Here is a 56,523-nt window from a genome sequence, read left to right on the forward strand (position 1 = left end):
AATCCGGTGTCCCAGTCCTCGTCGTTCATCTCCGAACCGTCGGGCCGGAACCAGGAGATGTCCGGCACCCCGGAGGATCCGCGTTGCCGAACCGGGCGGCCGGTGAAGAACCGGCGGCGCCGGAAGATCGGGTGCTCGGCGCGCAGGGCGGCGAGCTTGGCCGTGAACGCCAACAGTTTCTCGTCGGCATCGGCCCAGTTCACCCAGGTGATCTCGTTGTCCTGGCAGTAGCCGTTGTTGTTGCCGCCCTGGGTGCGTCCCAGTTCGTCGCCGTGACAGATCATCGGCACACCCTGAGACAGCAGCAGCGTGGTGAGGAAGTTGCGTTCCTGCTGGGCGCGCAGAGCCAGGATCTCCGGATCGTCGGTGGGTCCTTCGACACCGCAGTTCCACGAGCGGTTGTGGCTCTCGCCGTCGTTGTTGCCCTCGCCGTTGGCGTCATTGTGTTTGTCGTTGTAGGACACCAGGTCTCGCAGCGTGAACCCGTCATGCGCGATGACGAAGTTGATGGAGGCGACCGGACGCCGCGCGGTGTGCTCATAGAGATCCGCCGAACCGGTCAACCGGGAGGCGAACTCGCCCAGGCTGGCCGCCTCGCCGCGCCAGAAGTCGCGCACGGTGTCGCGGTACTTGCCGTTCCACTCCGTCCACTGCGGCGGGAAGTTGCCGACCTGATAACCACCCGGGCCGACGTCCCACGGCTCGGCGATCAGCTTGACCTGGCTGACCGTCGGATCCTGTTGCACCAGTTCGAAGAACGTCGACAGCTTGTCCACGTCGTAGAACTCGCGGGCCAGCGTGGAAGCCAGGTCGAAACGGAACCCGTCGATATGCATCTCGGTCACCCAGTAGCGCAGCGAATCCATGATCAGCTGCAGCGAATGCGGGTGGCCCACGTTGAGGCTGTTGCCGGTGCCGGTGTAGTCCATGTAGTACCGCTTGTCATCGTCGACAAGGCGGTAGTAGGCGGCATTGTCGATGCCACGCATGGACACCGTCGGGCCCAGGTGGTTGCCCTCGGCGGTGTGGTTGTAGACCACGTCCAGGATGACCTCGATGCCCGCCTCGTGCAGGGTGCGGACCATTGCCTTGAACTCCTGGACCTGCCCACCGGGTGTGGAACTGCTGGAGTACTTCGGGTCCGGGGCGAAGAAACCGATGGTGTTGTAACCCCAGTAGTTCGACAGCCCCTTGTCGATCAGCGTCGAATCGTTGGCGAAATGGTGCACCGGCATCAACTCGATCGCGGTCACACCGAGTGACTTCAGGTGGTCGATGATCGCGGGATGCCCGATCGCGGCGTAGGTGCCACGGATGGCCTCGGGGATGTCGGGGTGGGTCTCGGTGAGCCCCTTGACGTGGGCCTCGTAGATGAAGCTGTCGGCGTATTCGCGTTGCGGTGGGCGGTCCACACCCCAGTCGAAGTACGGGTTGATCACCACCGACTTGGGCATTCCGGCCGCCGAGTCGTCGTCATTGCGGCTGTCGGGGTAGCCGAAGTCGTAGCCGAACAGCGACTGGTCCCACTGGAACACCCCGTCGATGGCCTTGGCATACGGGTCGATCAGCAGCTTGTTCGGGTTACACCGGTGCCCGGCGGCCGGGTCGTACGGCCCGTGCACGCGGTAGCCGTAGCGCTGTCCGGGTTCGACGGCCGGCAGGAAACCGTGCCAGATGAAACCGTCGACCTCGGGTAGCCGGAACCGCGTCTCGGTGCCGTCCGCATCGAACAGGCACAGTTCGACCTTCTCGGCGACCTCGCTGAACAGCGCGAAGTTGGTGCCGGACCCGTCATAGGTCGCACCCAGCGGATACGCCTTACCGGGCCACACCTCTTGAGCGGGGGCGGGGGAGGGCGGACTGGGGGTTTCCGGCATGGGGTTCCTTCACTAGACCGAGCGGACACAGCGGGTACCCGCTGAGCGCCATCCCTACGCTGCGAGTTCCATCACGTCCCTGGGCTATGGCAGGTCACCCTGAGCGAGAGCAGAATCGCCGGTATGGACGGTGTACTCATCTTCGACGGAAAGTGTGGAATGTGCACCCGGGTGCGCAACCGACTGCTGCGGATGGACCGAACCGGCAGGTTGCGAACCGAACCCATGCAGGCACCCGGTGTCATCGAACGCGTCGGCGTGGACGCCGAGCGGCTCAAGGAATCGGTGTGGTGGCTCGACTCGACGGGAGCGGTGTACGGCGGTGCGAAGGCGATGAATGCCGCGGTAGCGACGGCGCTGGGCACCCGACTGCCGCTCGTCGTGTACACCGTGCCCGGCATCGGAAGGTCGCAAGAGCGGGTCTACCGGTGGGTCGCCGAACACCGTTACCGCTTCAAGGGCGTCACCCCGTTGTGTGAGGCACACCCGAAACAATGCGCGGCGTGATCTCGGCGTGAGTATCCGGCTGGGTGCGGTGGCGATCGACTGCCCCGACCCGCGCGCCCTGGGCGATTTTTATCGCGCTGCGCTCGGATATGAGGAGGTGCGGTCGACGCCCGACCTGGTGGTGCTCGCCGGACCGGCGATGTTGCTGACCTCCGAACGTATCCCCGCCCACCGCCCACCGACGTGGCCGGCGGGCACCGTCCCCAAACAACTGCATCTCGACCTGTCGGTCGACGACCTCGACATCGAACAGCGGCGGCTGGTGGACCTCGGCGCCACCGTGGCCGACGTGCAGCCCGACCCGGCGAAGTGGCGTGTGCTGCTCGACCCGGTGGGCCATCCGTTCTGTCTCACCGCGATGTTCTGAGCGTGCGGTCCAGCCACTCCAGTGTCGGCGGACCCACTTGGGGCAGTGCGGATTCTGCGATGATCCAATGCGGCAGACCGGGATAGTCATGGCGCTCGGCGCCGTACCGGGCGGCGATCCGGCGTGACATCCACGGCGCCACATTACGATCCGCCCCGGCGGCCGCGACCAGCACCGGGCACGTCACCTCGCCTGCCCGGACCCGCATGATGGGCGATCCCAGTGACATGGTGCGAAACACCCGGCCCGAGTCGCGTACCAGCCGCGGGATCAGGGCCGCAGCCTCGTCCGGCGGCAGGGTGTTCAACGGCACCGCCCGCATGGTGGCCGCCGACGGCCGAAACGCCCTGCCTGCCATGATCGCGGGCAGCACCGGAAACAGGTGCGGCAGCGAGCGGACCTGGGGCCACAACACCCCGGGCGGTACCGATGCGAGCAGCACGAGTGCGACACAATCCCTTGCGGCGGCGACCTTCTGGGCGACGAAGCCGCCGAAACTGTGCCCGATCACGATGGCCGGTTCGCCGATCTCGTCGTAGGCGCGCAGCGCCACCGCGAGGCATTCCGCGACGCCGGTCCGTTCGAGCACCCGGTCGTCGGTGGGCTCGCGGCCCGGAAAGGTGGGCACATGGACCCGGTAACCGGCGTCTTCGAGGAAGCGAGTCCACGGTGCGATCAGGCTGGGACTCCCGAAAACCCCGTGTAGCAACAGAACTGGCGGCCTCACGTTCTCGTTCATGGCGCAATCATCTGCTGGAGTACGACGCACGGCAATTACCCGGGAGGTAAGTGATCGGGTGCAGGCGGCGGGTTGTCGCCGGTGTCTTGAGGCATGACCCGCGTGCCTGCTTCGGCGAAACTCGCGTACCCGGGGTTGGATTCGGCGCGGCAACCCCGGGTACGCGATTGTTCGCCGCCCTCCGAAACTGCCACGAAGTTCTTAAGTATTTCCCTTGCCGCGGTTGCAAACCCGGCGTAATATCGAACATATGTTCGAATTGCTGTTGCTCCCACTTCGGTGAGCACGCGCCGGCGACATGAGTCGTCGACAAGGTTCGACCCTACCCTTCGGGGCGGTTGGGCCGTGCTGGCTGGTGCGGGTCGTGATGGCCTGGTGGGGAAGGTGGGTCCCGCGATGGACGCCGCTTGTCTTGAGTCTCTTCTGAATACGTTGATCGATGATCTGACGCCATCGGCGGTGCCCGACGAGGACGTGGGGCGGACGCTATTTCACCTGCTGGACAGTCCACGGATCGTGGATGAGCCTGCGCTGTTGTCAGTGCTGGTGGCGGCGGTGACCGCGCGGAATCTGTTCGACTTCGTGATCGCGTCCGCGGTCGCCGCCGCCGAACGGCTCGGGGTGCCGGCGCGTAAGCACCTGAAATCCGGATCTGACCTGCTCACCTCGATCGGGATGTCCCCGGGTGCGGCGCAACGGGCTGTGCGGGTTGGCCGTGCGGCTCCGGATCTGGCGGCGTTGACCCGGGCACAACGCCTGGGCGGGGTCGGGATCGAGTTCGCCGACGCGGTCGGGCTCGGGGTCGCCCACGTGCACAGTCGGGTGCCGTTGTCCGAGGAGGATCGGGCTACGGTGGTGACCAAGTTGATGATCAAGACCACCCCGGCCGAGGTGGCCGAGAAGGCGCGGGCGATCGCCATTGACCGGGCCGCGAAACAGTCACCCGGTGATCGGGCAGTGCCGGTGGCCGAGGACGCCGACCTCAACGTCATGACCGTGGTGCGCACCGGTGAAGGTCGTACGGCCATCACCCTGGATCTGGATCAGCAGACCGCAGAAGAGTTCATGGCGGCCTCGGATCCACTGACCCGACCGGTCCTGCTGCCGGACGGTTCACCGGATCCGCGGTCGCCCGGGCGGCGCCGGGCGGATGCGCTCGGGCAGATCGTGCGCACCTATCTGTCGCATTCGGATCGGCCGATGTCCGGGGGCGTGCTGCCGCACGTCACCCTGATCCGGCCACCACAGACCGGCACCAACACCGACGAGCGCGTGGATCAGCTCGGGTTCACCGGCCCGGTCAGCACGGCTACCGCCGATCTGATCGCGTGCGACAGCACCCTGACCAGAGTCATCGTCGACCACACCGGCGTCCCACTGGATGTCGGCCGCAGCGAACGCCTGTTCCCGCCACATATCCGGAAAGCGTTGGGGATTAGGGATGGTGGGTGTGCGTTTCCGGGGTGTGGGCGGCCGGTGTCGTGGTGCGATGCCCACCACATCGTCCCATGGAGCGAAGGCGGGACCACCTGCCTGGACGGCGGGGTGCTGTTGTGCCGGATGCACCACACCCTGATCCACCACAGTGATTGGCAGGTCTACCTCGGCCGCGACCGCCACCCCTGGTTCATCCCACCACACGACCCGACAGGACCCCAACCCGACCATCTGCGGTCGCATGCCAGACGCACCTTGACCGACCTACCCACCGCTGCATAACTCAAAGCTCAACGGCACCTTGACAACTCCATAGTGAACTGCGGGACCGTAGTGTCCTGAGTCGCCGATCCGTCGCGAATTCCGTTGGTAGCCAGTATGACTGCCACCCGGGGGTCAACGACTCAGGGCGCTAGGAGAACGCCATCCACACACCGAGGGCGACCATCACCACGGCGATGATGCCGTCGAGCACCCGCCAGGTGGACGGGCTCGCGAACAGTCCGGCCAATCGGCGCGCGCCCAGGCCCAGACCGGTGAACCACAGCGCGCTGGCCGCGACCGCGCCGGCGCCGAACAACCAGCGCTGATCGCCGTGGTCGTTGGCCAGGGACCCGAGCAGCACCACGGTGTCCAGATAGACATGCGGGTTCAGCCAGGTCAGTGCGGCCGCCGTCAGGAGCACCTCGATCAGTCGGACCGGGGTTTCCTCGGCCGGGGTGAGTGTGCCCGGCCGCCACGCGCGCCGGGCCGCCAGTAGGCCGTAGCCGAGCAGGAAGGCCGCACCGCCGATCTTCACGACGGTCACCGCGGTGGGGTGCGCGGTGATCAACGCCCCGACACCGGCGATCCCCGCCGCGATGAGAATCAGGTCCGACACCGTGCACAGCGCGATCACCGGCACCACATGCTCACCGCGGATGCCCTGGCGCAGCACAAAGGCGTTCTGCGCGCCGATGGCGGCGATGAGCGCCATGGTGGTCAGGAATCCGATGAACAGCGGTGATGCCATGGGATTGACGGTAGGGTCCTGAGCAGATCAAGTACAGCTAAGTATTCTTATGATTGATTAGCTGTTCTAATGTGCAAAGGTGTGGCGGCAACCCCGAGGCGGGTGCCCGGTGCCCGTTGGGCAGAATCGGCTGTATGGCAGAACCGCTGATCATCGCCCTTCCCGACCGGACGCCGAAGCTGGCCGCCACATCCTGGGTGGCACCGAATGCCGCGGTGATCGGAAGTGTCCTCCTCGGGGCGAACGTCAGCGTCTGGTATTCGGCGACGCTGCGCGCGGAGTTCGAGCCGATCGAACTGGGCGCCGGCTCCAATGTGCAGGACAGCGTGACCATCCACACCGATCCCGGATTCCCGGTCAAGATCGGTGCGCGGGTCACCATCGGGCACAACGCGGTGCTGCACGGGTGCACGGTCGAGGACGACTGCCTGATCGGGATGGGCTCGGTGATCGGCAACGGCGCGGTCATCGGCGCGCAATCCCTCATCGCGCCGGGCGCGGTCGTGCCCCAGCGCATGGTCGTGCCGCCGCGGTCGATGGTCGCCGGGGTGCCTGCCAAGGTGCGCCGCGAGCTCACCGCCGAGGAGATCGAGTCCAACGGGGTGAACGCGCCGGCCTACGAATACCTGCTCGGTGTGCACCGGGACGCGCAGAAGCCCTGATCTTGTTCCCCGGTTCACGGGCGAACCACGATGTGGTCGGTACAGTTGACCCACGATCGAATCCGCGACAGGGGTAGAGGGACACGTGTCGGAGCCAACGTCATCCGAGTGGCGCCCGCTCCCACGCCTGCGCACACATGAGCAGGTGGTCGCCGAGATCGAGCACCGGCTCAACACCGGCAAGCTCAAGGCCGGTGACCGGCTACCGCCGGAACGGCAGTTCGCCGAGGCGCTCGGGGTCAGCCGGGGAGCGGTCCGGGAGGCGCTGCGCATCCTGGAGGCCATCGGCGTCGTCGAGGCCGGCACCGGATCCGGTCCGACCTCGGGATCGCGGATCGTCAAGGACAGCACCGCGGGTATGGGAATGGTCCTGCGCATCCACCTGCAACTGGCATCGTTCACCCAGGACGACATGATCGAGACCCGGCTGATGCTGGAACGGTTGACCTGTCACAAGGCCGCCGGAGTGGCCGGCGGCGAGCAGCTGGCCGAACTGCGCAGGCTTGTCGCGCAGATGCGTGGGCCGCACAGCGTCGCCGAGTACAACGACCTCGACACGGCCTTCCACGTCGGGATCGCGCAGTTGTCCGGTAACGGCCTCGCCGCGGCGATGATGGCCGCCATGCGCGAGGCCATGCGGCAGGCGATGGTGGCGGGTTTCGAGAACCTCGACGATCCGGTGGCCACCATGCGGGCGGTCACCGACGAACATCAGCTCATCCTCGATGCGATCGCCGGCGGTGACGGTGACGGTGCGGCCGAGCTCGTTACCAAGCACATCATGGGCTTCTACGACATCCTCGGGCTTGGTAAAGCCTGAATTAGCGTACTGCCGAACGACTTTCGTCGGGTCTGCCCGGGAAGGTCAGCGGGTAGGGCACAAAACGTCCCCGGGTGGCGTCCACCGCCAACTGCCGCCCGATCGGCGGGACCGCGCGCTGCGGGCAACGCTGGCGATCGCAGGTCCGACATCCCGGGCCGATGGGTACGACCTCCGGGTCCACCAGGTCCAGGCCCTTGCTGTAGATCAGTCGTCCGGCCTGGCGCAGTTCACATCCCAGCCCGACCACGTAGGTCTTGGCCGTCGTGCCATGGCCACCCCGACGCCGGATCACGGTACGGGCGACCCAGAGGTATCGCTGACCGTCCGGCATCTCGCAGACCTGCACGTCGACCGTGCCCGGCGAGGTGAAGGCGTCATAGACATTCCACAGCGGACAGGTGCCGCCGGTGTGTGAGAAGTGAAATCCGGTGGCCGACTGCCGTTTCGAGATGTTGCCCGCCTTGTCGACGCGGACCAGGATGAACGGCACACCGCGCAGACCCGGCCGCTGCAGCGTGCTGAGTCGGTGCGCGATGGTCTCGTACCCCACGTCGAAGTGTTCGGACAGCAGTTCCACGTCATACCGGAAACGTTCGGCCGCGTTGTAGAACGTGGTGTACGGCAGGATCAGCGCGCTGGCGAAATGGTGGGCCAGACCGAGCCGGGCCAGATCGCGCGTCGTGTCATCCGGCCAGGTCTCGGCATCGAGCACCTGATCCAGCGTGGCGGATGCGTCGAGCAATGCGATCTGGGTGGCCATCCGGAACGCCTGCTGTCCCTCGCGCAGATCGGCAGCCAGACTCAGCACCCCGCGCGACGGGTCGAACGCGTACAGGTCACCATCGCGCTCCTGACGACCCGTCACGACCCGGATACCGTGCCGTTGGTCCAGATGGGCCCGCAGGCTGCCGGTGAGCCCACCACCGAGCTTGCCGATCTCTGCCGCCAGGTCCTCGGCCTCCCGGTCGACCACGTCGACATAGTTCTGGTGGCGGTAGAAGAAATCCCGGACATGCTCGTGCGGCATCGACGACGGGCCCTCCGACCGCGTATCTGTCAACGCCTCGAGCTGCACCATCGCGTCGCGGTAACGCCGGTACAGCCCGATGACGGCATCGGCCACCTCCGGCATCGAGGTCGCCAACTGCTGCAGATCAGACGTCGGGTGTGGCACTCCCGGCGCAACTTCCGGAAGTGCCTCCCGCAGTTCGGCGAGCTGGCGGGCGGTATCGCGGGGCGCGAAGAACGCCGGATCGATACCGAACACCTCGGTCAACCGCACCAGCACGGTGACCGTCATCGGGCGCGCGTCGTGCTCGATCTGGTTCAGATAGCTCGACGAGATGGCCAGGATGCGGGCGAGCTCGACCTGGCTGAGGCCGCGCTCTTCCCGCAGTCTCCGAAGCCTGATCCCGGCGAACACCTTGTCCACCACGTCAGCGTAGCCCGGTTGCGAGGACGGTACTTCGCAGATTTCGCAGTTCCCGATTTCCCGTCGCTTCGCTCGCCCTGTGAGCTGCTCAGACGACCTCGACGATTGCCTTACCGCGGATCTCGTGGGCGTCGAGACGCTGCAATGCCGCCGGGATCTCGTCGAACGTGAACCGGTGCCCGATATGCGGTCGGACGGACCCGTCGGCGTACATCCGGTGCAGGGCGTCGGCGCCCCACGCCAGCAGGGCGGGGTCCTTGTCCAGGGTGGCGCCCCAGGCGACACCGACCGCCGACACGTTGCGCAGCAGCAGACGGTTGGTGCGCAGCGACGGGATGTCGCCGGCGGCGAAACCGATGATCAGGATCCGGCCCTCGGAGGCCAGCGCCCGTACACCCTCGTCGAACAGCCAGTCGCCCAGCGGATCGAGTATTGCATCGACGCCCTCGCCGTCGGTGAGCGCGCGGACCTGCGCGGCAAACCCCTTTTCCAGAATGATGACCTCGTCGGCGCCGGACTCCTTGGCCACCGTCGACTCGTGCTCGCCGGCCACACCGGCGATCACCCGTGCCCCGAGTCCCTTGGCCACTTGCACTGCGGCGCTGCCGATCCCGCCACCGGCGCCCATCACCAGGACGTTCTCGCCGGCCTGCACGTGACCGCGGCGTGCCAGCGCGAAATGCACAGTGTGGTGGTTTACCACCAGGCCCGCCGCGGTGTCGAAGCCCATGTCATCGGGGATCGCCACCAGTGAACGCAGCGGGATTGCGACACTCTCGGCGTATGCGCCGTCCCAGATGAACGCCATCACCCGGTCACCGGCCGACCAGTCGGATCCCTCCGGGGCCCAACGGATCACGCCCGCCACCTCGCAACCGGGGGTGAACGGGGTGTCGGGTTTGCGCTGGTACTGACCCTTGGTGAGCAGCAGGTCGGGAAAGTTGACACCGATGGCCTTGACGTCGACCACGGCCGTCTCGGCGTCACCGACGGGGTCGGGCACCTCGTCGAGGCACAATCCCGTGGGGCCGTCGTAGGAATGCAGCCGAAACGCTTTCACTCTGCACCCCGCAGCCGGATCAGGATGTCGGCGACGCAGGCCGGCTTCTCGCCACCCTCGATCTCCATGGTGACCCGCAGCGAGGCCTGCACCCCGCCGCCGACCGGTTCGGCGCCGAGCAGCACCAGGTGCCCGCGCAACCGCGCGCCGGATGGAACGAACGCGGGGAAGCGAACCTTGTTGGCGCCGTAGTTGATCGAGGCGACGGCGTCGTCGACGACGAACAACTCGTTGAGTACCGGGGCGATCAGCGACATCGTCAGGTAGCCGTGGGCGATCGTCGTGCCGAACGGGCCGTCGGCCGACCGGACCGGGTCGACGTGGATCCATTGCGGGTCCTCGGTGATCTCGGCGAACACGTCGATGCGCTTCTGGTCGATCTCCATCCAGTGGCTGCGCCCCAGGTCGAGATCGGACTGCTCGGTCAGATTCGCTATGGTCAGTCCGCTCACATCGACATCCCGCCGTCGACGGCGAGCACGGTACCGGTGATGAAGCCGGCTTCCTCGGAGGCGAGAAAGCCGATGGCCGGGCACATCTCGCTGGGCTGGGCGAAGCGGCCCATCGGGATGGCCGCCGCCATCTCGGCCTTCTTGTCGGCGGGGATGGACGCCACCATGCGGGTCTCGGCATTCGGTGCGATCGCGTTGACGGTGACGCCGAACCGGGCCAGTTCCTTGGCCGCGGTCTTGGTGAACCCGATGATGCCCGCCTTGGCCGTGCCGTAGTTGGATTGCCCGGGATTGCCGCGCAACCCGGTGTAGGAGGTGATGTTGATGATCCGGCCGAACGACCGTTCACGGAAATGTGGCACACACGCACGGGTGAAACGGAAGGTGCCGCCCGCGTGAACGTTCAGCACCTCCTCCCAGTCGTCGTCGGTCAGCTTCCAGACGACCCGGTCCCGTAACACCCCTGCGTTGTTGACGACGACGTCGACCTTGCCGGTGTCTTCGATGACGGAGGCCACCGCGGCGTCGACATCGGCGGTGCTGCCGACATCGGCGACCAGCGCCACGCCGCCGGCCCGCTTGGCGGCGTCCTTGAGTTCGTCGGCATCGGAATCAACCATGTAGGTCGCCGCGCCGGCATTGGCGAAGAACGAACCGAGCTCGAATCCGATACCGCGTGCCGCGCCCGTCACGATGACAGACCGCCCGGTGAAGTCATACTGCAGATTGCCCATGAAGCTACCTTTCGGGTGATGTGGGGAAGGTCAGGAGGAGGGTCGGCGCAGGATCAGCGACGCGTTCTGCCCGCCGAAGCCGAACGAATTGATCTGGATCACTTCGGCTTCCACCTGTGCGGGCTTCTCGGTGATGACCCGGAAGTCCGCCTCGGGATCGACGACATCGGTGCCGAAGGCGTTGGGCAGCATGCCCGACTCGAAGGTCTCCAGGGCGGCGATGGCGCTCATCGCACCGGAGGCGGCGCCGGTATGCCCGGTGTGTCCCTTGATGCCGGTGACCGGCAGATCGCGACCACCGTGCACGGCGTTGATGGCCCGGATCTCGGCGGTGTCACCCTTGGCCGTCCCGGTGGCGTGCGCGTAGATGGCGTCCACCTGCTGGGGTTCCAGGCCGGCGCTGGACAGTGCCTTGCGCATCACCAGTGCCTCCCAGGTGCCGTTCGGCTCCGGCGCCGACGGGTGGGGGCCGTCGGCCAGCGATGCGTAGCCGACGATCTCGGCGAGGATGCGGGCGCCGCGTTCGCGGGCGTGCTCCTCGCTCTCGATGACGAACATGGCGCTGCCATCGCCGATCACGATGCCGGTGCGGTCGCGGTCGAAGGGTGTGAGGGTGCGGTTGGGATCGGTGCTCGACGTGATCATCCCGTAGGCGGCCTGGGCGAAATACCAGGCCGGGGCGAAGTCACCGTCGCCGAGGGTGACGGCCTCGGTGCCGCCGGTCAGCACCACATCGGCCTCACCGGAGCGAATCAGCCGGGCGGCATTGCCGATTGCGTCATTGGAGGAGGCGCATGCGGTGGTCACCGTGAGCAACGGACCGTGCAGCGAGTACCGCATGCACAGCTGGGAGGCCGCCATATTGGGCAGGATGCGGATCATGGTCTTACGGCTCACACCCTTGGCGCCCTCGCGCTCGTAATCGCGCTGCGCCTCACTCAGCGCCCGGGTGCCGCCCATGCTGGTCCCGTGAACCACACCGGTACGGTCCGGGTCCAGATCGCCCAACCCGGCGTCCTTCTTGGCCTGTTCGGTCGCCGCCAGCGCCCACTGCGCAAACGGGTCGGTACCGTCGGCAACCGTCGCGCTCATCCATTCCGTCGGTTCGAAGTCCCGCACCGGCGCGAACCAGAAGCTCTCCGGCTCACCCGGCCATGAGACCCGACCCACCCCGGAGACGTTGTTACGCAGCGCATCCAGATACTCCGGGACGGAGTTGCCCATCGGGGCGATGATGCCGCGTCCGGTGATGACGACTTTATTCACGGCGGGATCCTTTGGTCGTTGTGATATGTGATGTCTTCACTGGGTCTGCTCCAAGCCGCGGCGGACGGCCCCGATCAGATACGGGCGCAGGCCGCCTGAGGTGACGATGTGATCGATCGACCCCACCCGCAGGGCGCGTTCGACGGTGTGGATCCCGTCGAACTCCCGGGCCACCGCCGTCTGCACCTCGTTCGTGAGTTTGCCTGTCAGCTGGTGGAGTTCGTGTTGCAGGACCGGCCGGTCGTCCGGGCCGGCCTCGGCGAGCCGCTTCTCCAGCAGGACGACGGCGGCATCCTGGCGTACCCGCGCGCGCACCTCGCGGGTGAACACCACCGCCGCGGCGGGTGCTCCGCCTATCACCGAGGCACGTGAGCCCTCGATCGCGGCGACCTCCATGTTCGGGTTCAGCGATTTGGAGAACACCACGTACGCACCGCCGTGATACCGCGAGATGACGGTGAAGACGATCGGTCCGCGGAAGTTGACGATGGCCCGACCGATCTCGGCGCCGTACTCCAGTTGCAGCTTGCGCATCGATTCCGGGGAGCCGTCGAAACCGGACAGGTTGGCCAGGATCACCAGGGGCCGTTGACCGCTCGCGCCGTTGATGATGCGGGCCAGCTTCTTCGACGACTGCGGGAACAAGGTGCCCGCGGTCCAGGAGTCCGGTCCGTCGGTGGGACGTGGCAACCGCCGCTGCAGGCTGCGTGACTCGATGCCGACCAGTGACACCGCGTGCCCGCCGAGCCGGGTGTCCCATGCGACGACGTTCTCGGCATCCTGCCACCCGGACCAGCGCTCCATCGGCGGCGCATCCTGATCGCGCACCGCCGTCATCACCGACCGGATATCGAAGGGACGCTTACGGTCCGGGTTGTGTACCGGGGAGAAGATATCTCCCACCTTGTCGAAGCCGGCCTCCAGATGCGGGGACAGGCTGATATCGCGGTCCTCCGGGTCGGTGGTGGCCCGGTGGGCACCGTGGCGCTGGGAGGACTCGTAATGCCGGAACAGCAGGGCGCATGCCGACTCGACATCGGGTACCCAGAACTGGGCCTGGCCGTTGGGGCCGGCGATGCGGCGGTATCCACCGATCCCGGCGTTGTCCTCGGCCGCGACTCCACCGGAGAACTCCAGCGCCTGCTTCCCGGTGAGCACCATCGCGCTGCGGCCCACCATGATCAGCACGCCGGAGGTATGCATCAACATGGTGGCCTCGGCGTCGAAATACGATTGTGCGCCGACGTTGACGCCGACCACCACGACGTTGATCTCGCCACCCGCCTGGGTGAATTCGATGATGCGACGCAGCACCGCCGCGGTCCAGTCCAGATTCTCGGTACCGCTGTCCATGGCGATCCGGGCGCCCGACGACACGGCGTACCACTCGACCGGGACGCCGAGATCGGCAGCCAGATCCATCGCCGCGATCATCCGGCGGCACTCCGGTTCGGCCAGCGAGGCCAGGTCGCGGCTCGGTTCGTTGAGGATCAGGATCCGCTTGCACGAGGCATCCGTGCCGTCCGGCCTGCTGTTGATGACACCGGTGACGACGCGGGCGGTGTTCTGACCGCGCGGGCGGTCGACCTGGGCGAAGTGCTCTGTGTCCGAGTCGAAGTCGTACTCGGTGAACTCACCGGTGGGCAACTCGGTATGGCTCGCGCCGGTACCGACGAGCAACTCGACGATCTCGTACGGGTACACCATGCCGCGTCGCTGCATGGCCACCACGCGGCGCCGGTACTCCGAAATCGGGCGGATCGTGCTCGGCGACGGTTTGGTACGTCCGATCATGACGCCGACCGTCGGGGGAGTGGTGATGTGGATGATCTCGTCGGTGCGTTCGCCGGTGCTGCCATCGACGGTGTGCATGCTGACGAGCACCTTCTCCAAGCCCAGCCCGCGGGTCAGCGGGAGTAGGTCGGCGATGACCGTCCGCAGTTCCGTGTCGGTCAACGGCCAGGCCGGCTCGGCGTAGATGACGATGCGGTTGCTCAGTGATGTGGACGGGTCGCGCAGCGCGGACCGGGCCTGGCGCAGTGCGATGGCGGCCTGCGAGAGTTGGCTTCGCAGATGGGCGTACCCGCCGTCGAGTTCGTGGACCTCCAGCATCGCGATCAGACGTTCGTCGCTGCGGTTGTCCCTGCCGACGGCCTTGAGCAGGTGGATGCCGTCGGGTGCGTCGAGCATGTCGACGTCGAAATCGGCGAGGCGCCAGAGTTCGAGCCGGTTCGCGGTGGCCGGATGTATCCCCTCGGGAGGCCCGGCGGCGGCGAACGACCCGGCAGATCCGACGAGCGTCCGGTGCCGCTGGGAGCGGTCGTCGAACCCGAGGCCGGGTTGCCACCAGGTCGCGGTCACCGTCACCGTGCGGGTGGTGGTGATCTCGGCCAGCGCGGCACCGATCTGGGTGTCCAAGGTCGCGGTGTCGGGGGCATCGGACAGGAAGATCTCGACGTCGGCCGCGGTGGTCGTCCCGGATGCCGTGACGGCATCGGCGGCGGCGACCAACAAATTCCGCAGCTGCCCGGAGCGACCCGACGCCGCCACCAGTGCCACCGACTCGTCGTCGGCGGTGGTGCGCACGACGGTGATACCGGGCGCCGATTCGTACGCGGTCATCGGACCGAGGACGCGGCGCCGGTGGGTGCGCCGGACCAGCGCTTCCAGCGCGAGGATGCCGCGGGTACCGCCGCTGCCGGCGACGTCGGTCAGGTGACGGTCGAGCGGTGTGGGGAGCGCGAGCAGGCCCGGCATCGATTGTGTTGTGGCGGTTCCCAACAGCTGTTCGGCGGTGTCGACATCGGCGATGTACAGCCCTTCCAGGGCCGGATATTCGACCAACCGGTGACGGACCGCACGCCCGAGGTCGGCGACGGCAGGATGAGTGGCCTCGGTGGAGGTGATCAGCGCGTCGAGCACATCGAGCAGTTCGGGCTCCGGAAGGTCCACGGAGCCGGCGGTCAGCCAACTCTGCAGCAGGGCGGCAGCGAGCTGGGCCACCCGGTCGAGGCGGGTCTCGGCGCGCCAGATGTCGTACAGCGCCTCGGTGAGTTGCGGGCCCTGGCTGATCTCGTCAATACCGTAGTGCCGCAGCATCGTGGACAGCCGTGTCACGAACTCGGCGGGCGCGACATCGTGGATGCGGTCCGGTGACCGCAGCGCGAACAGCAGCATGTCCGGCCGGCTCGTCGGTTGCGGTGCGGCCGGCGCCCCGATGAGGAACAAGGCCATCCGGTCGGCGACCGCGCGCAGGATGGCCAGACCGTCGGCGAACGCGATCTGCGTGGTGTCGGCGGTGGTGTCGCCGAGGTCCTGACCGAGAACGAGTCGCATGGCGAGCCGGCCGTGCTCGGTCGAAGTCTCGCCGTCGGGGCGCGACGACAGCGCCGTGAACGAGAGCTGACCGCCGTCGGTGGCCTGCTCCTCGGCCTGATTCTCGTTGCCGGCCTCGACCCGCAGCACCGGGTCGCCGGAGCCGACCATCGTGCCGGTGTCGGCGATGATCTCGGTGACCCGTCCGGGGAACGGCGCCACGACCGATGTCTCCATCTTCATGGCCTCGGAGATGAACAGCACGTCGCCGGGTTGCACGTCCTGGCCGACCTCGACGGCGACCTTCGCGATGACGGACTGCGATTCGGCCCGGATGAGACCGCCATAGCCCCGCACGATGCGGTAGACACTGTGCCCGAGCTCCACGGTGATCAGTGGGCCGTTCGCGACAACTGTTGCCGGCCAATCGTGTTGGTTCACCACCAAGCGACGCTCGAACCCGCCGGTCACCTCGAACCGGGCGTCGACGACACCCTCTCCGTCGAGGATGACGGAAATCTGATCGGCACCGTGCTGCAGCACTCGAAGCGAGCGCCGCACACCCTCGTACTCCAGATCGATCGCGGCGGTCACATCATCGACATCGTCGAGACGGCCGTGGATTGCCTTGCCCACGAACTGATCCAGCGCATCGGCGTGGTCGATGCGGTGTGCTTCGGCGGCGGCGATGATCATCGCCGCCGGCGCATCCGGGGAATCCAGCAGTGCCCCGGACTCCAGGGCACGGTCCAGCCAGGTTGTGTCGACGTGGCCGGCGCGGATCTCGGTGTTGTCGAGCAGTGCCATCAAGAAGCGTCGGTTGGTGGTGCCACCCTCGATCACCGCGGCCGATCGGGTCAGGGAGCGGCGCAGCCGGGCCAACGCCTCCGGCCGGTCGCGGCCCCAGGCGATGACCTTGGCAATCATCGAGTCGAACTCGGCGGCGATGATGTCCCCGACCACCACACCGGCATCGGTGCGGATCGACGGGCCCTGTGGTATCCGGAGTTCGACGACACGACCCGGTGCGGGAGCGAACCCGCGCTTGGGATCCTCGGCGTTCAACCGGATTTCGACGGCATGGCCGCGGGGCGCGGGCGGCTCGCAGTGCAGTGGGATGCCCTGGGCGATATCGAGTTGCAGCTTCACCAGATCCACTCCGGTGACGGCCTCGGTGACGGTGTGCTCGACCTGCAGACGGGTGTTGACCTCCAGGAAGTAGAACTCGCCGGTGTCGGGGCGGAACAGGAATTCCACTGTGCCCACGTTTGTGTAGTCGACGGCATGGCACAGTCGGCGGGCGGCCTCGAGGATCCGGGCCCGCAGATCGTCGTCGACGTCGACGGGGGAGGACTCCTCCAGCACCTTCTGCCGGCGGCGTTGCACGCTGCAGTCGCGCAGGCCCAGTGTCCAGACATTGCCGACGTGGTCGGCGGCGACCTGCACCTCGAGGTGGCGGCCGCCGAGGACCTGCGCCTCGACGAACAGGGTCGGGTCGCCGAAGGCCGACTCTGCCTCGGCGCGCGCGCTGTGAAACGCACTCTCCATGAGGGATTCGTCGGTCACCACCCGGATTCCGCGGCCACCGCCGCCCGCGGCGGCCTTGATGACCACCGGAAAGCCGATGCGCCGTGCGTGATCACGCGCATCCTCGACGGTGTCGACGGGACCGTGGCTCCACGGCACGACCGGGACGTCGACGGATTCGGCGACCGTCTTGGCCGCGATCTTGCTGCCGAGCAGGTCCATCGCCGCGGCGCTGGGGCCGATGAACCGGACACCGATCCGCTCGCACATGCGCACGAAGTCCGGGTTCTCGGCGACGAAACCCCAACCGGGCCAAACTGCGTCGGCGCCGCAGGCAACCAGTGCCGCCTCCAGTGCGGCGATGTCGAGGTAGGTGTGCCGGCGGGTGCCGGTGACGGGATCGGTCGACATGGTCGGCCCGAGACTCACGGCGTGGTCGGCCTCCCGCACGAACCACGACGCGGCATCGGCATCGGTGTAGATGGCCACCGTCTCCAACTCGACGCCGCGTTCGATGCGGTACTCGCCGGCCGCGTTGAGGAACCGCATCGCCGCTTCGCCACGGTTCGCGATCGCCACTTTCTGGATCATGTTCTCGACATTCCCAAGAGCACCGTCCCCTCGGCAAGGTCGCCATCTTGCGAAGTATTGAGAGCGTTGAAACTGCAAATTGCGAACTTTGCTAACCCAAAATGTGGCAATTCTGGGCCAATGTGGTTGGAAGCACTTGCGCTCATTGCGTGTGGCGTGTACCACACCTATGGTAGGACCAAAGAAGTACCGTCGAACCCTGGAGAAAATTCATGACCCAGCAGAGCGCAACGCGGGCTTCCGCCGCAGGAACACCGACTGACCAGCGAAGTCTTCGTAGGGTCGGCGCGGCCAGCTTGATCGGCACGACCATCGAGTACTACGACTTCTTCGTTTACGGCACCGCCGCTGCGCTGGTGTTTCCCGCACTCTTCTTCCCCACCAGCAGCCCGGCGATGGGCACCATCGCCTCGTTCGCAACGTTCGGTGTTGCATTCTTCGCACGCCCGGTCGGCTCGATCCTGTTCGGCCACTTCGGCGACCGGATCGGCCGCAAACGCACCCTGGTGTGGACCCTGCTCATCATGGGTCTCTCGACGGTGCTGATCGGATTCCTGCCCGGCTACAACGCCTCGGCGTTCGGGTTCTTCGAGGGCGGCATCGGGATCTGGGCGCCGGTGATCCTGGTGGCCATGAGGTTCCTGCAGGGCCTGGCCATGGGTGGTGAATGGGCCGGGGCGACCCTGCTCACCGCCGAATACGCGCCCAAGGGTCAACGCGGCAGAATGGCGGTCTATCCGCAGCTCGGTCCGGCCTGCGCGTTCTTCCTCGCCAGCGGCACCTTCTGGATCGCCTCGATCACCGTCGGCGCCGACAGCCAGATGTTCCTCGACTACGGCTGGCGCCTGCCCTTCATCGCCTCGATACTGCTCGTCATGGTCGGCCTGTGGATCCGGCTCTCGGTCGAGGAAACCCCGGTCTTCAAGAACCAGAAGCTCAATCAGGAGCGCGAGGCCGCACCGGTCAAGCTGCCCTTCGGTGACGCCATCCGTAAGCAGTGGCGCCAGATCGCCCTGGCCGGTCTGGCCATGTCGACGGTCTTCTCGATGTTCTACACCGGAAGCACCTTCCTCACGAGCTACGGAATCGGGTCGCTGGACATGAGCAGGACGACGATCCTGGGCTTCGGCATGATCGCCGCCGTGGTGCTCGGTTTTGTCACCTCCGCCGCCGCGATCATCTCGGACCGCGTCGGCCGCCGGAAGGTCATCGCGTTCGCCTACGGCGCTGCGATCATCTGGTCACTGGCGCTGTTCCCGCTGCTGGACACCGGGTCACCCTTCGCCTTCTTGGTCGGTGTGACAGTGTCGCTGGCCGTCTACGGTGTGGCGAACGGTCCCGCCGGCGCGCTGCTGCCGGAGATGTTCCAATCGCGATTCCGTTACACCGGAGCAGGTTTGAGCTACAACCTGGGTGGCATCATCGGCGGGGCGATCCCGCCCATCGTGGCCGCCCAGATCGTGGCCAACTACTCGAGCATCTGGGTCGGTGTGCTGTTGGCGGCGCTGTCGGCGATGAGCCTGGTCGCCATCCTGGCGCTGCCGGAGACCAAGAACAACGACATCGAAGACAAGCCGACCACCGAGGTCTAGCGCCCACGCGCAGACCCAGCAGGTATCGGTGTCAAACACATTGCAGGAAAGGCAGTATGACTTCCACCCTGGCGTCCCACGCCATCTCCCCTCGATTCACCCCCGAACAGCGGACCGGGTTCACCCTTCCCGCGTTCCTGCTCGCTGCCGCGTCGGCATATCCCGACAAGGTGGCGATGCGCGAGATGTCCGGCGGGCAGTTGACCTACACAGAACTCCTGGAACTCACCGAACGCCGGGCCGCCGGACTGGCGGCGCTCGGCGTGACCCAGGGCGATCGGGTGATGCTGTTGATGGACAACTCCATCGACCTGGTCGTCAGCTGGTTCGCGACGAATCTCCTCGGTGCCGTGCAGGTCGGAACGAACACCGCCTGCCGGGGAACGAGCCTGGTGCACATCGCGAACAACTCCGGTGCCGAGGTCGCGATCATCGACGCCAAGTACGCCGATGCCGTCGCCGATGTCGCCGGTGAACTGAAGACCATCCGGGCGGTCGCGGTGCGTGGTGGCGGTGGCGAACTGCCCTGGCAGACCGTGGCTCTGGACACTCTCGACGCAGGCGGCGGCGAACGTCCCGATGTCGAGGTCTCCTACCGCGATCCCGCGGCCATTCTCTACACCTCCGGGACCACCGGTCCGGCCAAGGGTGTCGTGGTGCCGCACGCCCATATGCACACGTTTGCCGCGCACGCCGTCGATCAGTTGCAGATCAACTCCGACGACGTGTACTACGTGTGCCTGCCGCTGTTCCACGCCAACGCCCAGTTCATGCAGGTACTTCCGTGCCTGATGACCGGGGCCGAGATCGTCATCGCCGAAGTGTTCAGCGCCAGTGGCTGGCTGGAGGATCTGCGCGCCTGCGGTGCGACGGTGACCAGCCTGCTCGGCGTGATGGCCCAGTACATCTTCAACCGACCGGCCACCGCTGTCGACACCGACCACGGGGTCCGTCGCATGTTCACCCTGCCCCTGCCGTCGGTGATCGCGGAGGACTTCGAGCGGCGCTTCGATACGACGTGTATCGAGGCCTACGGGATGACCGAGATCTGCCTGCCGCTCTACCGCCCGGCCGGAGAACCGCTGCGCCCCGGCAGTTGCGGTAAGGCACTCGACGAATGGTTCGAGGTGGCGATCGTCGACCCCGAGACCGACGAGCCACTCGCAGACGGCGCCGTCGGCGAGATCGTGGTGCGCCCGCGCTACCCGTTCACCACGTTTCTGGAGTACCACTCGATGCCCGACCGCACCGTGGAGGCCTGGCGAAACCTGTGGTTCCACACCGGGGATGCCGCGTACCGCGATGCCGATGGCTACTTCTACTTCATGGATCGGCTCAACGACCGGATCCGGCGCAAGGGTGAGAACGTCACCGCCTATGACATCGAGGTGGCGCTGTCCGAGCTGCCGGAGATCGTCGAATCGGCGGTGATCGCCAAGCCGGCCGCCGAGGGCGAGGACGATATCAAGGCCTATCTCGTGGTCTCCGACGGCGCGAACTCGCCGGATCACGTTGCGGTTCTGCAGCACTGTGTCAAGCGGCTACCGTACTTCGCGGTACCGCGTTATCTGGAGTTCATACCCGAACTGCCCAAGACGCCGACCGGCAAGGTGCTCAAGCGGACCCTGCGCGCCGCGGAGACCTCCACCGACCAATGGGATCGCGAGGAGGCCGGCTGGACGGTCAGACGCGGCGTGGATCGTCTGATCCGGGTGGACGACGTCACTCCTCGGTCATGACCGGGACGACCGTTGCCCAACTGATCGCCGACAAGCTTCATGTACAGGGTGTGCGCCGCGTCTTCGGGCTGTGCGGAGGCCACATCCAGCCGGTGTGGGATGCGGTGTCCCGGGCCGGTATCGAGATCGTCGACGTGCGGCACGAGGCGGCCGCGGTGTACATGGCCCATGCCACCGCCGAGCTCACCGGTGAGTTGGGTGTGGCGATGGTGACCGCGGGTCCGGGCCTGACCAATGCGGTCACCGCGATCTCGAATGCGTTCGTGGCACGCAGCCCGGTCCTGGTCATCTCCGGCCGGGCACCACGACCGCAGACCGGGATGGCGGCGATGCAGGACATCGACCAGGCGGGTGTCGTCAGGCCGGTGACCCGACTCGTCGAGCAGGTATCCGAACGCCACCATGTCATCCCGCGGTTGGACAAGGTGATCGCGGCCGCACTCGGCGGCGCCACCGGGGCCACCGGCCCGGCCTACATCGACTTTCCCACCGACCTGCTCGACGAGATCGTGCACGAGGCCGATGTTCCGCCACTGGCCATGCAACCTCGCCGCGCCGCGGTGCCGATGCCGGACCCCGAGGCCATCACCGCGGCCGCTGAACTGATCTGCGGCGCAACACGAATTCTGGTGATCGGTGGGCGGCCGGTCCGTGCTGCTGCCGCCCAGGTGCGCGAGTTCCTGGACGCCACTCACGCCGTCTACCTCGACTCGGGGGAGTGCCGCGGGGCCATCCGCGACGACGTCCCGGGTTTCGTGCCGGCCGTCCGGGGCCGCGTGATCAGCGAGGCCGACCTGGTCATCACCCTGGGACGGCGGCTGGATTTCCAGCTGGGCTATGGCTCGCCCGCGGTGTTCTCCGACGACGCCCGATTCCTGCGGATCGGAACCTGTTTCGAGGAACTCGGCGAGAACCGGCGCGGTGACGCCGAGGTGCACGCCGGCACGGGCGCCGCGCTCACTGCGTTGGCGGCAGCGGGAGCCGCACCGGCCGCGCCGGACCTGGACTGGGTCGCCGATGTCCGGGCCGCCAATACCGCGCGGACGGCCGCGTTGGCCACCAAGATGGCCTCGCCCGACAGCGACGACGACGGCCGGATGATGCCCAATTTCGTCGTCGGTGCGGTCAACGATCTGCTCACCGACGGTGCGGTGGCCGTCGCCGACGGCGGGGACATCCTGTCGTTCGCCCGGGTGGGCCTCAAGCCGGTGGACTATCTGGACTGCGGATCGCTGGGCTGCCTCGGAGTTGGGGTGCCGTTCGCCGTCGCGGCCGCGTTGCAGCGCCCGGACGAACCCGTGATCGCCGTGATCGGCGACGGCAGTTTCGGATTCACCGCGATGGAGGTGGACACCGCTGTGCGGCACGGTGCGAAGGCGGTGTTCGTCGTCGTCAACAACGAGGCGTGGAACATCGAATGGCACGATCAGGTCGACCGGTACGACAACGTCGTCGGTGTCGATCTGCCCGGCTGCCGGTACGACCTGCTCGGCCGCAGCCTGGGCGCGCACGGTGAGCGGGTCGAGGAGGCAAGCGAACTCGCCGACGCGCTCAAGCGGGCCCTGGACAACGCACCAGCGGTGGTCGACGTCGTGGTCAGCCGGCACGCCAAGTCCGCAGACTACCTCGGCGGACTTGCGGCGGTGCCGCCGCGCCAGGCGGTCGGCCCATGGAACACCGCAGAACTACGACGATACGAGGCCATGTCATGAGCTCACTCGACGATCTGGCGACCGAACGGGTCCGCCGGTGGCTCGTCGACACCGACACCCATTCGGTGGGACGACGATTGACCTCCCGGCTGATCGCCGGGGGACGGTCCAATCCCACCTACGAGCTGACCGACGGTGACCGGTACTGGATCCTGCGGCGTCCACCGGTGGGCCATGTCCTGCCGACGGCGCACGATATGGGACGCGAATACCGGGCGCTGAGTGCGCTGTACGGCACCGCGGTGCCCGTGCCACGCACCATCGGACTCTGCGAGGACACTGCGGTACTCGGTGCATCCTTCTACGTGATGGACAAGATCGACGGCATCACGTTGCGTACACCCGAGGACACCGCCAGATTGACACCCGCGCAACGCAAGACGCTTGCGGGGTCGGCGGTGCACACGCTGGTCGCCCTGCACGAGGTGGACCCGGCCGAGGTCGGACTCGCCGACTGGGGTCGGCCCGATGGCTATCTGGAACGGCAGCTGAAACGGTGGCAACGGCAGTGGGAGGCGTCGGCCACCTCGCCTCGCCCCGAGGTCGACGAACTGCTGGCTCGGCTGGGCGCATCGATGCCGGACACCCGCTTCCCCGGAATCGTGCACGGCGACTTCAAGATCGACAATCTGATGGTCGACCGTGACGACCCGACGAGGATCCTGGGTCTGCTCGACTGGGAGATGTCGACCCTCGGCGACACCCTGACCGACCTCGGGATCCTGTGCTCGTTCTGGGACCACGAGGGTGAATTCTTCAATCCGATCACCGCCGGCGCCACGGCGCTGCCGGGCTTTCCGACCCGCGACGAGATCGTGGACGCCTATGCCACCGCCCGCGGCGTCGACGTCAGCGATCTGGACTGGTACCTGGTCTTCGCGGACTTCAAGATCGCGGTCATCCTGGAGGGCATTCACGCCCGCCATCTGCAGGGGCACACCGCCGGGGCGGACTTCGAGGGTGTCGGCGACATGGTCGGCCCCCTGTTGAGTCGCGCGCTGGAACGGGCGACATCTGCACCATCGGTTACGTTGAGAGGGATTCGATGACGAACAGAACAGCGGTGATAAACGAAACAGCCTCACTGACAACCACTCTCGCGGAGGACTCGGCGCTCGACCTGCGTCCCTCGGACCGTGCCCGTGAGCTGCGGGCCGAGCTGGTCGACTTCATGCACGGGCACGTGTTCCCGGCCGAACACGATTACGAGAGCTACCGGCGTGATGCGGGTCCGGACGATCATGTGGTGCCGCCGGTGATCGAGGATCTGAAGAAGGAAGCGCGGTCCCGCGGGCTGTGGAATCTGTTCCTGCCCGCCGAGTCGGGTATCGGGCAGCTTGACTACGCCGGTCTTGCCGAGATCACCGGCTGGAGCCTACATCTGGCGCCGGAGGCCACCAACGGACAGGCGCCTGATACCGGGAACATGGAGCTACTGCACCTGTTCGGCACCGACGAACAGAAGCATCGCTGGCTGCAGCCGCTACTGGACGCCGAGATCCGATCGGCGTTCTCGATGACCGAGGTGACCGTCGCGAGCTCCGATGCCACCAATATCGAGACCCGGATCGAGCGTGACGGCGACCATTACGTCATCAACGGCCGCAAATGGTGGACCAGTGGCGCGGCGGACCCGCGCTGCCGGCTGTTGATCGTGATGGGCAAGACCGATCCCGAGGCTGCGCCGCACCGGCAGCAGTCGATGGTGCTGGTGCCGGTCGACACCCCGGGTGTGACGATCGTGCGCGATGTCCCGGTGTTCGGGCGGCACGACCAACACGGCCACTGCGAGGTGACCTACGACGATGTCCGTGTGCCGGTGTCGAACATCCTCGGTGAGGAGGGTGCCGGATTCGCCGTTGCGCAGGCGCGACTGGGCCCGGGCCGCATCCACCACTGCATGCGGGCGCTCGGCGCGGCCGAACGGGCGCTGGCGCTGATGACCACCCGGGCGCAGTCGCGCATCGCCTTCGGCAAGCCGCTGGCCGAGCAGGGCACCATCCAACAGGACATCGCCGAGTCGCGAATCGCCATCGACCAGGCCCGACTGCTGTGTCGGCATGCCGCCAAGACGATCGACGAACACGGCAACAAGGCGGCCGCGCAGCTTGTTTCGGCGGCCAAGGTGTCGGTACCCCGGGTTGCGCTGCAGGTCATCGACCGGGCCATCCAGGTCCACGGCGGAGCCGGTGTCAGTGATGACGTCCCGCTGGCCGCCATGTACGGATGGCACCGGTCGATGCGGATCTTCGACGGCCCCGACGAGGTGCACCTGCGGTCCCTCGCCAAGGCCGAACTGCGCAGGCACGCTCAATGAGAGCCGAGCGGACCGGATCCGCACTCAGCGGGCGCTGACCTCGCCGATCAGTTCCAGCGCCTGCCACGGTGTCGTCGGAGTGTCGCGATGGTCGGGGTCGACCCCGACCAGCCTGCCGCCGCTGAGATGGACGAACTCGTGTTTCGCGGTCGCGTCGACGGTTAGCAGAGCTTCGATACCGGTTCGGGTGTAAAGACTTTCGTGGTCGCGCCACGAGGTGATGCTGTTGTGTCCGTGGATCTGGCTGAACGGGAGATGGCGGTCGGCCCACCCGGGGAGCAGTTCGGTGGCGGTGTCCGCCCAGAGCGGGCCGGCATCGGGGATCGTGGCACCGTGCAGGAACATGCCCGCCCGGAACACCGTATCGCTGCCGTCGCGCGCGAGTTCGTTGATCCGGTGTGCAGCCTCGGCGGCGGTGGGTGGACCGCCGAGCACACTCGCCCAGAACTGGGCGGTCACACCCGCATGGGTGATCAGGAAGGACTCGTCGGCGGTCTCGACCGCGGCGGCCACGGTCGCGGAGCCGTGCCGCCACCACCGGTTCAGTGCACGGATGTTCCTGCGGCTCAGCTCCTCCGGCCATCGGAACACCGGCGGCTTGAGGTAGTTGACCTCATGGTTGCCGATCAGCTGAATCCACTGGCCGGGCTGTGCACGCAGATAGCGGTCGACCATCGAGACCACCAGATCGGAGTCGGGTCCGCGGTGGACCAGATCGCCGACCTGGATGACAAGCAGATCGTCGGGCAGGGGGCCGTCTGGGGGTGCACCGAGGCGGGTGAGCTCTTCGCGTAGCTGCTCGGCATGCCCGCCGATATCACCGATGACCGCGATCCGCATTGTGGTCAGAGGGTCTTCCGTCGGGGCATCGGTGCGGTGCGGGAGACCTCGCGTTCCATCCGGCGGGCGATGCCGTTGATCTCGCGGACGGCCTGGCCGATCATGGTGCGTTCGATCGGCGACAGATCGTCGCGGTTGATCTGATCGGTGGCCCGCTCGCCGCGCTGAAGCTGATCCAGATTGTGGTGCAGACGAATTCGCTGCAGCAGCTCGAACACCTCGATCAGTCGGTGGGCTTCGGCGTGTGGCAGGATCGGCGATCCTGCTGCGTCACGCAATCGGCGCACCGTCTGCAGTTCGGTGGAGCCGACACTCAGCGCCGCCCAGCGGGCGATGCTCACCACCGGCAGCAGCCCGTGGGCCTTGACGTCGAAGGTGGAGGCTCCGCCCTTGCCGGTGAACACATCGAGCAGGGTGCGATCGCGCACCTTGGCCCGCTGCGAGAAGGAGTCCGACAGCAGCAGATTCATCGCCGCGGGGTGGCGCTGGAAGTCGGTGAACACCCGTGCCACCGCGGGAAGTCCGGGTGTGCCGTGTACCGGTCGGCCGTCCACCAACAGCGAGGCGATGACGGCCAGGCCCTTACTGTGGGCCGCCATGGCAGCCCGGGAGTTCTCGCCAGGCACGGTCAACCAGCGGGTCGCGGCGTCCCGCCATTCGCTGTCGGTCCGGGTGAAGGCCTTGTTCGAGGCGTTCGCGCCGTTGACATCCACACCCAGCCCGGCCTCGGTGAGCAATTCGTCGACCACACCGAACATCTCACGGAACCGTGTCATGGTGTCGGGCGGCACATAGTCGGCGAAGGCGATGGCGGCGTCGACATCGGAGGACGGTACCGCTTCGCGCCGGCCATGACTGCCCAGCGTGAGCCAGGTGAACTGATCGAGCGGTAGGTCGGGATGCTCGGCGGCTACCAAGTGGATGGACCGCCGGATGATCGCGTCGACGATGGCCGAGTACACCCGGATCACCCGATCGGCCGCGAGCCCCCGGTCCAGGACATCGCGCAGCACGGCGGGTGCCCGCCGGGCGCGCGTCACCAGTTCGGTGCGGTTGCGGGCACGGTGGATCTGCTCGAGCAACCCGACCCCGGCAGTGGTGGGCGCAAGCGCGAAATCACGTGCGCCGACGATGCCGCGCAGGGTGCCGGCCCGGTCGACCACCGGCAGGTACTCGGCCCGGGTGTCCAGCAGCGTGATCAGCGCCTCGACCGACGATCCGGAGAGTTCGACCGTCGTCGCGGGCTGCATCACCACCCGGGCCGGTGCGTCCGGGGACAGACCGTCGCCGACCACCCGACGACCGACCATCGCGTCGGTGAGGATACCGAACGTCCCGTCCCCGAAATCGACTACGGCGCAGTGTACGTCGCGATCCGCGAGCTGTCGCACCACATCGGCGGCCGGCGTATCCGGCCCGACGAGCACCGGCGTGATGGCGATAAGATCTTCGACCGTGCTGAACGCCGGCGTCGTGGCGGTCATGCGCCGGATGCGGGAAATGCAGTCGGCAAGGAACCGCGCCCCGGCGGGCGAGGAGAAGGCCGGCTCGACGAGGTGGCCCGGCAGTACCGCGATATCGGCGGCGGTGGTGGCCACCGCGCGGGGGCCGACCGGTCGTGCGGTGAGCATCGCCGAGTAGCCGATGACGTCACCGGCGTGAAAGCGTTCGTCGCCGGCCTTGGTGACGCGGTCCTGATCGTGCCAGAGGTCGACGTCACCGCGCAGGACCACGTAGATCTCGGTGGGTGGTGCGGCAAACGCGTCGACCACCAACTCGCCTGCAGAGAATCGACGGATCGTCGCGGCAGCCGCCAGCGTCGCCAGCTGGGTCGCATCCAGCGAGTCGAACGGTTCGACTTCGCAGAGGAAGCGACCCAGCTCCTCGCGCGTCATGATCGGCCGCTCAGCGCATGCCGAGGTAGATCTGCCCCGTCGACACGTCTTCCTCCAGCGCTTCCAGCGAGCGGCCGCGGGTCTCGGGTACCTGGCTCCAGACGAACAGCAAGGCGACGACGCCGATCCCGGCGAACAGGAAGAACGAGCCGGTGATGCCGACGGTCGAGACCAGGGTGGGGAAGTACAGGCCGAGGAACCCGTTGGTGACCCAGCAGAACAGGACCGAGATGCCGATGCCCAGGCCGCGCATGTGCAGCGGGAAGACCTCGGCCAGCCACACCCAGACGGCGATGTTGAGGAAGGTCTGCATCGACAGCACGAACCCGACGACGAGGACCAGGATCACGTACGGACGCGCCGGGTTGCCGGCCGGCAGCAGCATCGACGCGACGCCCACCAGGCAGTGGAAGGTGGTGGTCAGCGACAGGCCGATCAGGAACGTCTTTCGTCGGTCCAGCCGATCCATGTTGCGCAGGGCGATGATGCCGCCGATCACGGCGACGATGCCGAAGGCGATATTGGCCAGTACGGCCTGCTGCTCGCTCATGCCCGATTCCTCCAGCACCCGGGTGCCGTAGTACATGATCGAGTTGATGCCGGTGAGCTGCTGGGTCATGCAGACGCCGATACCCACGAAGATGATGCGCCGCAGCCACTTGTTGCTGAGGATCGCGCGGAATCCGATCTGGTTCTGGTCGCGTTCTTCGCGGGCCACCAGCTCCACCTGACTCAGTTCGGCCAGTGCGCGGTCCTCGGACCGGATGGTCTTCAGCACGGTCAGCGCCTCGTCGCGGCGGCCCTTCTCGACCAGCCAGCGTGGTGACTCGGGCATGCGCAGCATGCCGAAGAACAGTGCGATGGCCGGCAGGGCACAGACCGCGAACATGATGCGCCAGACACCGTCGATGTGACCGAGTGTGACGCCGAGGATCGCGTTCACCACAAAAGCGGACAACTGGCCGACCACGATGGCCAGCTCGTTGCGCCCGGTAATGGACCCGCGGATCTCATAGGGGGACAGTTCGGCGAGGAAGACCGGCACGACCGTAGACGCGCCGCCGACGGCAAGGCCGAGCACGATGCGGCCGGCAACCAGGGTGGCGAAACCGCTCGCCGAGAAGGTGCCGGATTCGGGTCCGGCGGGGGAGAACACCACCAGCAGCACGCCGAAGAAGAACAGCAGCGCCAGGATCAGGATCGTCTTGCGACGCCCGATGGCGTCGGAGATGATCCCGCCGAGCAGGGCGCCGACCGCGGCCGCGAACAGCAGTGAACTGATCACCACGCCGAGCTGCAGCAGGGAAAGCCCGAGTTCGCGGGCCATCGGGCCCTCGGCGCCGTTGGCCACGCCGGTGTCGTAGCCGAACAGCAGGCCGCCCAGGCAGGCGACGATGGAGATGAGGCCGATCCGCTGTCGATGCGGGCCACTGGTCAGAGGTGGTAGCTCGGCTTCAGATGCCGAGCCCGTCTGTGCAGTCATCTGGACGTTCCTTCATTGCTTGGCGCAGCGGAGTGCCGACGCTGTGCGGTGTCGGTGACACCGGTCACATACGACACCATAGCCCGTCAGAATCATTTGTAAAGTCATACGGACATTGTTTCAACATCCGAGGTTCAGGCGGCGCTCGCCGCGGCCGATCAATATCAAAATCCCGCAGCCGATTTGACCCTTGACAGATGCGCGCGGCGAAGGTCACACTTTGCGAGTTAGACCGGTCTAGTAGACCGGGTCAAAGAGACAGAGGAGCACATCCATGGGCAGCGATACGATCGGCGTCGCCGTCATCGGCGGAGGGATGGCCGGGCGTGCGCATGCCGCCGGCTACCGGGCCGCCACGACGGTCTTCGGTACCGACCGACCCGACGTCCGACTGGTGGCGATCGCGGACAGCAACGCGGCCGTCGCCGACGACACCGCCAAACGCTACGGCTACGAGCGGGCCGAGTACGACTGGCGGGCCATCGCCGATGCGCCCGATATCGACGCCGTGAGTGTCGTGGTGGCCAACCACCTGCACCGCGAGATCGTCGAGGGCCTGCTGGCGGCCGGTAAGCACGTGCTGTGCGAGAAGCCGCTGGCAGGCTCGCTGGCCGATGCCGAGGCGATGGTGGCGGCGGCGAACGACTCCGACAGAGTGACCGCAGTCGGCTACACCTACCGTCGGTCGCCCGCGGTCGAGCAGATCCGTCGCGAGCTGGCGGCGGGCACCATCGGCGAGTTGGTGCATTTCAACGGCCACTACTGGTGCGACTACGCGCTGGACCCGACCTCGCCGATCACCTGGCGCTACAAGGGCGGGCCCAGCACGGGCGCGTTGTCCGATGTGGGCAGCCACCTGATCGACCTCGGCGAGTTCGTCTGCGGACCGATCACCGAGGTCAGCGGCGCGGCGTTCGCGACCCTGATCAAGGAGCGGCCGGTACCGCTCGGGGTCACCTACGGGCACACCAAGGGTGCGGTCAGCGAGGAGTTGGCCCCGGTGGAGAACGAGGACGTGGCCACGTTCACGGCCACCTTCGCCAATGGTGCGGTCGGCACGTTCTCGGCGTCGCGGGTGGCACACAACCTGCCCGACGGTCTGGCCTTCGAGCTCTTCGCGTCGAAGGGTTCGGCCGCCTGGGATCTGCACCGTGCCGGTGAATTCGCGCTGTCGGCCGACGATGTGCCCCCCGAACTCAGCGGCCCCCGCCGCGTGCTGATCGGGCCCGACCACCCCTACATCCGCGGCGGTCTGCCGATGGACGCCGGCGGTGTCGGGCACGGCGTCGCGGATCTGTTCGTCTACCAGACCCGCGCATTCCTGGACCAGATCGCCGGCCTTCGTGATCCCCGTCGCTCCGCTCGCCCAGACGACCTCGGGCCGCTCGCGAGCTTCGAGGACGGCCTGCACGGCCTACGGGTCGTGGCAGCTGTCGCCGACTCCGCCGCCGCCGGCGGGGCCGCGGTCAAGGTCCTGTAGAAATCTCCCCACCGACAAAGGATTCGATGATGAAACTCGGTCTCTACAACGCCGTCCTGCACGACCGGTCGCTGCCCGAGGCGATCGACGTGATCGCCGGCCTCGGTCTGACCGGTATCGAGATCAACACCGGCGGATTCCTGCCCGCGGTGCATGTGCCGACCATGGATGACATCTTGGTCAGCGACACCGCACGGGACGACTACCTCGGGATCTTCGAGGGCACCGGGGTGTCCATCGCCGGGCTGAACTGCAACGGCAACCCGCTGCACCCCAACCCGGTCATCGGGGACACGCACGCCGAGGACATCCGCCGGTCGATCCGGCTGGCGCAGCGCCTCGGTCAGCACCGGGTGGTCACCATGTCCGGGTTGCCGGGCGGTGAATCCGGGGCCACCCGCCCCAATTGGGTTGTCAATGCCTGGAATTCGGCGGCGCTGGACGTGCTGGACCACCAGTGGCAGATCGCGGCCGAGTTCTGGCGGGAGACCGATCGGCTGGCCCGCGACCACGATGTGAAGGTCGCTCTTGAGCTGCATCCGCAGAACATCGTGTTCAACAGCGAATCGATCGAGAAACTGGTCGCCTTGACCGGGGCCACCCACGTCGGTGTCGAACTGGACGCCTCGCACCTGTTCTGGCAGCAGATGGACCCGGTCGCGGTGGTGCGGCATCTCGGCGACCTGGTGGTGCACGCGGCCGCCAAGGACGTCCGGGTCAACGCCGAGTACGCGGCGCTCAACGGTGTGCTGGACAACAGCTTCCGGCGCCTGGGTACCGACGAGGCGCGTACCAATCTGGGCGGTGACGAATGGGCCAACGAATGGCCGAGGAACTCCGCCTGGGATTTCGTCGCGCTGGGCAAGGGCCATGACACCGCGTATTGGACCGAATTCCTGCGCGCCCTGCACGAGGTCGACCCGGAGATGATGGTCAACGTCGAGCACGAGGACACCGAGCTCGGCCGTATCGAAGGGATCGAGGTGGCCGCCGCAGTGCTCAAGGCGGCCGACGCGGATCTGCAGCAGTCGCTCGCGCTGAGCGCCGGATAGCCGGATGCCCGACTGCTGCGGTGGCTAAATCCGCCGCGGCAGTGGGCTTTCCACCGGCGGCTGACCGCTGCGCTCCGGCCCGTCGGGCACCGCGCGGTCGGGCAACCAGATCACGAAGGTGCTGCCCTCCGGGACCTGGCTGTACAACAGCAGCTTGCCCTCGTGGCTCTCTACGATCTGGCGGGCGATCGTCAGGCCCAGCCCGGAACCCTGCCGGGTGCCGTCGATTCGCTTGAACCGGTCGAACACCCGCTGGTGGTCCTCGGCAGGGATACCTGGGCCCTCATCCTGCACGGCCACCCAGGCCCAGCCGCGCGCACTGCCCGCGGCCACGGTGACGGTGGAATCCGCGGGCGCCAACCGGATCGCGTTGGACAGCAGGTTGGACAGGGCGCGCGACAGCGACTGCACATCGGCGAACACCACCGGCCCCGCAGCGCTGTGTGCCTGCAGGGTCAGCGGACGGTCGGCCGCGAGCAGCAGATGCTCGTCGACCACGTCACGGACAAACCGGTTCAGATCGACATTGCGGTCGGCGAATCCGCCCGAGCGGGTGCGGGCGGTGGCCAGCAGATCCTCCAGCAGGCGAGACATCCTCGCGGTGGCTCGGGTGATGACCGCCAGCGCATGCTCGCGTTCCGCCGGGGTCGATGACGGGTCGACCAGCACTGCTTCGACATTGGCCTGCACCACCGCCACCGGGTTACGCAACTCGTGCGACACATCCTCGACCAGCGCCCGCTCGGCGCGGAACGCTGTGTCCAGGCGCTCCAGCATGCCGTCGAGCGTGTCGGCCAGGGTACGCAGCTCGTCGGCCGGGCCGCTGGCATTGATACGTTCGGAAAGGTCGTTGGCCCGCAACCGGTTCGCGGTTGCGGTGATCTGTCCGATGGGGCGCAGCAGGCGCCCCGCCACCAGCCAGCCGACCAGCGCGGCGATGAGCGCGATGGCCGCCAGCGCGATCAGTGAGTAGTTGCGCAGGGTGTCCAGTGTCGACTGGTTGACGGCCTGTTGGACCGACCGGAGATCGGCGGCCTGGAAACTCTCCCCGGGCCGGTATTTCATGGTGCCGTCGGACAGATGCTCGAACTTCTTCACCGTCAACGGATCCAGCGGCCGGGCATCGATGGTGTGCGACAACGCGAAATACACGCCTAGCAGGATCAGTGCGGACACCCCGAACAGCAAGGTCGATGTGATGATCGCCAGCCGGGTACGGATCGGGCGGGCCCAGCGTGGCCAGGCCACCGATGTGAACCGCGGCCGGGCCACCGCCGTCACGAACCGCTCGCGCGGGGAAACGCCTCGGTGGCTTCACCTTTGAGGCGGTAGCCGCGCCCGACCAGCGTCTGCAGCACGGCCGCCTCGTCACCGACGGTGAGCTTGCGGCGCAGCGTACCGACGGTGACCCGCACAGTCTGGGTGAACGGGTCGGCATTCTCGTCCCAGACATGCTCCAGGATCTGCTCGGCCGACACCACATGCCCGGGCCGGCTCATCAGGAACCGCAGCACGGCGAACTCCTTCAGCGTCAGCGCGACCTCTCGTGACCCGCGATGCACGGTCTGCCGTGCCGAGTCCAGCGCGATATCGCCGACCCGCAGCACCGCCGACTCACCGCGCACCTCGCGACGCAGCACCGCGCGCAGCCGCGCGGTCAGCTCGGCCAACGCGAACGGTTTCACGATGTAGTCGTCGGCACCCGAATCCAGCCCGCGCACCCGGTCGGGCAGCGTCCCGTGCGCGGTCAACATGACGATCCGCAGGTCACGGCCCGAGCGGCAGTCCAAGACGCCGCTGCGCACCGCCGAGGCCAACTGCAGACCGCTGCCGTCGGGCAACGTCACATCGAGCAGCGCGACGTCGTACTCGTTGACGGTGAGCCGCTCGACGGCCTCGGCGTGGGACAGCGCCGCATCGACGGCATAACCTTCCCGGCGCAACCCCACCACGAGCGCGCTGACCAGACCTTCCTCGTCCTCGACGATCAGCACCCGCATGTACTCCGAGAATAGCCATCGCGGCCGCCGGGCGCCGGATCGCTTTCGCTGAACTTTCGGTCCGGCTTGCGCTGGTTTTCGCGCCCCGATGGTGTGCTGGCGCCATGACAGTTCCGTCGCTTACCGCCACGGCCACCGTGGAGCGTGCCTTGTTCGAGATGAAACATGTTGTCGTGGGCCAGGATCGAATGCTTGAACGCCTGATCGTGGGTCTGCTGGCCAACGGTCACGTCCTGCTGGAGGGCGTCCCGGGCATCGCCAAGACCTTGGCGGTGCGCACCGTGGCGACCGTCGTCGGCGGCCGCTTCCAGCGCCTGCAGTTCACCCCCGACCTGATGCCCGGCGACATCCTGGGCACCCGGGTGTGGCGACCGTCGACAGAGACCTTCGATATAGAGCTCGGGCCGGTGTTCGGCAATCTGATCCTGGCCGACGAGATCAACCGGGCGCCGGCCAAGGTGCAGTCCGCGCTGCTGGAGGCGATGGCCGAACGTCAGGTCAGCATCGGTGGTCGCAGCTTCCCGCTGCCCACCCCGTTCCTGGTGCTCGCCACCCAGAACCCGATCGAGACCGACGGCGTGTACCACCTGCCCGAGGCGCAGCGTGACCGGTTCCTGCTCAAGGTCGAGTTGTCGCATCCCGGTGAGCTCGACGAAATGGCGATCCTGGCCAGGATGGGCCAGCGCCCGCCGCAGGCCCGCGCGCTGCTGACCACCGACGATGTGCTGGCCCTGCAACGCGCCACCGAGGAGGTCTTCGTCCATCACGCGGTCGCGCACTACATCGTCCGGCTCGTGATGGCGACCCGGGAGCCGGCCGGCTACGGCGTCGGACACCTGGCCGGGCTGTTGGAATACGGGGTCAGCCCGCGCGGCAGCCTGAGCCTGCTGGCGGCCGGCCGGGCGATGGCCCTGCTGCGCGGGCGCGACTATGTGCTGCCCGCCGATATCGCCGAGATTGCGCCCGATGTACTGGCGCACCGGCTGGTGCTGACCTTCGACGCGGTCGCCGACGGTGTCGACCCGCGGTCGGTCATCGCCGAGATTTTGGAGCGTACCCCGGCACCGCAGATCGCGCCGAGCACCGACCTCGACGAGGTCGCATCGTGACCGGCGATCCCTGGCGGGCAATGGATCTCGGGGTACGGCGTCGAATCGACAGCCTGATCTCCGGTGACCATGAGGGCACCCGGCTGGGTGCGGGCAGCGACCCGGAGGAGGCGGTGCCGTATCAGCCGGGCGACGATGTCCGTCGGATCGACTGGAACATCAGTGCGCGCAACGGAGATCTCCACGTGGGGCGTTCCCGCGCCGAGCATCCGCTGGACACCTGGGTGCTGCTGGACACCTCGTCGAGCATGGCCTTCGGCACGGTCAGCGAGGAGAAGCGGGAGCTGGCGGCCAAGATCGTCTCGGCGGTGGCGCTGCTGACCGACGCGCCCGGAAACAGTCTGGGCCTGGCCACGTTCGGCGAAGCGGGTCTGCAGTGGCACCGGCCCGGCCGACCGCGGATCACCGCCCGTCGCATCCTGCGGGCCGCCGACGAGAACCGGGACGGGGCCGGTGGGCCGCCGCTGGCCGATGTCGTGGAGGAGTTCGGTCGGCGGCAGCACCGGCCCGGCCTGCGGGTCGTGGTGTCCGATTTCATGGATGCCGCCGCGGGATATGCGGCCCCGTTCGCCTGGGAGACACCGCTGCGGCGGTTGGCGGCCCGCCACGACGTGATCGCCGTCGAGGTCGTCGACCCGCGCGAGATGCGGTTGCCCGATATCGGGTCGGTGGTGCTCATAGACCCGGAATCTGGTCGTCAGCGCCAGATCTGGAGCAGCGACCCCGGACTGCGGAGCCGGTACGAGGATGCCGCACTGGCCTATCGGATGGCGGTGGCCACCTCGATCCGCAGCAGCGGCGCCGACCATCTGCCGGTGAGTACCGGCCGGGACTGGGTGGGCGACCTGGCCCGGTTCATCGCGACCCGGCGCCGCACCAGGATGCGCCGATGACCTTCCTGTTCCCCGCGGCACTGCTGCTGCTCGTGCCGGTCCTGTTACTTGCCGTCTCCTACCTCGTCGCGCTGCGCCACCGTCAGCGCTACGCGGTGCGATATGCCGCACTGCCGTTGCTGGACAGCGTGATTCCGGAGAAGCCGCAGTGGCGCCGCCATGTGCCCGCCGCATTGCTGGTCATCACGTTGGGGCTGCTCGCGCTGGCCGCGGCGCGGCCGGAGATGCCGGTGCGGGTGCCCTATGAACGGGCGACCATCATCGTGGCCATCGACACCTCGGAGTCGATGCAGGCCCGCGATGTCGCCCCGGACCGGATGACCGCGGCAGCCGCCGCGGCCGGTGAGTTCATCGAGCAGTTGCCGGAGACTTTCAACGTCGGTCTGGTCGCCTTCGCCGGGTCGACCATCGTGCTGCACCCGCCCGATACCGATCATGCCGCCGTGCGCGCGAGCCTGCGATCCATCGGGATGTCCTCGCGCACCGCGATCGGGGAGGGCGTGTTCACCGCGCTGGACCAGATCCGGACGGTGACCGGGCCGCAGAACGAAGCACTCCCGGCCCATATCGTGCTGTTGTCCGACGGCAGCAACACCTCCGGGCGCAGTCCCGCGGAGGCGGCCATCGCGGCATCGGCGGTGGGGGTGCCGGTGTCCACCATCGCCTACGGCACGCCCGACGGGGTGATGGAAACGCACGGTTATCCGGTCGCGGTCCCGGTCGACGGTGAAACCCTCGCCGAGTTGGCCGTCGCCACCGGCGGCACGGCCTACGAGGCGGCGAGCAGCGATGAACTCAACGACGTCTACCGCGATATCAGCTCGTCGATCGGTTGGCGCACCGAATGGCGGGAGGTCACCCCGTTTGTCGCCGGACTGGCGCTGCTGGTCGGCCTGGTCGCCGGGGGACTGTCGTTGCGCTGGTTCTCCAGGATGGTGTGAGGAGTGTTATGACGCAGCAGAATCCGAGTCTCGGACGACGTTCGGGACCCGAGTTCGTGATCCCGGAGGTGGGTGGCCCGCCGCCGCAGGTGCAGCTGCAGCCGGTGCCGACCCGTATCCATGAGCCTGCCCCGGCGCCCGTTGTCGCACCGCCCTTGCCGTCTACGACCGAACCCCGGCGACCGCGGCGGCTGCTGCTGGTGTCGATGTGCGTGGTCCTCGGCGCGGCCGCCGGGGCGGGTGCGGCGGTGGTGGTGGACCGGGTGTCCCCGGCGCGGGTCGCCGCGCCGCAGCAGCTGCCGGCACCCGGCCCGCTCGGCTCCGTCCCGGATGCGCAGCAGGCGGCGTCGGCGTTGTTGCCGAGTGTGGTCGACGTGCGGGCCGGGGGCTCCCGCGGATCAGGATTCGTGTTCGACGGCTTCGGGCGGATCCTCACCAACAGTCATGTGGTCGACGGGTTCGCCCGGGTGATGATCGGGTTCGCCGATGGCCGCCAGGTCGCCGGACGTGTGGTGGGTACCGATGCGGGATCCGATATCGCGGTGGTCGAGGTGACGGTGCCCCCACCGCCGGCGGCGGCGCTCGGGATCAGCGCCGAGTTGAGGATCGGCCAGCCGGTCATCGCGGTCGGTGCACCGTTGGGTCTGAGCAGTTCGGTCACCGCCGGGATCGTCAGCGCCCTGGAACGTACCCCCCGGTTGGGCGGTCGCACCGGGCTGCCGATGGTGCAGACCGACGCGTCGATCAACCCGGGCAACTCCGGCGGGCCGCTGGCGAACCTGCAGGGCCAGGTGATCGGGGTCAACACCGCGATCGCGACGACCGGTGCCGAGACCGGCAATATCGGGATCGGGTTCGCGGTCCCGATCGACCGGGCCATCGAGGTGGCCGACCGGATCGTCGCGGCCGACTGATCAGCCGGCGGCCTCGTCGGCTGTGATGTTGAGCACCGCTTCGTGGATGAGGGCGAGGACCGCGTCGAGCACGGCGCCGGCATGTTGGCCGCGCGAATAGCTGCGCAGCACCACCCGGCGGGTGCCCAGACCGGGTACGTCGAGGGTCTCGACGCCGTCGTGCGGCATGCCGCGCAGGGCGAGCATCGGGATCAGCGTCATCCCCTCGCCCGCGGCGACGAGTGCCAGTGCGGTCTGGGTGCCGAAGTAGCGGTGCACGATCGGCTGGTTCAATCCGACCGAGCGGCTCAACCGGGCCGCGGCGCGGGCGGTCGCCGACGACGGCTCGACACCGACCCAGGGCAGCGGCAGCCGTCCCAGTTCGGTGACGTCGGAGGCCAGCGTGCCCGCTGGTACCGCCAGCTTCCACGGCTCGTCGAGCAACGGCACCTCCACGACACCCGCGGGCGGGCGCTTGGGTGTGTCGGCGGAATCCAATTCGACTATCGCAGCATCCAATTCGCCGTCCTTCAGGGCGCGCATCAACGGCTCCTGGTCGGTTTCCAGGATCTCGAAACGAACACCGGGCAGTTGGTGGCGCCACTCGGGCAGCATCGGTGCGATCACCACCGACAGGAAGCTCTGGAACCCGCCGAGTCGCATGGTGCCGTGGATCTCCGACTCACCCCGCTCGAGCTGTAGCTGGGCGCCGGCCAGGATGGCCTCGATCTGTTGGGCGGCCTCGGCCAGCACCTGACCCTCGTGGGTGAGCACCGAGCCGTTGGTGGTGCGGGTCATCAGGACCCGATCGGTTTCGCGTTCCAACCGGGTGATCTGTTGGGACACCGCCGACGGTGTCATCTGCAGTTCGTCGGCGGCGGCGAGCACTCCGCCTTCGCGGGCCACCGCCAGTAGATAGCGCAGCCGGCGGGGGTCGATATCCATTCACAAAAGCTACATCGCCAGTACAGATTTATTCAATTGTGTTGAACCCATCCGAGGCTGATACTTCAGCGGGTTTCGTTTGGTGTAGAGGTGGTTCTCGAATGATTGCGGCGACCCTGGGTTGGGTGGGAGCGGTAGGCACGCTGTTCGCGTACCTGGCCGTCAGTCGTGGTTGGCTGTGCGGCAGCTCGCGTCGATACGCGGTGCTCAACATCGCAGGCGGGGCGATGGCCGGTACTGCCGCAGGCATGTACGGCGCCTGGCCGAGTGCCGCGTCGAATTTCGTCTGGGCGCTGATCGGGGTCGTGACGGTGGCCACCCACCTGCGCGAGGCGCGGCGAGCACGGGTGAACGCGGTATTGGTGACGACGATCCCGGCCCCGCGGTACTCGCTGCGCCGAGTGATCGACGAGCCGCACACCGAGCCGTTCGGTCACTCCGCGGTGCGCGCGATCGCCTGACCCGTTCGGCGCAGGATTAAGCCGCGCTCGGAACGGGCACTTCTGTCAGGTCGCACAGTGACCTGCGCCACAACGGCGTGACGTGCAGGAGGGGCCATGAGCACCGAGCAGCCTGTGAAGAAGACCGATGTCGACAAGGCGCTGATGGGTGGCGCCACCTACCGCAGCCTGGGCGAACAGCGTCTCAGCCCGCAGGAGGAACGGTTCGAGAAGGGCCGCCGCACCATCGGGCTGTTCCTCGCGCCGGTGCTCGCCGTGGTGTTCCTGCTGCTCCCGCTGGACATCCCGCCCCAGCAGCAGACGCTCGCCGGTGTGCTGCTGGGCGTCATCGTGCTGTGGGTGACCGAGCCGGTACCCATCCCGATCGGCGGCCTGCTGGGTGTGGCGATCATCGTCTTCCTCGGCGTTGCACCGGTCGACGATGTGCTCGGCCCGTTCGGTTCCTCGACGGTCTTCACCTTCATCGGGGCGTTCATCCTCGCCCAGGCGATGCTCAAACATGGTCTGGCGCGGCGGTTTGCGTTCAAGATTCTCGCGCTGCCCCGCGTCGGACAGTCCACCACCGGGGTCATCCTGGCGTTCGGCGCCATCACCTGTCTGCTGTCGGCCTTCGTATCCAACACCGCCACCGTCGCCATGCTGCTGCCGACCGCCATCGGGATCATCGGCGTCATCGCCAAAATCCTTCAGGCACAGGGCAAGGTCGAAGACGATTTCGATCCGCTACGGCTCAAGGTGGGGGCGGCCATCATGCTGATGCTGGCCTACTCGGCCAGCGTGGGCGGCCTGTTGACCCCGGTCGGCAGCCCGCCGAACCTGATCGGGCGCGGTCTCATCGAGGAGGCCACCGGCGAGAAGATCAGTTTCGGGCAGTGGATGGTGCTGGCCGCACCCATCTGCCTGGCCATGTTCCTGGTGCTGGCGCTCATCCTGATCAAGCTGAACAAGCCGGAGCTCAAGCACATCGACGGTGTCTCCGAGTACGTCGCCGAGCAGCGCGCCGAGATGGGCAACCTATCGCGCGCCGAGAAGAACACGCTGGTGGCCTTCGGCATCACGGTGTCGCTGTGGATCCTGCCGGGTGTCATCGCGCTGATCTTCGGCAACGACTCCGATATCTACACGACGATCAGCGACCGGCTCGACGAAGGCACGGTCGCGGTATTCGGTGCCGCGCTGTTGTTCCTGCTGCCCACCGATTGGGAGCAACGAGAATTCACCTTGCGGTGGAAGGACGCGGCGGCCATCGACTGGGGCACCGTCGTGTTGTTCGGGACCGGCATCATCTTCGGATCGCTGCTCGCCGACACCGGCCTGGCCGAGACGATCGGTACCTCGGTGGCCGACGGACTCGGGTTCACCAGCGTCATCGCCATCACGATCTTCGCGGTTCTGCTGGCGATCGTCGTCTCGGAAACCACGAGCAACACCGCCGCGGCGGCGGTCGTGGTGCCGATCATCATCCCCATCGCCGTTGCGGCGGGTGTCAATCCGTTCGTACCCGCGCTGGCGGCCACCTTCGCCGCGTCCTTCGGGTTCATGTTGCCGGTGTCCACGCCGCAGAACGCCATCGTCTACGGATCCGGGGCGGTGCCGATCACCACGATGATCCGGTCCGGGATCACGTTCGACGTCGCCGGGGCGATCCTGATCGTGGCGTTGCTGCCGGCGATGGTGGCGGTGCTGGGGTTGGGGTCCTGAGCGCGGCCTCGGCTTCGTAACCCCGGGTGAGCCAGTAGACCGTCCTGTCGAGGATCGGCAGGATCTCGCCGACCTCGATCTCGCCTGCCGAATGACGGGCGAGCAGACCATAGATGACGCTGCTGAGGCTCGCGTTGAACTCGGCGACGAACGCGTCATCGACACCGGCGAGCGCCTCCAATCCGGCGGGTGCGACGAGTTCGAGGCCGAACTGGAACAGCTGCTGGCCCTGCGGGGATGAGCGCACCCGGAAGTAGACCGTCAGCATCCGCGGATGGCGTTCCCACGGTTCGAATATCGGCCGCAACAGCTGCATGACCGCCTGATGCAGCGTGGTGCCCGGTGTTGGTGTCTGTGCGGGCAGCCCTGCATAGCGATGCCGCTGGGTCCAGTACTGCAACGCGGCCAGGATCAGATCGTCTCGGGTGGCATAGCGCTTGTAGATGGTGGCCAGCGACGCCTGGGCCCGGCGCGCGACGGCACGCAGCTGTACCGCGTCATAGCCCTCGGTTTCGAGCATGTCGACGACGACATCGAGGAGTCGGTCGCCCTCGGGCGGCGGTGTGTCGCCGACGTTCATCGCCCTTGCCCTTTCGTGAGTAACGCCGTTACCCTATCCCGAGTAACACAGTTACTCTGCGTTCGGGAAGCGAGGAAACAATGGGTCCACTGGATGGCAAGGTCGCCTTCATCACCGGTGTGGCGCGTGGGCAGGGCCGAAGTCACGCGGTCCGGCTGGCGTCCGAAGGCGCCGACATCGTCGGTGTGGACATCTGCGCGGACATCGATGCCAACGGCTATCCGATGGCGTCGCGCGACGAACTGGACGAGACGGTGGCGCTGGTCGAAGCCGCAGGCGGAAAGATGCTCGGATCGGTCGCCGACGTCCGTGACTTCGGGGCTCTGAAATCCGCGGTGGATGCCGGGGTCGAGCACTTCGGCCGCCTGGACATCGTGTTGGCCAATGCGGGAATCGCACCGACTGCCTTTCGCGAGGTCGGTATCGAGGAAGACCTGGATATGTGGACCGCGGCGATCGACGTCAACCTGGTCGGCTCGTTCCACACGGCCAAGGCGACCATCCCGCATCTCATTGCCGGGGGACGTGGCGGCGCGATTGTCTTCACCAGCTCGACCGCCGGTCTCAAGGGGTTCGGCGGATCGCAGGGTGGCGGCCTGGGATATGCGGCATCCAAGCACGGCATCGTCGGGCTCATGCGTACCCTTTCCAATGCGCTTGCACCGCAGAGTATTCGGGTGAACACCGTGCACCCGACGGCGGTGAACACCATGATGGCGACGAACCCGGCGATGACGGCGTTCCTGGAGGCCTACCCCGATGGCGGGCCACACCTGCAGAACCCCATGCCGGTCTCGCTACTGGAGCCGGCCGACATCAGCGCCGCGATCTCGTACCTGGTCTCGGACGCCGCCAAGTACGTCACCGGGGTGACCTTCCCCGTCGACGCCGGATTCTGCAACAAGCTATGAGCGGCCGCGTCGAGGGCAAGCGGGTCCTGATCACCGGGGCTGCCCGCGGAATGGGACGCAGTCACGCCGTCCGGTTGGCGCAGGAGGGTGCCGATCTGATTCTGGTCGACATCTGCGAATCACTGCCGGAGATCGAATACCCGCTCGCCACAGCGGAAGACCTTGCCGAAACCGCGGCTCTGGTGGCCGAGCATGGGTGCCGGGCAGTCACCCATGTCGTGGATGTGCGCGATGGGCAAGCCCTGACGGCGGCGGTCGACGACGGTGTGGCGCAGCTGGGTGGTTTGGACGCCGCGGTGGCCAATGCGGGTGTGCTGACCGGGGGAACCTGGGACACCACCACCGCCGAACAGTGGCGCACGGTCGTCGACGTCAATCTGATCGGCACGTGGAACACCTGCCGGGCCGCCATCCCGCACCTGGTCGAGCGTGGTGGTGCGCTGGTCAACATCAGTTCGGCGGCCGGGATCAAGGGCTCGCCCCTGCACACCCCGTACACGGCCTCCAAGCACGGTGTGGTCGGAATGAGCAAGGCGTTGGCCAATGAGCTTGCCGCAATGCGTATCCGAGTCAACACCGTGCACCCGACCGGGGTACCGACCGGCATGCAACCGGCGATGCTGCACCAACTGCTGCACGACACGCGAGGCGATCTCGGCCCGATCTTCCAGAATGCGTTGCCGATCGTGATGGCCGAGGCCGTCGATATCAGCAACGCGGTGCTGTTTCTGATCTCCGACGAGGCCCGCTACGTCACGGGCCTGGAGTTCAAGGTGGATGCCGGCGTGACCATCCGATGATCTGCGAAGGGAATTGATGTGACCGCATTCTCTACCGATCGGATCGAACGCGGCCGGCGGGCGTATGCCGACATCATGACGCTGCCCGCCCCACAGGACACCTCTCCGGCGACGCGGCATCTTCTCGACTTCGTCTTCGCCGAGGTCTGGCAGCGAACGGGGCTGACCCGCCGTGAGCGCCGGTTCGTGACGTTGCCCTGTGTCGCGGCCGCCGATTCCGAGGCCCCGATGCGTGACCATGTCTATGCCGCCCTCAACAGCGGCGATCTCAGCATCGTCGAGATGCAGGAGGCGGTGCTGCATTTCGCCGTGTACGCGGGCTGGCCGAAAGCCTCCCGGTTCAACATGATCGTCGACGAACAGTGGGACCGTATCCATCGAGAACGAGGCTTGCCGGTGCCACTGCCGCAGCCGCTGCTGCCGCTGAGCACACCGAGTGATCCCGAGGCCAGATTGACCGTTGGTGAGAACTCGTTCAGGGACATCAACTGTCTGCCGTATGCACCACAGCGCGACAACCCCTTCCAAGGTGCCGGCATCCTCAACTTCGTCTTCGGTGAGATGTGGCTGCGGCCCAATCTGGGTATGAAGGAACGACGCCTGATCACGGTGGCCTGTGTCGCCTTCCAGGATTCCCCGTATCCGATCCTCAGTCACGTCTATGCAGCTTTGAAGAGTCGCGACATCTCATTCGAGGAAATGGATGAACTGGCCCTGCATTTCGCGGCGCACTATGGCTGGCCGAAAGGTTCGCACCTGAATCAGGTGATCGCGGAACAAAAGGAACGGGTCACCCAGGAGTGGGTGGTCGAGGGAGCAGCCACCTCGTGACTACTGTCGACCTCGATACGCCCATCGGTCTGTTGATCGGCACCGACCGACTCACCGTGACGTCGCAGGATCCCCATGCGCACATCTACCCGGGTAACGGCACACCGAATGCGACGGTGGCACTGGCCGGTCCGGCCGAGGTCGACCTGGCGGTAACCGCAGCCACAGACGCGCAGCGGCAATGGATGGCATTGGGTGTCGATCGACGCCGAGACTCGATGATCGACCTGGCCGACGTGGTGCACGAGAGCCTCGGCGAGCTTGCCGGCTACTTCAACATGCTTCCGGCATCGACCGTCACCGGAAGTCCGGTGACATAACGGGATTCGTCGGAGGCGAGGAACAGCACAGCATTGCTGATGTCGACCGGCTCGACCCAGCCGATCGGCAGCACGTGCATCATCTGTGCGACGACGGCCATATCGTCGGGGCCCGGATTCTCCAGATCGGGACGGAACAGCTTCATTGTCCCCTCGTTCATGAACATCGGGGTGTTCACATTCGTCGGGCACACTGAGTTGACGCGGATGAAGTGCTGACCGAGTTCGACGGCGAAGGTACGCATCAGGCCGATCACACCATGCTTGGCGGCGATGTAGTGACCCGTGTTGGGGTAGGCCTTCAACCCGCCGACCGAGCTGGTCAGCACGATCGATCCACCTTCTCCGCCGGCGATCAGATGGGGCACAGCGGCTTTGACAGTCTTCCAGACGCCGGACAGGTTGATCCCGATCATGTCGTCCCAGTCGTTCTGGGCTGTCTTGTCCAGTGTTTGGCCACCGTTGCCGATTCCGGCGTTGGCCACGATGATGTCCAACCGGCCGAGTTGCTCGACGCCGCTGTCGACGGCGGCCTTGAGTGCGTCGAAATCACGGACGTCGACCTCCGCGGTGACGATTCGCCGGTTCAGGCCCTTGACCAGATCGGCGGTCTGGGCCAGGTCGTCCGGTGTGGACGGCGCGATCTGGGCGTCCGGGGCGATCGGCCCGCAGATGTCGACCGCGATGATGTCGGCACCCTCCTCGGCCAGTCGTACGGCGTGGCTACGGCCCTGGCCTCGTGCCGCGCCGGTCACGAAGGCAACCTTGCCTGCAACGCGTCCTGTCATGTGTGCACCCCATCTCGGTCGACAGATACTGATCGATCGATCAGGAAGCTAGGCTGGGGTCGGCCAGCTTGTCAACCCCTGGGTGTCAGTCGGCGAGTGCGTCGAGCTGCGCCTCGACGAGCCGGCGCAGCTCGTCGTGGCCCAGCGTGAGTCCGACGGCTTCCTCATTGCAGAGGCTGCGGGCGATCTGGGCGATCAACATCGACACCGCCACGGGTGGATACTTCTCCAGGTCGATTCCGCGGGCACGCAATGCCACGGTGACCGCTGCCGTTTCGATATCGCGCACCCGCTCGGCATAGGCGCGCAATTCCGCGCGGATCACCTTGCGATGGTTGGCCAACGCCATGAACTCCGTACTGAGGATGCTGCGACCATTATCACTGTTCAGCGCCCATAAAGCCTGCAGTGGATCGTCGTCGGTGAGTGCGGCGCGCATATCGTTGAGGGCGGTATCTGCCCCGGCGCGTAGGACTTCGACGAACAGGTCGTCCATCGTCGGAAAGTAGTAGTAGACCAGGGCCTGCTTGACGCCCGCCTCCGCCGCCACCCGCCGCGAGGTGGCCGCCGCATAACCCTCGTCGCGCATCAGTTTCGCGGTGGCTTCGATGAGGCGATCCCGGGCGTTCGGATCGCCGGACCGGGGTTTGCGCGCCGTCGTCATGCAACGGCCCCCGGCCGCCCGGTGGTTGACCGTCCGAGCCGGACCATGGTAGGCATGGCGCATTCTAACAGTTTGGTCGATCGATCAGTATCGTGTCAGAATCAGCCCGGATGGAGGAGTCTGATGGCTATGCGACGAATGGTCGTGGTCGACCCGAAACTGTGCGAGGGGCACGCGCTATGCCTCGACACGGCTCCGGAGGTGTTCGACGTCGGAGATGACGATGTCGCGGTGTGTATAGCGCATCCGGACCCAGCCCTGTGGCCCGCGGTGCACGCCGCCATCGATGCCTGCCCACGCGGAGCGCTCAGCATCCGCGAAGAGCAACTCGAAAGGACTCAGCAATGACCGATCTCGTCGAGGCGGACTTCTTCTCCGACTACGCGATCAGCCAGTCGCCGTACGAGTACTGGGATCGACTGCGCGAGTTGGGCCCTGTGACCCGTGAGCCGCACTACGGGGTAGTGGCCGTCACCGGCTACCCGGAGGTCATGGCGGCCTTCAAAGACCACGAATGCTTCTCGGCGGTGAACGCGATCGGTGGGCCCTTCCCGCCGTTGCCGTTCACCCCCGACGGTGATGACATCAGCGAGCAGATCGAGGCACATCGGCACCTGTTCCCGATCCACGAGCACATGGTGGTGATGGACCCGCCGGCGCATGAGAAGGCGCGGTCGCTGCTGAGCAAGCTGTTGACGCCACGACGCCTGAAGGAGAACGAGGACTACATGTGGCGACTGGTCGACAGCCAGATCGACCAGTTCATCGATAACGGGCGATGCGAGTTCCTGTCCGAGTACGCAAAGCCGTTCGCGACATCGGCGATCATCGACCTGCTCGGTGTGCCCGAAGATGACCGGCCGGAATTCCTGGCCGCATTGGGCGCCGAGCGGCCCGACGGCAACCGGGTGGGTGCACTCGACGGGGAACCTGTCGGCCTGGACCCCCTGCAGTATCTGGACGACAAGTTCCTCGGTTATCTGACCGAGCGGCGCCGGTCGCCGCGGGAGGATGTGCTGAGCGGGATGGCCGCCGCGCTGTATCCCGACGGGTCGACCCCGGAGCTGATCGAGGTGGTCAAACCGGCGACGTTCCTGTTCGCCGCCGGCCAGGAGACCGTCACCAAACTGCTCAGTGCCGCCGTCCAGACTCTCGGCGATCGACCGGAGTATCAGCAGTTGCTGCGTGAACAGCCGGACCGCATACCGGCTTTCATCGAGGAGGCGGTACGGATGCACTCGCCGACGAAGGTCGACTTCCGGCTGGTCCGCAAGTCCACCACGCTCGGTGGGGTCAACCTGCCGGCCGGCACCATCGTGATGCTGTGCCTCGGTGCGGCCAACCGGGATCCGCAAAAGTTCGAGGACCCGCACGAGTTTCGCCCCGACCGCAAGAACGTCCGCGAGCACATCGCCTTCGGCCGCGGTATCCACACCTGCGCCGGCGCCCCACTGGCGCGGGTCGAGGGCCAGATCACCGTCCGTCGCCTACTGGATCGGATGAGTGAGATCCGCATCGACGAGTCGGCGCACGGCACCGCCGCCGACCGTCGGTACGCCTACGACCCGACCTTCCTGCTACGGGGACTGACCGAGTTGCGCATCGAATTCACCGCAAGGGCCTGACCGCGTCAATGCGGGCGAGGCGAAAGCTGGGTCTCCAATATCTGCAGCGCCGCCGACAGCGAGTCCTCGGTCATCGGGGTGCCGTGCGCCGCGGAGATCAGTACCCCGACGATCGCTCCGGCGAGCACCCGCCGCGTGGCGGCATCGGCCGGCGCGTCATGGCGGCCGTCCATCGCCTCGGCGATGCTGTCGATCAGCCGAGTGTAATCGGAGTAGAGCAGGCTGCTCGCCTCCGGCACCTCGTACATCAAGCGTTGAGCAGTGGCGGCCGCCTCGCGTTCGGCAGTGGACAGCGCGCCGAACACCTCCGCCAAGCCGTGCCGGTAGGCCGCCACGACGGACAGTTCCTGCGGTGCCTTGGCGAACGCTTCGACGATCGGGTCGATCAGTTCGTCATTGATCAGGACGGATTCCTTGCCGGCGAAGTACCGGTAGAAGGTGCGCGGCGAGATATCGGCCGCGGTGGCGATCTGTTCGACGGTGGTGTCGGTGTAGCCCTGTTCGACGAACAGTTCGAACGCGGCGTGCCGGATCGCGAGCCGGGTCCTGACCTTCTTGCGCTCCCGCAGACCGTTCACTTCTTCCGGCATCGCCACCAGGTCAGTGTCCCTCAAAGGTGGGCCGTCAGCCCACCAATGTGTTCGCGGCCCCGGCCATGTGTTCGGTGACCGTGGCGGCCGCGCCGTCACCGTCCCCGGATTCGATGGCGTCGACGATGTCGTAGTGCCGCTTGGCGTTCATGTTGCGGATGGCGCGGTCGACGCCGGCGAACATGATCGACATCCGGATGCTGCCCTCCAACGAGGTCCACTGGTGCACCAACGTCTCGTTGCCGGTGAGCTGGCACATGGTGCGGTGGAAGCGCAGATCGGCTTCGATCCGGTCCTCCAGATTGGCCTCCGCCCAGCGGTCCATCTCGTCGACCGCGTGGCGCAGTGCCGTGACCACTTCCGTCCGGTCGGGCAGCGAGGCGAGCTCGCGGGCCGCCAGCGACTCCAGGGCGGCGCGGACGTTGAAGATGTCGCGGATCTCCTTGGCGTCCAGATGCCGTACTGACAGCCGTCCGCGTGCACCGGCCGAGATCAGACCTTCCTGCTGCAGCTGCCGCATCGCCTCGCGCAGGGTGCCGCGGCTGATCTGCAACGCATCAGAGAGGTCTGTCTCGACCAGGTGGGTACCCGGAGTGAGTTGGCCGGTGGTGATGGCGCGACGCAGTGCGGTCAGCGCCTGCTCGCGCAGGCTCGTCTTCTCCAACCGCAGCAGCGACGTGGAATCCACAGACATGCCGCGCTCCTTGACTGTCAACATTCAGTTGTCAACAGCCTACAGCCGGTCCAGCACCGCCGCGACCAGACGCGCGGTGGCCAGGCCGTAGCGGTCGTGCAGGGTCGGCAGGGCGCCGGCGGCCAGGAACTCATCCGGCAGCGCCACCGGGGTGATCTGCTTGGCTACCCCGCGCTGTGCGGCCTCTGCCGCGACCGTCTCGAACAGGCCGCCGACCACCGTGTGGTTCTCGCACGTGACCACCAGACGGTCCGTATTCAGCTGGGCGAGCACGGTATCGGCGTCGAAAGGTTTGATCGTCGGGGTGTGCACGACGGCGACGTCCACCTTGTGGGCGGCCAGTTGTTCGGCCGCCTGCAGGGCGCGCATCGTCATCAGGCCCGAGGAGATCAGGACGACGTCATTGCCGTCGCGCAGGACCTTGGCCTTGCCGAGCTCGAACCGGTAGTCGTACTCGTCCAGCACAATCGGTACGTTGCCGCGCAACAACCGCAGATAGGTCGGCCCGGGATGCTCGGCCAGCTGCGGGACCGCCTGCTCGATATCCACCGAATCGCACGGGTCGACGATCGTCAGGTTGGGCATCCCGCGGAAGATGGCGATGTCCTCGGTGGCCTGATGCGACGGGCCATACCCGGTGGTCAGGCCGGGCAGTCCGCCGACGACGTTGACGTTGAGGTTGGGCTCGGCGATATCGAGGCAGATGAAATCGTAGGCCCGCCGCGCCGCGAACACCGAGTAGGTCGACGCGAACGGGACCAGTCCGGTCTCGGCCATTCCCGCGGCGGCACCGAACAGCAACTGCTCGGCCATGCCCATCTGAAAGAACCTGTCCGGGAACTGATTCGCGAAGATGTGCATATCGGTGTACTTGCCCAGATCGGCGGTCAGCCCGACGATCCGGTCGTTCTCTTGGGCGGCCTTGACCAGTGCGTGCCCGAACGGGGCCGGGGTGGTCTTCTGTCCCGGATCGGCGAACGAGGCGATCATCGCCGAGGTCTTGAGCTTGGTCGGTGCGCTCACGCTGGAACTCCTTCAAAACCTGCGGTCAGTTGCTCGCGGCAGATCTGCCACTCGTCGGCGTCGATGCGCATGAAATGCGCCTTCTCGCGGTTCTCCAGCAGCGGGACCCCTCGGCCGATCCTGGTGTCGCACAGGATGACCGACGGTTTCTCGGCGCTGACCCCGTCGAAGGCCGCCAGCAGGGCATCGACGTCGTTGCCGTCCACCCGCGCGACATGCCACCCGCAGGCGGCCCACTTGTCGGCAACCGGCTCGGTGCGCAGCACGCCGACGGTCGGCCCGTCGGCCTGCAGCGCGTTGATGTCCACCATCGCGATCAGATTGCCCAGCCCGTGGTGGGCGGCACCCATCGCCGCCTCCCACGTCGAACCCTCGTCGAGCTCGCCGTCGGACAGGAAGTTGATCACCCGCGAGTCCGAACCCTGGTGCCGCAGACCGAGTGCCATCCCGACGGCGACGGTCAGGCCGTGGCCCAGCGAGCCGCCGGAGATCTCCATTCCCGGTGTGTAGCTGGCCATTCCGGACATCGGCAGCCGGGACTCGTCAGACCCGTAGGTCTCCAACTCGTCGACCTCGATGATGCCGGCCTCGGCCAGGGCCGCGTACAGCCCGATCGCGTAGTGCCCGGTCGACAGCAGGAAGCGGTCACGCCCTGTCCAGTACGGATCGTCGGCCCGGAACTTCAGCTGGTCGACGTACACCGCGGCGAGTATGTCGGCCGCGCCCAGCGCCTGTCCGACGTAACCCTGTCCCTGAGCTTCACCCATGTTCAGGGCGTGGTGGCGCATCCGGTACGCCGCCTGGCGCACCCGTTGGCCGCGCATCAGCGGACCAGGTCGTGTCGTGCGGCGGTGGTGGCCTTGTCGGCGGCCTCGCGTTCGGCGGGACCCCAGGTCTCGCGGGTCATGACGGCGGCCCACAGGCCGATCGCGGCGTAGACGGAGAACAGCACCGCCGGGCCCATCCAGCCGAAGCCTTCGAACAGCAGCGTGGTGATGAACGGGGTGAAGCCGGAGATCATGGCCGAGATCTGGTAGGCCAGTGACGCACCCGAGGTGCGGGTGTTCGCGTTGAACAGCTCCGGGAACCAGGCGCCCTGGGCGCCGGCCAACGCATTCTGGCTCACACCGTAGGCGACCACGAATGCCGCGATGATCGCGATCATCAGCCCGGTGTTGACCATCGCGAACATCAGGATGCCGAACGGGATGCCGAAGGCACACACCGCCAGATAGACCGGTCGACGACCGACCTTGTCGGTCAGGGAGGCCCAGCCGAAGGTCGCGAAGATGCCGAGGAACGAGGCGATGCACAGCGCGGTGAGCGTCTGGCTGGCCGTGGCCAGGCCGGAGTTCTTCAGGTAGCTGATCATGTAGGTGATCGACACCGCATAGCCCGCCGTCTCGGCGATGCGAAGGCCGATGCCGCGCACGATGTTTCGCCAATCGGTGCGGATCACCTCGACGATGGGGGACTTGACGATCTTGCCGGAGTCCTTGACCTCTTCGAAGACCGGGGACTCGGGCACCTTGGCGCGGATGATGAGGCCGACGATGACCAGGATGATGCTCGCCAGGAACGGCACTCGCCAGGCCCAGTCCCCGGGCAGATGCACGCTGACCAGGAAGGTCAGGTTGGCCAGCAGCAGACCCACCGGGAAGCCGGCCTGCACGATGCCGGTGTAGCGGCCCTTCTGCTTCCACGGCGCGTGCTCGTAGGTCATCAGGATGGCGCCGCCCCATTCGGCGCCGAACGCCAGACCCTGGATGATGCGGACCGTCACCAGCAGGATCGGGGCCAGCATGCCGACGGCGGCGTAGGTCGGCAGCAGGCCGACGACGAAGGTGGCCAGGCCCATGATGATCAGCGAGGCGACCAGCACGGGCTTGCGGCCGACCTTGTCTCCCAGGTGCCCGCCGATGATGCCGCCGATGGGTCGGGCGGCAAAGCCCACACCGAGAGTGGCGAACGCGGCCAGGGTGCCGGCGACCGGACTGGAGTTCGGGAAGAACGCGGTACCGAAGTACAGCGCGGCGGCCGTGCCGAAACCGATGAAGTCGTAGGTCTCGATGACGGCGCCGACTCCGGAACCGACGGCTACTCGCCGACTGTCGGGGGTGCCGTTTACCGGACCTCGCATCTTCAGAGCGTCGTCGCTCATGGTGGACATCCTTTCAAATCCAGTTCTACCTGGCGTTCCTACTGCCCATTCCGGTCACTGTCGACGGTCAACAGTGCCTCAGCTCACTCAGTGTGACCACGCCCACAAGTCATTGTCAACAGTCAACACAAATAATCTGTTGCCCGTTGACTGTTAACAGTCAACTCAGATAGTGTGCCGGGCATCACAACGTAGGAGGTGACGTAGGACGTGGCATCGACAGGCTTTTTCAACAGCAGGCTCGGCTGCTCGACGATCAGCTTCCGGCACCAGCCGCTGCCGCAGGCGCTGGAGACGATTGCCGGCCTCGGATTCACCGAGATCGACCTCGGCGCACTGCCCGGTGTCTGCGATCACGTGCCGTATGTGCTCGATGAGGCCGCGGTCGCGCAGGTCACGGCGACCGTGGCGGCCTCCGGGCTCAGGGTGCGGTCCATCAACGGAGATATCGGTGACCTGAACGCGGGGCCTGGGGGCGAGCGAAGCGACGGGGGAGGGCCAAGCCCGGATGTGCACGAGGGCCGTGACCGGCATGCGCAAATGCTCATCGAACTGGCCGCCGGCACCGGAGCCCGGGCACTCGTGCTGCCGTGCGGGGCGCTGGACCACCAGCCGATCCACTCACTGTCGGCCGACCTCGACCGGGTGGCCACCGAGCTCAAGACCGTCGCAGCCACCGCCGAGCGCCGCGGTGTCGCGCTGTGGACCGAGTCACTGCACTACCACCGGCTCTGTTGCGACATCGAGCGGGCGCAGGCGCTGACCGACCGGCTCGGTGACCGCGTCGGCATCGTGATGGACTTCAGCCACATCGTCGCCTCCGGCGCAGACCCCGTTGACTTCGTCGACCGGTTCGGCCCGCGCATCGCGCACGTCCACATCCGCGACGCGGTGCCCGGCAACATCAACCTCTCGGTGGGCAACGGGGCCGTCGACTTCGGCCGTGGCCTCAAGGCGCTCGCCGATGCCGGCTATACCGGCCACTTCTCGCTGGAGCTCGAGACCCGCGACGTCACCCATGAGCAACGCCCCGCAGCGGCCGTCGCCGCCGCACAACTGATTTCCGACCTGATCTGACAAGGAGCAACCCATGACCGACCAGAAGACCGCCGTCATCACCGGCGCCACGTCCCCCAAGGGCATCGGCCTCGCCGTCGCCGAGCGCTACGCCAGCGAAGGCTGGGCTGTGGTGATCCTCGACCTCGACGCCGAGTTGAGCGCCAAGATCGCAGCCGAGGTCGGAAACCAGTACGCGGTACCGGCTTTCGGTCATGCCGTCGACGTCACCTCGGTTGATTCGGTGGACGCGGCTCAGGCTGCGGTGGCAGCCGAGGTGGCCGCGGGCAACCTGCCTCCGGTGGGCGCGCTGGCCAATATCGCCGGTATCACCTCCCCGGTCCCATTCCTGGAGACCGATCTTGACCTGTGGAACAAGGTGATGGCGGTCAACGCCACCGGTACCTACCTGGTCACCAAGGCGTTCCTGCCCACCATGGTCGAGCAGGGCTGGGGCCGCATCGTCAACATGTCCTCGGTGAGTGCGCAGCGCGGTGGCGGTGTGTTCGGCAAGGTGCCCTACTCGTCGGCCAAGGCCGCGATCCTCGGCTTCACCAAGGCGCTCGCCCGTGAGATCGCCGACACCGGAGTCACCGTCAACGCGGTCACCCCGGGTGCGGTGGACACCGATATCCGCGTGGGCTCCACCGACGAGCAGGAGGCCAAGCTGGCCGCCGATATCCCCGTCGGACGCACCGCGACCACCGATGAGGTGGCCGCCGTCATCACCTTCCTGTCCAGCAAGGACGCCAGCTACCTGACCGGGACCACCGTTGACATCAACGGCGGCAGCCACATTCACTAGATGAGGTCAGTGCGATGACTCGACTGTTCAATGATCCGGCGACCTTCACCGAGGACATGCTCGCCGGCTTCCTCGACGCCAACGCGGGCTACGTCACCGGCGTGACCGGCGGTGTGGTGCGCGCGACCGAGACCCCGGCGGGCAAGGTCGCCGTGGTGGTGGGTGGCGGATCCGGGCACTACCCCGCCTTCTGCGGGGTGGTCGGGCAGGGTTTCGCCGACGGCGCCGTGGTGGGCAACATCTTCACGTCCCCGTCGGCACATGAGGCCGCCTCGGTGGGGCGCGCCGCCCACGGTGACACCGGGGTGCTGTTCCTCACCGGCAACTACGCCGGTGACGTGCTGAACTTCGGGCTCGCCGTCGATCAGCTCCGCAGCGAGGGCATCGACGCGCGTTTCCTGGTGGTGACCGACGATATCGCCAGTGCCGCAGCCGAAGACATCGCCAAACGCCGGGGTATCGCCGGTGACTTTACGGTCTTCCGGTGTGCCGGCGCGGTGGCCGAGGAGGGTGTCGACCTGGACACCGTCGAGCGGGTCGCCGCCAAGGCCAACGCCGCCACCCGCACGCTCGGGGTGGCGTTCGACGGTTGCACCCTGCCGGGTGCCCCGCGGCCACTGTTCACCGTCGATGCCGGGCAGATGGATCTGGGCCTGGGGATCCACGGTGAACCCGGTGTATCGAGCCATCCGATGCCGACCGCACACGAGTTGGCCGAGTTGCTGGTCGACGGTGTGCTCGCCGAGAAGCCCGAGGGTTCCTCGAACCGCATCGCGGTGATTCTGAACGGATTGGGCCGCACCAAATACGAAGAGCTGTTCGTGGTGTGGAAGACGGTGGCGGCCCGCCTCGCCGAGTCCGGGCACACCGTCGTCGCACCTGAGGTCGGGGAGCTGGTCACCAGCCTCGACATGTCGGGCTGCTCGTTGACGGCCATGTGGCTCGATGACGAGCTCGAGCGGCTGTGGACCGCACCGTGCGACACCCCGGCTTACCGCAAGGGTGCGGTGGCGGCCGGATCGTCGGCACGTCGCGCGGAGACGGCCGGTGCCGAGTCGCAGGCCGTGGTGATCAAGGGTGACCTGGCCTCCCACCAGGTGGGTGCTGCTGTGGCCCAGGGAGTCTCATGGATCGCCGCACAGATGGTGGAGGCGGAGGCCGAACTGGGGCGCATCGACGCCATCGCCGGTGACGGCGACCACGGCCGTGGCATGGTCAAGGGCTCCATGGCTGCCGCGGATGCGGCGGCCGCCGCGGTGCGGGCCGGCGGCGGTACCGGCGCGGTCCTGACAGCCGCGGGCCAGTCGTGGGCCGCGAAGGCGGGTGGCACCTCCGGGGTGCTCTGGGGCGCGGCACTGGCCGCCGCTGCCGCCCGACTCGGTGATGCCGGTGCGCCGTCCGATGCCGATGTGGCGTCGGCCCTGCGGGCCGGGCATGACGCGCTGGTGGACCTGGGCAAGGCGAAACCCGGCGACAAGACCATGCTGGATGCACTCGGCCCGTTCGTGCTGGCCTTCGAGAACGCCGTCGATGGTGGAACCGACTGGCGCACAGCCTGGCTGGAGTCGGTCGAGGTAGCCCAGAAGGCTGCGTCGGCCACCGCCGAGCTGCGTCCCAAAGTCGGCCGAGCCCGGCCATTGGCCGAACGCAGCCTCGGAACCCCTGATGCGGGCGCGATATCCCTGGCCATGTGTATCCACACCGTGGCCGAACTGATCGACGTCGGGATCGTGACGTCGCGTATCGAAGAGGAGCAAATATGACGATGCGACTGGTCATCGGCTGCGACGACGCCGGACTGCAATACAAGGACATCCTGCGCGCCGATCTGGAGGCCGACCCGCGGGTCGACTCCGTGGTCGACGTCGGTGTCGGCGCCGGCGAACACACCGCCTACCCGCACGTCGCGGTCACCGCGGCCCGGATGGTCGCCAACGGTGCCGCCGACCGCGCGCTGCTGATCTGCGGAACTGGTCTCGGTGTCGCCATCGCCGCCAACAAGGTGCCCGGCGTCCGCGCGGTCACCGCACATGACAGCTTCTCCGTCGAACGCGCGGTGCTCAGTAACAACGCCCAGGTGCTGTGCTTCGGCCAGCGGGTCGTCGGCATCGAGTTGGCCCGCCGGTTGGCCGGCGAGTGGCTGGGTTACGAGTTCGATCCGGCGTCAACCTCGGCTGAGAAGGTCGCGGCCATCTGCGGATACGAGCCGCAGAACGCGTGAACTAGGGTTGGCGGTGTGTCAGATGATCTGTGGACGGCCGCCACTCGACATCCGTTCCTCGACGCGGTGCGCGACGGCACCATCGCCGACGCCGCCTTCGACCGGTGGCTGTCGCAGGACGCGCTGTTCGTCGCGGACCTGCTGACGTTCCAGGCCCGGCTGCTGGCGCGCGCACCGCGACCGGCCCAAGGCGTGCTGGCCGGCGGCTGCGCGGCCCTGGTCGCCGAGTTGGACTGGTTCGACGGGCACGTGGTCAACCGCGGCATCGACAGGGATGCGGCGGCGCTGCCGACGACCTTGGCCTACCGCGAACTGCTGCAGCGCCTCGATGCCGAACCCTTCGACGCGGCCGTCACCGCACTCTGGGTCATCGAGCGGGTTTACCTGCTGGGCTGGACATCTGCGAAATCGGCAACGTCGCCCTTTGGCGAGTTCATCGAGCATTGGACGGTCCCGGAGTTCGGTGAATACGTCGCCGGGCTGGAGAAGCTTGCCGCACCCGATGCGCACGCGGCGCTGGTCGATGACGTGCTCCGGTTGGAGGTCGCCTTCTGGAACATGGCGTGGGAGGAGGCCGCATGAGCGAAGCTTGCGAGCGAA

52 protein-coding genes (1 of these 52 running past the window's edge) are annotated in these 56,523 nt (G+C 67.0%); 29 read left to right on the forward strand and 23 right to left on the reverse strand.

From position 1 onward, the window contains the following. Positions 1-1,877 carry the 5' portion of a glycogen debranching protein GlgX gene (glgX, locus tag ACLBYA_RS06240; RefSeq protein WP_447708480.1) on the reverse strand. Its footprint begins 271 nt before the window's first position, so the window shows 1,877 of its 2,148 coding nt (coding positions 1-1,877); it begins with the start codon at positions 1,875-1,877; its stop codon lies beyond the left edge, outside the window. A 123-nt stretch (positions 1,878-2,000) separates the two neighbouring features. On the opposite strand from glgX, the gene ACLBYA_RS06245 reads away from it, so the two are divergent. Beyond that, positions 2,001-2,384: a thiol-disulfide oxidoreductase DCC family protein gene (locus tag ACLBYA_RS06245; RefSeq protein WP_447708481.1), complete on the forward strand. Its 384-nt coding sequence runs from the start codon at positions 2,001-2,003 to the stop codon at positions 2,382-2,384. A gap of 7 nt (positions 2,385-2,391) precedes the next feature. Next, a complete protein-coding gene (locus tag ACLBYA_RS06250) occupies positions 2,392-2,751 on the forward strand; it encodes a VOC family protein (RefSeq protein ID WP_447708482.1) in 360 nt (119 codons plus the stop codon). Here the strand turns inward: ACLBYA_RS06250 and ACLBYA_RS06255 are convergent. Next, entirely contained in the window at positions 2,735-3,490 is a 756-nt protein-coding gene (locus tag ACLBYA_RS06255) for an alpha/beta hydrolase (RefSeq protein ID WP_447708483.1), read from the reverse strand. The two genes, ACLBYA_RS06250 and ACLBYA_RS06255, sit on opposite strands and share 17 nt — an antisense overlap. A gap of 432 nt (positions 3,491-3,922) precedes the next feature. Between ACLBYA_RS06255 and ACLBYA_RS06260 the strand changes: the two genes are divergently transcribed. After that, a complete protein-coding gene (locus tag ACLBYA_RS06260; RefSeq protein ID WP_447708484.1) occupies positions 3,923-5,209 on the forward strand; it encodes a DUF222 domain-containing protein in 1,287 nt (428 codons plus the stop codon). 130 nt (positions 5,210-5,339) lie between these two features. Here ACLBYA_RS06260 and lysE read toward each other — a convergent pair whose 3' ends face one another. After that, complete coding sequence (gene lysE, locus ACLBYA_RS06265) at positions 5,340-5,939, reverse strand: L-lysine exporter (protein ID WP_447708485.1); 600 nt, start codon at positions 5,937-5,939, stop codon at positions 5,340-5,342. 134 nt (positions 5,940-6,073) lie between these two features. On the opposite strand from lysE, the gene ACLBYA_RS06270 reads away from it, so the two are divergent. Next, positions 6,074-6,601, forward strand: coding sequence for a gamma carbonic anhydrase family protein (locus ACLBYA_RS06270; RefSeq protein WP_447708486.1), 528 nt, complete (start codon positions 6,074-6,076; stop codon positions 6,599-6,601). Positions 6,602-6,686: 85 nt separating this feature from the next. Then, entirely contained in the window at positions 6,687-7,421 is a 735-nt protein-coding gene (locus ACLBYA_RS06275) for a FadR/GntR family transcriptional regulator (RefSeq protein WP_447708487.1), read from the forward strand. 1 nt (position 7,422) lies between these two features. On the opposite strand, the gene ACLBYA_RS06280 is transcribed toward ACLBYA_RS06275, so the two are convergent. From ACLBYA_RS06280 to ACLBYA_RS06305, 6 genes are all read right to left on the reverse strand, one after another. Further along, positions 7,423-8,856 (reverse strand): short-chain fatty acyl-CoA regulator family protein, encoded by a 1,434-nt coding sequence (locus ACLBYA_RS06280; RefSeq protein WP_447708488.1) that lies wholly within the window; start codon positions 8,854-8,856, stop codon positions 7,423-7,425. 88 nt (positions 8,857-8,944) lie between these two features. Continuing rightward, positions 8,945-9,916 carry an NADPH:quinone oxidoreductase family protein gene (locus ACLBYA_RS06285; protein ID WP_447708489.1) on the reverse strand — a complete coding sequence of 324 codons (972 nt, stop codon included), beginning with the start codon at positions 9,914-9,916 and terminating at the stop codon, positions 8,945-8,947. Next, positions 9,913-10,368: a MaoC family dehydratase gene (locus tag ACLBYA_RS06290; RefSeq protein WP_447708490.1), complete on the reverse strand. Its 456-nt coding sequence runs from the start codon at positions 10,366-10,368 to the stop codon at positions 9,913-9,915. Before ACLBYA_RS06290 ends, ACLBYA_RS06285 begins: the two co-directional genes overlap by 4 nt. Next, positions 10,365-11,102, reverse strand: coding sequence for an SDR family oxidoreductase (locus ACLBYA_RS06295; protein WP_447708491.1), 738 nt, complete (start codon positions 11,100-11,102; stop codon positions 10,365-10,367). Before ACLBYA_RS06295 ends, ACLBYA_RS06290 begins: the two co-directional genes overlap by 4 nt. A gap of 30 nt (positions 11,103-11,132) precedes the next feature. Next, positions 11,133-12,368, reverse strand: coding sequence for a beta-ketoacyl-[acyl-carrier-protein] synthase family protein (locus ACLBYA_RS06300; RefSeq protein ID WP_447708492.1), 1,236 nt, complete (start codon positions 12,366-12,368; stop codon positions 11,133-11,135). A gap of 36 nt (positions 12,369-12,404) precedes the next feature. Further along, a complete protein-coding gene (locus tag ACLBYA_RS06305) occupies positions 12,405-17,801 on the reverse strand; it encodes an ATP-binding protein (protein ID WP_447708493.1) in 5,397 nt (1,798 codons plus the stop codon). Positions 17,802-18,013: 212 nt separating this feature from the next. Here ACLBYA_RS06305 and ACLBYA_RS06310 point away from each other — a divergent pair, with 212 nt between their 5' ends. From ACLBYA_RS06310 to ACLBYA_RS06330, 5 genes are read left to right on the forward strand one after another with little or no spacing between them, the layout of a single operon-like run. Further along, positions 18,014-19,393 carry an MFS transporter gene (locus ACLBYA_RS06310; protein ID WP_447708494.1) on the forward strand — a complete coding sequence of 460 codons (1,380 nt, stop codon included), beginning with the start codon at positions 18,014-18,016 and terminating at the stop codon, positions 19,391-19,393. Between the two features lie 56 nt (positions 19,394-19,449). Continuing rightward, positions 19,450-21,132: an AMP-binding protein gene (locus tag ACLBYA_RS06315; protein WP_447708495.1), complete on the forward strand. Its 1,683-nt coding sequence runs from the start codon at positions 19,450-19,452 to the stop codon at positions 21,130-21,132. Beyond that, positions 21,129-22,844, forward strand: a complete 1,716-nt coding sequence (locus ACLBYA_RS06320) for a thiamine pyrophosphate-binding protein (RefSeq protein ID WP_447708496.1) — start codon at positions 21,129-21,131, stop codon at positions 22,842-22,844. Before ACLBYA_RS06315 ends, ACLBYA_RS06320 begins: the two co-directional genes overlap by 4 nt. Then, positions 22,841-23,893, forward strand: coding sequence for a phosphotransferase family protein (locus ACLBYA_RS06325; protein WP_447708497.1), 1,053 nt, complete (start codon positions 22,841-22,843; stop codon positions 23,891-23,893). Before ACLBYA_RS06320 ends, ACLBYA_RS06325 begins: the two co-directional genes overlap by 4 nt. Continuing rightward, the gene (locus tag ACLBYA_RS06330; protein ID WP_447708498.1) at positions 23,890-25,161 is read left to right on the forward strand and encodes an acyl-CoA dehydrogenase family protein; all 1,272 of its coding nucleotides are present in this window, start codon (positions 23,890-23,892) and stop codon (positions 25,159-25,161) included. The genes ACLBYA_RS06325 and ACLBYA_RS06330 overlap by 4 nt, the downstream gene beginning before the upstream one ends. Before the next feature lie 24 nt (positions 25,162-25,185). Here ACLBYA_RS06330 and ACLBYA_RS06335 read toward each other — a convergent pair whose 3' ends face one another. Genes ACLBYA_RS06335 through ACLBYA_RS06345 form a run of 3 tightly spaced genes read right to left on the reverse strand, consistent with a single transcriptional unit; the run spans position 25,186 to position 29,379 of the window. Beyond that, complete coding sequence (locus tag ACLBYA_RS06335; protein ID WP_447708499.1) at positions 25,186-26,001, reverse strand: metallophosphoesterase; 816 nt, start codon at positions 25,999-26,001, stop codon at positions 25,186-25,188. 5 nt (positions 26,002-26,006) lie between these two features. Beyond that, on the reverse strand, positions 26,007-27,896 hold the full coding sequence (locus ACLBYA_RS06340; RefSeq protein WP_447708500.1) for a putative nucleotidyltransferase substrate binding domain-containing protein: 1,890 nt from the start codon (positions 27,894-27,896) through the stop codon (positions 26,007-26,009). 10 nt (positions 27,897-27,906) lie between these two features. Then, complete coding sequence (locus ACLBYA_RS06345; protein WP_447708501.1) at positions 27,907-29,379, reverse strand: sugar porter family MFS transporter; 1,473 nt, start codon at positions 29,377-29,379, stop codon at positions 27,907-27,909. 274 nt (positions 29,380-29,653) lie between these two features. On the opposite strand from ACLBYA_RS06345, the gene ACLBYA_RS06350 reads away from it, so the two are divergent. After that, complete coding sequence (locus ACLBYA_RS06350) at positions 29,654-30,859, forward strand: Gfo/Idh/MocA family protein (protein WP_447708502.1); 1,206 nt, start codon at positions 29,654-29,656, stop codon at positions 30,857-30,859. Between the two features lie 29 nt (positions 30,860-30,888). Further along, a complete protein-coding gene (locus tag ACLBYA_RS06355; RefSeq protein ID WP_447708503.1) occupies positions 30,889-31,911 on the forward strand; it encodes a sugar phosphate isomerase/epimerase family protein in 1,023 nt (340 codons plus the stop codon). A 24-nt stretch (positions 31,912-31,935) separates the two neighbouring features. On the opposite strand, the gene ACLBYA_RS06360 is transcribed toward ACLBYA_RS06355, so the two are convergent. Both ACLBYA_RS06360 and ACLBYA_RS06365 read right to left on the reverse strand, forming a co-directional pair. Then, positions 31,936-33,192, reverse strand: coding sequence for a sensor histidine kinase (locus ACLBYA_RS06360; RefSeq protein WP_447708504.1), 1,257 nt, complete (start codon positions 33,190-33,192; stop codon positions 31,936-31,938). After that, positions 33,189-33,911 carry a response regulator transcription factor gene (locus ACLBYA_RS06365; protein ID WP_447708505.1) on the reverse strand — a complete coding sequence of 241 codons (723 nt, stop codon included), beginning with the start codon at positions 33,909-33,911 and terminating at the stop codon, positions 33,189-33,191. Before ACLBYA_RS06365 ends, ACLBYA_RS06360 begins: the two co-directional genes overlap by 4 nt. A 104-nt stretch (positions 33,912-34,015) precedes the next feature. Here ACLBYA_RS06365 and ACLBYA_RS06370 point away from each other — a divergent pair, with 104 nt between their 5' ends. From ACLBYA_RS06370 to ACLBYA_RS06385, 4 genes are read left to right on the forward strand one after another with little or no spacing between them, the layout of a single operon-like run. Continuing rightward, positions 34,016-35,020: an AAA family ATPase gene (locus tag ACLBYA_RS06370; protein ID WP_447708506.1), complete on the forward strand. Its 1,005-nt coding sequence runs from the start codon at positions 34,016-34,018 to the stop codon at positions 35,018-35,020. After that, positions 35,017-35,913 carry a DUF58 domain-containing protein gene (locus ACLBYA_RS06375; protein WP_447708507.1) on the forward strand — a complete coding sequence of 299 codons (897 nt, stop codon included), beginning with the start codon at positions 35,017-35,019 and terminating at the stop codon, positions 35,911-35,913. The genes ACLBYA_RS06370 and ACLBYA_RS06375 overlap by 4 nt, the downstream gene beginning before the upstream one ends. Continuing rightward, on the forward strand, positions 35,910-36,854 hold the full coding sequence (locus tag ACLBYA_RS06380; protein WP_447708508.1) for a VWA domain-containing protein: 945 nt from the start codon (positions 35,910-35,912) through the stop codon (positions 36,852-36,854). The genes ACLBYA_RS06375 and ACLBYA_RS06380 overlap by 4 nt, the downstream gene beginning before the upstream one ends. 8 nt (positions 36,855-36,862) lie before the next feature. After that, a complete protein-coding gene (locus ACLBYA_RS06385) occupies positions 36,863-37,768 on the forward strand; it encodes a S1C family serine protease (RefSeq protein WP_447708509.1) in 906 nt (301 codons plus the stop codon). On the opposite strand, the gene ACLBYA_RS06390 is transcribed toward ACLBYA_RS06385, so the two are convergent. Further along, positions 37,769-38,692 (reverse strand): LysR family transcriptional regulator, encoded by a 924-nt coding sequence (locus ACLBYA_RS06390; RefSeq protein ID WP_447708510.1) that lies wholly within the window; start codon positions 38,690-38,692, stop codon positions 37,769-37,771. A gap of 101 nt (positions 38,693-38,793) precedes the next feature. Here ACLBYA_RS06390 and ACLBYA_RS06395 point away from each other — a divergent pair, with 101 nt between their 5' ends. Together ACLBYA_RS06395 and ACLBYA_RS06400 are read left to right on the forward strand one after the other, a co-directional pair. After that, positions 38,794-39,153 carry a hypothetical protein gene (locus ACLBYA_RS06395; protein WP_447708511.1) on the forward strand — a complete coding sequence of 120 codons (360 nt, stop codon included), beginning with the start codon at positions 38,794-38,796 and terminating at the stop codon, positions 39,151-39,153. A gap of 96 nt (positions 39,154-39,249) precedes the next feature. Beyond that, entirely contained in the window at positions 39,250-40,854 is a 1,605-nt protein-coding gene (locus ACLBYA_RS06400; protein ID WP_447708512.1) for an SLC13 family permease, read from the forward strand. Here the strand turns inward: ACLBYA_RS06400 and ACLBYA_RS06405 are convergent. Continuing rightward, on the reverse strand, positions 40,775-41,434 hold the full coding sequence (locus tag ACLBYA_RS06405; RefSeq protein WP_447708513.1) for a TetR family transcriptional regulator: 660 nt from the start codon (positions 41,432-41,434) through the stop codon (positions 40,775-40,777). The genes ACLBYA_RS06400 and ACLBYA_RS06405 overlap by 80 nt on opposite strands. An 80-nt stretch (positions 41,435-41,514) precedes the next feature. Between ACLBYA_RS06405 and ACLBYA_RS06410 the strand changes: the two genes are divergently transcribed. The 4 genes from ACLBYA_RS06410 to ACLBYA_RS06425 are packed head-to-tail and all read left to right on the forward strand — an operon-like array spanning position 41,515 to position 44,296. Then, positions 41,515-42,345: a mycofactocin-coupled SDR family oxidoreductase gene (locus ACLBYA_RS06410; RefSeq protein WP_447708514.1), complete on the forward strand. Its 831-nt coding sequence runs from the start codon at positions 41,515-41,517 to the stop codon at positions 42,343-42,345. Continuing rightward, positions 42,342-43,145, forward strand: coding sequence for a mycofactocin-coupled SDR family oxidoreductase (locus ACLBYA_RS06415; RefSeq protein ID WP_447708515.1), 804 nt, complete (start codon positions 42,342-42,344; stop codon positions 43,143-43,145). Before ACLBYA_RS06410 ends, ACLBYA_RS06415 begins: the two co-directional genes overlap by 4 nt. Positions 43,146-43,163: 18 nt before the next feature. Then, complete coding sequence (locus ACLBYA_RS06420) at positions 43,164-43,976, forward strand: carboxymuconolactone decarboxylase family protein (protein ID WP_447708516.1); 813 nt, start codon at positions 43,164-43,166, stop codon at positions 43,974-43,976. After that, positions 43,973-44,296, forward strand: coding sequence for an aldehyde dehydrogenase family protein (locus ACLBYA_RS06425; protein WP_447708517.1), 324 nt, complete (start codon positions 43,973-43,975; stop codon positions 44,294-44,296). Before ACLBYA_RS06420 ends, ACLBYA_RS06425 begins: the two co-directional genes overlap by 4 nt. On the opposite strand, the gene ACLBYA_RS06430 is transcribed toward ACLBYA_RS06425, so the two are convergent. Both ACLBYA_RS06430 and ACLBYA_RS06435 read right to left on the reverse strand, forming a co-directional pair. Further along, a complete protein-coding gene (locus ACLBYA_RS06430) occupies positions 44,245-45,084 on the reverse strand; it encodes a mycofactocin-coupled SDR family oxidoreductase (RefSeq protein WP_447708518.1) in 840 nt (279 codons plus the stop codon). The two genes, ACLBYA_RS06425 and ACLBYA_RS06430, sit on opposite strands and share 52 nt — an antisense overlap. A gap of 85 nt (positions 45,085-45,169) precedes the next feature. After that, positions 45,170-45,748 carry a TetR/AcrR family transcriptional regulator gene (locus ACLBYA_RS06435; protein ID WP_447708519.1) on the reverse strand — a complete coding sequence of 193 codons (579 nt, stop codon included), beginning with the start codon at positions 45,746-45,748 and terminating at the stop codon, positions 45,170-45,172. A gap of 123 nt (positions 45,749-45,871) precedes the next feature. Between ACLBYA_RS06435 and ACLBYA_RS06440 the strand changes: the two genes are divergently transcribed. Together ACLBYA_RS06440 and ACLBYA_RS06445 are read left to right on the forward strand one after the other, a co-directional pair. Continuing rightward, the gene (locus ACLBYA_RS06440; RefSeq protein ID WP_447708520.1) at positions 45,872-46,096 is read left to right on the forward strand and encodes a ferredoxin; all 225 of its coding nucleotides are present in this window, start codon (positions 45,872-45,874) and stop codon (positions 46,094-46,096) included. Further along, positions 46,093-47,373, forward strand: coding sequence for a cytochrome P450 (locus ACLBYA_RS06445; RefSeq protein ID WP_447708521.1), 1,281 nt, complete (start codon positions 46,093-46,095; stop codon positions 47,371-47,373). Before ACLBYA_RS06440 ends, ACLBYA_RS06445 begins: the two co-directional genes overlap by 4 nt. Before the next feature lie 5 nt (positions 47,374-47,378). On the opposite strand, the gene ACLBYA_RS06450 is transcribed toward ACLBYA_RS06445, so the two are convergent. The 5 genes from ACLBYA_RS06450 to ACLBYA_RS06470 are packed head-to-tail and all read right to left on the reverse strand — an operon-like array spanning position 47,379 to position 51,841. Next, entirely contained in the window at positions 47,379-47,963 is a 585-nt protein-coding gene (locus tag ACLBYA_RS06450) for a TetR family transcriptional regulator (protein ID WP_447708666.1), read from the reverse strand. 34 nt (positions 47,964-47,997) lie between these two features. Then, positions 47,998-48,657: a GntR family transcriptional regulator gene (locus tag ACLBYA_RS06455; RefSeq protein WP_447708522.1), complete on the reverse strand. Its 660-nt coding sequence runs from the start codon at positions 48,655-48,657 to the stop codon at positions 47,998-48,000. Between the two features lie 39 nt (positions 48,658-48,696). Further along, entirely contained in the window at positions 48,697-49,647 is a 951-nt protein-coding gene (locus ACLBYA_RS06460; RefSeq protein ID WP_447708667.1) for a transketolase family protein, read from the reverse strand. A 29-nt stretch (positions 49,648-49,676) separates the two neighbouring features. Then, the gene (locus tag ACLBYA_RS06465; protein ID WP_447708523.1) at positions 49,677-50,504 is read right to left on the reverse strand and encodes a transketolase; all 828 of its coding nucleotides are present in this window, start codon (positions 50,502-50,504) and stop codon (positions 49,677-49,679) included. Then, positions 50,504-51,841, reverse strand: coding sequence for an MFS transporter (locus ACLBYA_RS06470; protein ID WP_447708524.1), 1,338 nt, complete (start codon positions 51,839-51,841; stop codon positions 50,504-50,506). The genes ACLBYA_RS06465 and ACLBYA_RS06470 overlap by 1 nt, the downstream gene beginning before the upstream one ends. Positions 51,842-52,051: 210 nt before the next feature. On the opposite strand from ACLBYA_RS06470, the gene ACLBYA_RS06475 reads away from it, so the two are divergent. Genes ACLBYA_RS06475 through ACLBYA_RS06495 form a run of 5 tightly spaced genes read left to right on the forward strand, consistent with a single transcriptional unit; the run spans position 52,052 to position 56,505 of the window. After that, complete coding sequence (locus tag ACLBYA_RS06475; protein WP_447708525.1) at positions 52,052-52,918, forward strand: sugar phosphate isomerase/epimerase family protein; 867 nt, start codon at positions 52,052-52,054, stop codon at positions 52,916-52,918. Positions 52,919-52,931: 13 nt separating this feature from the next. Beyond that, positions 52,932-53,702 carry an SDR family NAD(P)-dependent oxidoreductase gene (locus ACLBYA_RS06480; RefSeq protein ID WP_447708526.1) on the forward strand — a complete coding sequence of 257 codons (771 nt, stop codon included), beginning with the start codon at positions 52,932-52,934 and terminating at the stop codon, positions 53,700-53,702. Positions 53,703-53,758: 56 nt separating this feature from the next. Beyond that, entirely contained in the window at positions 53,759-55,465 is a 1,707-nt protein-coding gene (locus ACLBYA_RS06485) for a dihydroxyacetone kinase family protein (RefSeq protein ID WP_447708668.1), read from the forward strand. Continuing rightward, positions 55,462-55,923 (forward strand): ribose-5-phosphate isomerase, encoded by a 462-nt coding sequence (locus ACLBYA_RS06490; RefSeq protein ID WP_447708527.1) that lies wholly within the window; start codon positions 55,462-55,464, stop codon positions 55,921-55,923. Before ACLBYA_RS06485 ends, ACLBYA_RS06490 begins: the two co-directional genes overlap by 4 nt. 15 nt (positions 55,924-55,938) lie before the next feature. Further along, a complete protein-coding gene (locus ACLBYA_RS06495; protein WP_447708528.1) occupies positions 55,939-56,505 on the forward strand; it encodes a thiaminase II/PqqC family protein in 567 nt (188 codons plus the stop codon). The last annotated feature ends 18 nt before the right edge of the window (positions 56,506-56,523 follow it).

It is taken from the genome of Mycobacterium sp. C31M, from assembly GCF_053345865.1.

What these genes read in the sequence shown, in the direction of transcription:
- ACLBYA_RS06320 (WP_447708496.1), top strand. Translation starts at nt 21,129, where the DNA reads ATGACCGGGACGACCGTTGCCCAACTGATCGCCGACAAGCTTCATGTA.
- ACLBYA_RS06325 (WP_447708497.1), top strand. Translation starts at nt 22,841, where the DNA reads ATGAGCTCACTCGACGATCTGGCGACCGAACGGGTCCGCCGGTGGCTC.
- ACLBYA_RS06330 (WP_447708498.1), top strand. Translation starts at nt 23,890, where the DNA reads ATGACGAACAGAACAGCGGTGATAAACGAAACAGCCTCACTGACAACC.
- ACLBYA_RS06395 (WP_447708511.1), top strand. Translation starts at nt 38,794, where the DNA reads ATGATTGCGGCGACCCTGGGTTGGGTGGGAGCGGTAGGCACGCTGTTC.
- ACLBYA_RS06440 (WP_447708520.1), top strand. Translation starts at nt 45,872, where the DNA reads ATGGCTATGCGACGAATGGTCGTGGTCGACCCGAAACTGTGCGAGGGG.
- ACLBYA_RS06365 (WP_447708505.1), bottom strand. Translation starts at nt 33,911, where the DNA reads ATGCGGGTGCTGATCGTCGAGGACGAGGAAGGTCTGGTCAGCGCGCTC.
- ACLBYA_RS06460 (WP_447708667.1), bottom strand. Translation starts at nt 49,647, where the DNA reads ATGATCGCCTCGTTCGCCGATCCGGGACAGAAGACCACCCCGGCCCCG.
- ACLBYA_RS06380 (WP_447708508.1), top strand. Translation starts at nt 35,910, where the DNA reads ATGACCTTCCTGTTCCCCGCGGCACTGCTGCTGCTCGTGCCGGTCCTG.
- ACLBYA_RS06435 (WP_447708519.1), bottom strand. Translation starts at nt 45,748, where the DNA reads ATGACGACGGCGCGCAAACCCCGGTCCGGCGATCCGAACGCCCGGGAT.
- ACLBYA_RS06445 (WP_447708521.1), top strand. Translation starts at nt 46,093, where the DNA reads ATGACCGATCTCGTCGAGGCGGACTTCTTCTCCGACTACGCGATCAGC.
- ACLBYA_RS06385 (WP_447708509.1), top strand. Translation starts at nt 36,863, where the DNA reads ATGACGCAGCAGAATCCGAGTCTCGGACGACGTTCGGGACCCGAGTTC.
- ACLBYA_RS06345 (WP_447708501.1), bottom strand. Translation starts at nt 29,379, where the DNA reads ATGACTGCACAGACGGGCTCGGCATCTGAAGCCGAGCTACCACCTCTG.
- ACLBYA_RS06415 (WP_447708515.1), top strand. Translation starts at nt 42,342, where the DNA reads ATGAGCGGCCGCGTCGAGGGCAAGCGGGTCCTGATCACCGGGGCTGCC.
- ACLBYA_RS06450 (WP_447708666.1), bottom strand. Translation starts at nt 47,963, where the DNA reads ATGCCGGAAGAAGTGAACGGTCTGCGGGAGCGCAAGAAGGTCAGGACC.
- ACLBYA_RS06480 (WP_447708526.1), top strand. Translation starts at nt 52,932, where the DNA reads ATGACCGACCAGAAGACCGCCGTCATCACCGGCGCCACGTCCCCCAAG.
- ACLBYA_RS06355 (WP_447708503.1), top strand. Translation starts at nt 30,889, where the DNA reads ATGAAACTCGGTCTCTACAACGCCGTCCTGCACGACCGGTCGCTGCCC.
- ACLBYA_RS06370 (WP_447708506.1), top strand. Translation starts at nt 34,016, where the DNA reads ATGACAGTTCCGTCGCTTACCGCCACGGCCACCGTGGAGCGTGCCTTG.
- ACLBYA_RS06470 (WP_447708524.1), bottom strand. Translation starts at nt 51,841, where the DNA reads ATGAGCGACGACGCTCTGAAGATGCGAGGTCCGGTAAACGGCACCCCC.
- ACLBYA_RS06255 (WP_447708483.1), bottom strand. Translation starts at nt 3,490, where the DNA reads ATGAACGAGAACGTGAGGCCGCCAGTTCTGTTGCTACACGGGGTTTTC.
- ACLBYA_RS06245 (WP_447708481.1), top strand. Translation starts at nt 2,001, where the DNA reads ATGGACGGTGTACTCATCTTCGACGGAAAGTGTGGAATGTGCACCCGG.
- ACLBYA_RS06455 (WP_447708522.1), bottom strand. Translation starts at nt 48,657, where the DNA reads ATGTCTGTGGATTCCACGTCGCTGCTGCGGTTGGAGAAGACGAGCCTG.
- ACLBYA_RS06340 (WP_447708500.1), bottom strand. Translation starts at nt 27,896, where the DNA reads ATGACGCGCGAGGAGCTGGGTCGCTTCCTCTGCGAAGTCGAACCGTTC.
- ACLBYA_RS06490 (WP_447708527.1), top strand. Translation starts at nt 55,462, where the DNA reads ATGACGATGCGACTGGTCATCGGCTGCGACGACGCCGGACTGCAATAC.
- ACLBYA_RS06350 (WP_447708502.1), top strand. Translation starts at nt 29,654, where the DNA reads ATGGGCAGCGATACGATCGGCGTCGCCGTCATCGGCGGAGGGATGGCC.
- lysE (WP_447708485.1), bottom strand. Translation starts at nt 5,939, where the DNA reads ATGGCATCACCGCTGTTCATCGGATTCCTGACCACCATGGCGCTCATC.
- ACLBYA_RS06400 (WP_447708512.1), top strand. Translation starts at nt 39,250, where the DNA reads ATGAGCACCGAGCAGCCTGTGAAGAAGACCGATGTCGACAAGGCGCTG.
- ACLBYA_RS06410 (WP_447708514.1), top strand. Translation starts at nt 41,515, where the DNA reads ATGGGTCCACTGGATGGCAAGGTCGCCTTCATCACCGGTGTGGCGCGT.
- ACLBYA_RS06270 (WP_447708486.1), top strand. Translation starts at nt 6,074, where the DNA reads ATGGCAGAACCGCTGATCATCGCCCTTCCCGACCGGACGCCGAAGCTG.
- ACLBYA_RS06390 (WP_447708510.1), bottom strand. Translation starts at nt 38,692, where the DNA reads ATGGATATCGACCCCCGCCGGCTGCGCTATCTACTGGCGGTGGCCCGC.
- ACLBYA_RS06430 (WP_447708518.1), bottom strand. Translation starts at nt 45,084, where the DNA reads ATGACAGGACGCGTTGCAGGCAAGGTTGCCTTCGTGACCGGCGCGGCA.
- ACLBYA_RS06485 (WP_447708668.1), top strand. Translation starts at nt 53,759, where the DNA reads ATGCTCGCCGGCTTCCTCGACGCCAACGCGGGCTACGTCACCGGCGTG.
- ACLBYA_RS06305 (WP_447708493.1), bottom strand. Translation starts at nt 17,801, where the DNA reads ATGATCCAGAAAGTGGCGATCGCGAACCGTGGCGAAGCGGCGATGCGG.
- ACLBYA_RS06295 (WP_447708491.1), bottom strand. Translation starts at nt 11,102, where the DNA reads ATGGGCAATCTGCAGTATGACTTCACCGGGCGGTCTGTCATCGTGACG.
- ACLBYA_RS06405 (WP_447708513.1), bottom strand. Translation starts at nt 41,434, where the DNA reads ATGAACGTCGGCGACACACCGCCGCCCGAGGGCGACCGACTCCTCGAT.
- ACLBYA_RS06465 (WP_447708523.1), bottom strand. Translation starts at nt 50,504, where the DNA reads ATGCGCGGCCAACGGGTGCGCCAGGCGGCGTACCGGATGCGCCACCAC.
- ACLBYA_RS06310 (WP_447708494.1), top strand. Translation starts at nt 18,014, where the DNA reads ATGACCCAGCAGAGCGCAACGCGGGCTTCCGCCGCAGGAACACCGACT.
- ACLBYA_RS06335 (WP_447708499.1), bottom strand. Translation starts at nt 26,001, where the DNA reads ATGCGGATCGCGGTCATCGGTGATATCGGCGGGCATGCCGAGCAGCTA.
- ACLBYA_RS06315 (WP_447708495.1), top strand. Translation starts at nt 19,450, where the DNA reads ATGACTTCCACCCTGGCGTCCCACGCCATCTCCCCTCGATTCACCCCC.